Origin of the sequence: [Clostridium] symbiosum (assembly GCA_036419695.1) — a bacterium.
In the GTDB taxonomy this organism is placed as follows: Bacteria; Bacillota; Clostridia; order Lachnospirales; family Lachnospiraceae; genus Otoolea; species Otoolea symbiosa_A.
This window is the reverse complement of the sequence record CP143946.1, coordinates 3,229,461-3,287,131: the sequence shown is the minus strand read 5'-3', so window position 1 is coordinate 3,287,131 and position 57,671 is coordinate 3,229,461. Positions and strand designations below refer to the sequence as shown.

The 57,671-nt window shown below is 50.3% G+C and carries 51 protein-coding genes, 1 riboswitch and 1 other annotated feature (2 of these 53 cut by a window edge); of the genes, 33 read left to right on the top strand and 18 right to left on the bottom strand.

The annotated features are described in order from the left end of the window. Positions 1–763, top strand: partial view of a D-alanyl-lipoteichoic acid biosynthesis protein DltD gene (dltD, locus tag V3C10_14995; protein WVP60611.1) — the 3' portion only. Its footprint begins 419 nt before the window's first position; only the last 763 of its 1,182 coding nucleotides appear in the window; the start codon falls outside the window, past its left edge; the stop codon is at positions 761–763. A gap of 200 nt (positions 764–963) precedes the next feature. Here the strand turns inward: dltD and glnA are convergent, their stop codons facing one another. The 7 genes from glnA to V3C10_14960 form a co-directional block, all read right to left on the bottom strand. Then, complete coding sequence (glnA, locus tag V3C10_14990; protein WVP60610.1) at positions 964–2,394, bottom strand: type I glutamate--ammonia ligase; 1,431 nt, start codon at positions 2,392–2,394, stop codon at positions 964–966. A 594-nt stretch (positions 2,395–2,988) separates the two neighbouring features. Then, positions 2,989–4,266 (bottom strand): IS110 family transposase, encoded by a 1,278-nt coding sequence (locus V3C10_14985; protein ID WVP60609.1) that lies wholly within the window; start codon positions 4,264–4,266, stop codon positions 2,989–2,991. Between the two features lie 1,195 nt (positions 4,267–5,461). Further along, a complete protein-coding gene (locus tag V3C10_14980; protein ID WVP60608.1) occupies positions 5,462–7,210 on the bottom strand; it encodes an NADH-dependent [FeFe] hydrogenase, group A6 in 1,749 nt (582 codons plus the stop codon). A gap of 15 nt (positions 7,211–7,225) precedes the next feature. After that, positions 7,226–9,013: an NADH-quinone oxidoreductase subunit NuoF gene (gene nuoF, locus V3C10_14975; GenBank protein ID WVP60607.1), complete on the bottom strand. Its 1,788-nt coding sequence runs from the start codon at positions 9,011–9,013 to the stop codon at positions 7,226–7,228. Positions 9,014–9,028: 15 nt separating this feature from the next. Next, complete coding sequence (locus tag V3C10_14970) at positions 9,029–9,406, bottom strand: (2Fe-2S) ferredoxin domain-containing protein (GenBank protein WVP60606.1); 378 nt, start codon at positions 9,404–9,406, stop codon at positions 9,029–9,031. A gap of 62 nt (positions 9,407–9,468) precedes the next feature. Beyond that, positions 9,469–10,026, bottom strand: a complete 558-nt coding sequence (locus V3C10_14965) for an ATP-binding protein (protein WVP60605.1) — start codon at positions 10,024–10,026, stop codon at positions 9,469–9,471. A gap of 31 nt (positions 10,027–10,057) precedes the next feature. After that, complete coding sequence (locus tag V3C10_14960; protein ID WVP60604.1) at positions 10,058–10,552, bottom strand: NAD(P)H-dependent oxidoreductase subunit E; 495 nt, start codon at positions 10,550–10,552, stop codon at positions 10,058–10,060. 166 nt (positions 10,553–10,718) lie between these two features. On the opposite strand from V3C10_14960, the gene V3C10_14955 reads away from it, so the two are divergent. From V3C10_14955 to V3C10_14935, 5 genes are read left to right on the top strand one after another with little or no spacing between them, the layout of a single operon-like run. Further along, positions 10,719–11,066, top strand: a complete 348-nt coding sequence (locus V3C10_14955) for a DRTGG domain-containing protein (protein ID WVP64636.1) — start codon at positions 10,719–10,721, stop codon at positions 11,064–11,066. Next, positions 11,066–11,491 (top strand): ATP-binding protein, encoded by a 426-nt coding sequence (locus tag V3C10_14950; GenBank protein ID WVP60603.1) that lies wholly within the window; start codon positions 11,066–11,068, stop codon positions 11,489–11,491. The genes V3C10_14955 and V3C10_14950 overlap by 1 nt, the downstream gene beginning before the upstream one ends. Before the next feature lie 30 nt (positions 11,492–11,521). After that, the gene (locus tag V3C10_14945; GenBank protein WVP60602.1) at positions 11,522–12,934 is read left to right on the top strand and encodes a [Fe-Fe] hydrogenase large subunit C-terminal domain-containing protein; all 1,413 of its coding nucleotides are present in this window, start codon (positions 11,522–11,524) and stop codon (positions 12,932–12,934) included. Continuing rightward, the gene (locus tag V3C10_14940) at positions 12,912–13,262 is read left to right on the top strand and encodes a hypothetical protein (GenBank protein ID WVP60601.1); all 351 of its coding nucleotides are present in this window, start codon (positions 12,912–12,914) and stop codon (positions 13,260–13,262) included. Before V3C10_14945 ends, V3C10_14940 begins: the two co-directional genes overlap by 23 nt. A gap of 1 nt (position 13,263) precedes the next feature. Continuing rightward, on the top strand, positions 13,264–13,989 hold the full coding sequence (locus V3C10_14935) for a PHP domain-containing protein (protein WVP60600.1): 726 nt from the start codon (positions 13,264–13,266) through the stop codon (positions 13,987–13,989). A gap of 179 nt (positions 13,990–14,168) precedes the next feature. On the opposite strand, the gene V3C10_14930 is transcribed toward V3C10_14935, so the two are convergent. After that, positions 14,169–15,536: an MATE family efflux transporter gene (locus V3C10_14930; GenBank protein WVP60599.1), complete on the bottom strand. Its 1,368-nt coding sequence runs from the start codon at positions 15,534–15,536 to the stop codon at positions 14,169–14,171. A gap of 484 nt (positions 15,537–16,020) precedes the next feature. On the opposite strand from V3C10_14930, the gene V3C10_14925 reads away from it, so the two are divergent. The 8 genes from V3C10_14925 (at position 16,021) to V3C10_14890 (ending at position 24,130) form a co-directional block, all read left to right on the top strand. Further along, a complete protein-coding gene (locus V3C10_14925; GenBank protein WVP60598.1) occupies positions 16,021–16,764 on the top strand; it encodes a PIG-L family deacetylase in 744 nt (247 codons plus the stop codon). A 12-nt stretch (positions 16,765–16,776) separates the two neighbouring features. Next, complete coding sequence (locus tag V3C10_14920) at positions 16,777–17,130, top strand: VOC family protein (protein WVP60597.1); 354 nt, start codon at positions 16,777–16,779, stop codon at positions 17,128–17,130. A 49-nt stretch (positions 17,131–17,179) separates the two neighbouring features. Then, a complete protein-coding gene (locus tag V3C10_14915) occupies positions 17,180–17,884 on the top strand; it encodes an RraA family protein (GenBank protein ID WVP60596.1) in 705 nt (234 codons plus the stop codon). Beyond that, complete coding sequence (locus V3C10_14910; protein WVP60595.1) at positions 17,881–18,882, top strand: NAD(P)-dependent oxidoreductase; 1,002 nt, start codon at positions 17,881–17,883, stop codon at positions 18,880–18,882. Before V3C10_14915 ends, V3C10_14910 begins: the two co-directional genes overlap by 4 nt. 12 nt (positions 18,883–18,894) lie before the next feature. Further along, positions 18,895–20,004, top strand: a complete 1,110-nt coding sequence (locus tag V3C10_14905) for a tripartite tricarboxylate transporter substrate binding protein (protein WVP60594.1) — start codon at positions 18,895–18,897, stop codon at positions 20,002–20,004. 60 nt (positions 20,005–20,064) lie between these two features. Then, positions 20,065–20,523 (top strand): tripartite tricarboxylate transporter TctB family protein, encoded by a 459-nt coding sequence (locus V3C10_14900; GenBank protein WVP60593.1) that lies wholly within the window; start codon positions 20,065–20,067, stop codon positions 20,521–20,523. A gap of 13 nt (positions 20,524–20,536) precedes the next feature. After that, complete coding sequence (locus V3C10_14895; GenBank protein WVP60592.1) at positions 20,537–22,051, top strand: tripartite tricarboxylate transporter permease; 1,515 nt, start codon at positions 20,537–20,539, stop codon at positions 22,049–22,051. Between the two features lie 120 nt (positions 22,052–22,171). Then, positions 22,172–24,130 (top strand): sigma 54-interacting transcriptional regulator, encoded by a 1,959-nt coding sequence (locus tag V3C10_14890; protein WVP60591.1) that lies wholly within the window; start codon positions 22,172–22,174, stop codon positions 24,128–24,130. A 183-nt stretch (positions 24,131–24,313) separates the two neighbouring features. Here V3C10_14890 and V3C10_14885 read toward each other — a convergent pair whose 3' ends face one another. Beyond that, positions 24,314–25,252 carry a LysR family transcriptional regulator gene (locus V3C10_14885; protein WVP60590.1) on the bottom strand — a complete coding sequence of 313 codons (939 nt, stop codon included), beginning with the start codon at positions 25,250–25,252 and terminating at the stop codon, positions 24,314–24,316. 164 nt (positions 25,253–25,416) lie between these two features. Here V3C10_14885 and V3C10_14880 point away from each other — a divergent pair, with 164 nt between their 5' ends. Further along, positions 25,417–26,307 carry an MBL fold metallo-hydrolase gene (locus V3C10_14880; protein ID WVP60589.1) on the top strand — a complete coding sequence of 297 codons (891 nt, stop codon included), beginning with the start codon at positions 25,417–25,419 and terminating at the stop codon, positions 26,305–26,307. A 56-nt stretch (positions 26,308–26,363) separates the two neighbouring features. Then, positions 26,364–27,695: an SLC13 family permease gene (locus V3C10_14875; protein ID WVP60588.1), complete on the top strand. Its 1,332-nt coding sequence runs from the start codon at positions 26,364–26,366 to the stop codon at positions 27,693–27,695. 192 nt (positions 27,696–27,887) lie between these two features. Here V3C10_14875 and V3C10_14870 read toward each other — a convergent pair whose 3' ends face one another. Genes V3C10_14870 through V3C10_14860 form a run of 3 tightly spaced genes read right to left on the bottom strand, consistent with a single transcriptional unit; the run spans position 27,888 to position 30,846 of the window. Continuing rightward, positions 27,888–28,619, bottom strand: coding sequence for a hypothetical protein (locus tag V3C10_14870; GenBank protein ID WVP60587.1), 732 nt, complete (start codon positions 28,617–28,619; stop codon positions 27,888–27,890). A 15-nt stretch (positions 28,620–28,634) separates the two neighbouring features. After that, positions 28,635–29,348, bottom strand: a complete 714-nt coding sequence (locus V3C10_14865) for a DUF5058 family protein (protein ID WVP60586.1) — start codon at positions 29,346–29,348, stop codon at positions 28,635–28,637. Positions 29,349–29,406: 58 nt separating this feature from the next. Then, positions 29,407–30,846, bottom strand: coding sequence for an amidohydrolase (locus V3C10_14860; protein ID WVP60585.1), 1,440 nt, complete (start codon positions 30,844–30,846; stop codon positions 29,407–29,409). 265 nt (positions 30,847–31,111) lie between these two features. Between V3C10_14860 and V3C10_14855 the strand changes: the two genes are divergently transcribed. The 7 genes from V3C10_14855 (at position 31,112) to V3C10_14825 (ending at position 41,684) form a co-directional block, all read left to right on the top strand. Then, the gene (locus V3C10_14855; protein ID WVP60584.1) at positions 31,112–32,455 is read left to right on the top strand and encodes an HTH domain-containing protein; all 1,344 of its coding nucleotides are present in this window, start codon (positions 31,112–31,114) and stop codon (positions 32,453–32,455) included. 81 nt (positions 32,456–32,536) lie between these two features. Further along, positions 32,537–32,848: a binding site (T-box leader), on the top strand. A 149-nt stretch (positions 32,849–32,997) separates the two neighbouring features. Then, positions 32,998–35,409, top strand: a complete 2,412-nt coding sequence (gene leuS / locus V3C10_14850) for a leucine--tRNA ligase (GenBank protein WVP60583.1) — start codon at positions 32,998–33,000, stop codon at positions 35,407–35,409. 123 nt (positions 35,410–35,532) lie between these two features. Further along, entirely contained in the window at positions 35,533–37,155 is a 1,623-nt protein-coding gene (locus V3C10_14845) for a sensor domain-containing diguanylate cyclase (GenBank protein ID WVP60582.1), read from the top strand. 126 nt (positions 37,156–37,281) lie between these two features. Further along, positions 37,282–38,610 carry a 4Fe-4S dicluster domain-containing protein gene (locus V3C10_14840; GenBank protein WVP60581.1) on the top strand — a complete coding sequence of 443 codons (1,329 nt, stop codon included), beginning with the start codon at positions 37,282–37,284 and terminating at the stop codon, positions 38,608–38,610. Between the two features lie 108 nt (positions 38,611–38,718). After that, a complete protein-coding gene (locus V3C10_14835) occupies positions 38,719–39,195 on the top strand; it encodes a hypothetical protein (GenBank protein WVP60580.1) in 477 nt (158 codons plus the stop codon). 35 nt (positions 39,196–39,230) lie between these two features. Continuing rightward, complete coding sequence (locus V3C10_14830; GenBank protein WVP60579.1) at positions 39,231–40,109, top strand: L,D-transpeptidase family protein; 879 nt, start codon at positions 39,231–39,233, stop codon at positions 40,107–40,109. A gap of 288 nt (positions 40,110–40,397) precedes the next feature. After that, the gene (locus V3C10_14825) at positions 40,398–41,684 is read left to right on the top strand and encodes a serpin family protein (protein WVP60578.1); all 1,287 of its coding nucleotides are present in this window, start codon (positions 40,398–40,400) and stop codon (positions 41,682–41,684) included. Here the strand turns inward: V3C10_14825 and V3C10_14820 are convergent. The 4 genes from V3C10_14820 to V3C10_14805 are packed head-to-tail and all read right to left on the bottom strand — an operon-like array spanning position 41,656 to position 45,208. After that, the gene (locus tag V3C10_14820; GenBank protein WVP60577.1) at positions 41,656–42,510 is read right to left on the bottom strand and encodes a TatD family hydrolase; all 855 of its coding nucleotides are present in this window, start codon (positions 42,508–42,510) and stop codon (positions 41,656–41,658) included. The two genes, V3C10_14825 and V3C10_14820, sit on opposite strands and share 29 nt — an antisense overlap. A gap of 49 nt (positions 42,511–42,559) precedes the next feature. After that, positions 42,560–43,294: an ABC transporter ATP-binding protein gene (locus tag V3C10_14815; protein ID WVP60576.1), complete on the bottom strand. Its 735-nt coding sequence runs from the start codon at positions 43,292–43,294 to the stop codon at positions 42,560–42,562. A gap of 17 nt (positions 43,295–43,311) precedes the next feature. Further along, a complete protein-coding gene (locus V3C10_14810) occupies positions 43,312–44,403 on the bottom strand; it encodes an ABC transporter substrate-binding protein (GenBank protein ID WVP60575.1) in 1,092 nt (363 codons plus the stop codon). A gap of 46 nt (positions 44,404–44,449) precedes the next feature. After that, on the bottom strand, positions 44,450–45,208 hold the full coding sequence (locus V3C10_14805; protein ID WVP60574.1) for an ABC transporter permease: 759 nt from the start codon (positions 45,206–45,208) through the stop codon (positions 44,450–44,452). A 240-nt stretch (positions 45,209–45,448) separates the two neighbouring features. Then, positions 45,449–45,555, bottom strand: a riboswitch (TPP riboswitch). A gap of 605 nt (positions 45,556–46,160) precedes the next feature. Here V3C10_14805 and V3C10_14800 point away from each other — a divergent pair. Next, a complete protein-coding gene (locus V3C10_14800; protein WVP60573.1) occupies positions 46,161–46,541 on the top strand; it encodes a desulfoferrodoxin family protein in 381 nt (126 codons plus the stop codon). A 194-nt stretch (positions 46,542–46,735) separates the two neighbouring features. Further along, a complete protein-coding gene (locus V3C10_14795; protein ID WVP60572.1) occupies positions 46,736–47,425 on the top strand; it encodes an aspartate/glutamate racemase family protein in 690 nt (229 codons plus the stop codon). 111 nt (positions 47,426–47,536) lie between these two features. On the opposite strand, the gene V3C10_14790 is transcribed toward V3C10_14795, so the two are convergent. Both V3C10_14790 and V3C10_14785 read right to left on the bottom strand, forming a co-directional pair. After that, a complete protein-coding gene (locus tag V3C10_14790; GenBank protein ID WVP60571.1) occupies positions 47,537–47,812 on the bottom strand; it encodes a hypothetical protein in 276 nt (91 codons plus the stop codon). A 150-nt stretch (positions 47,813–47,962) separates the two neighbouring features. Next, on the bottom strand, positions 47,963–48,601 hold the full coding sequence (locus V3C10_14785) for a hypothetical protein (protein ID WVP60570.1): 639 nt from the start codon (positions 48,599–48,601) through the stop codon (positions 47,963–47,965). Positions 48,602–48,720: 119 nt separating this feature from the next. On the opposite strand from V3C10_14785, the gene V3C10_14780 reads away from it, so the two are divergent. The 8 genes from V3C10_14780 to V3C10_14745 all read left to right on the top strand — a co-directional run. Beyond that, positions 48,721–48,888, top strand: coding sequence for a hypothetical protein (locus V3C10_14780; GenBank protein ID WVP60569.1), 168 nt, complete (start codon positions 48,721–48,723; stop codon positions 48,886–48,888). Positions 48,889–49,092: 204 nt separating this feature from the next. Beyond that, positions 49,093–49,923: an FAD binding domain-containing protein gene (locus tag V3C10_14775; protein WVP60568.1), complete on the top strand. Its 831-nt coding sequence runs from the start codon at positions 49,093–49,095 to the stop codon at positions 49,921–49,923. Continuing rightward, on the top strand, positions 49,901–50,380 hold the full coding sequence (locus tag V3C10_14770) for a 2Fe-2S iron-sulfur cluster-binding protein (GenBank protein ID WVP60567.1): 480 nt from the start codon (positions 49,901–49,903) through the stop codon (positions 50,378–50,380). Before V3C10_14775 ends, V3C10_14770 begins: the two co-directional genes overlap by 23 nt. Further along, positions 50,377–52,674, top strand: coding sequence for a molybdopterin cofactor-binding domain-containing protein (locus tag V3C10_14765; protein WVP60566.1), 2,298 nt, complete (start codon positions 50,377–50,379; stop codon positions 52,672–52,674). Before V3C10_14770 ends, V3C10_14765 begins: the two co-directional genes overlap by 4 nt. Further along, positions 52,671–53,396, top strand: a complete 726-nt coding sequence (locus V3C10_14760) for a nucleotidyltransferase family protein (protein WVP60565.1) — start codon at positions 52,671–52,673, stop codon at positions 53,394–53,396. The genes V3C10_14765 and V3C10_14760 overlap by 4 nt, the downstream gene beginning before the upstream one ends. Positions 53,397–53,402: 6 nt before the next feature. Beyond that, complete coding sequence (locus V3C10_14755; GenBank protein ID WVP60564.1) at positions 53,403–55,016, top strand: response regulator; 1,614 nt, start codon at positions 53,403–53,405, stop codon at positions 55,014–55,016. After that, entirely contained in the window at positions 55,017–56,816 is a 1,800-nt protein-coding gene (locus V3C10_14750) for a sensor histidine kinase (protein WVP60563.1), read from the top strand. After that, on the top strand, positions 56,816–57,671 hold the 5' portion of the coding sequence (locus V3C10_14745) for a substrate-binding domain-containing protein (GenBank protein ID WVP60562.1). It continues 116 nt past the right edge of the window; 856 of the gene's 972 nt are visible here — the first part of the coding sequence; it begins with the start codon at positions 56,816–56,818; the stop codon falls past the right edge of the window. The genes V3C10_14750 and V3C10_14745 overlap by 1 nt, the downstream gene beginning before the upstream one ends.

The window sequence follows — 57,671 nt, the reverse complement described above, 5'->3', positions numbered from 1 at the left end:
TCGATTTTCCGAAAGAACCTATGTGGACTTCATGAAAAATGCTCAGATATCGTCAGACACAAAAAGACGGCTGACAAATCGCATGAAGACTCTTTTGGAGAAGGATCCAAAACAGCTAAAACGAATTATAAAGTATGAAAAAGTATATTTGAATCATACCTTAAATCCGATTGAACATATTGAAATGGGATTATACAATCAGTTCATGGACATAAAGCAGCTGCATAGTTTGAAAAGACAGTTGAAAAATGTCACTTCAGAGACATCGGATGATAAAAAAGAGGTCAAAGCAGAGCAAATTGATTTTGGGCAAATGAAGAAAACAGCAGCGAATGTAGGAAAAATGGCATGCACGAATAATGAGTTCGGTATTTATGACGATTACTATAATACCTATGTACGGGATGGCCTGGAAACAAGTAAGAATACCAATAGTACTGCCAGCTATTTGGATTCCCAGGAATATGATGATTTAAGACTGTTTTTGGATGTATGCCGGGAAACAGAGATCACACCATTACTTGTAAGCGTTCCTGTTAACGGAAGATGGTATGACTGGACTGGATTTCCAAAAGATGATCGTGAGGGATATTATCAAAAGATCAGAGAGATTAGTGAAGAATATCAGGTTCCTTTGGCCGATTTCTCCGATAAAGAGTATGAACTATACTTTTTAAAAGATGTCATGCACTTGGGATGGAAAGGATGGGTCTATTTGGATGAGGCAATATATGAGTTTTATAAAAAAGATAAATCAGAATAAATATGTATCAGTAATAAAATATGGCATTGTAATATGGATACTGATGGTCTTGATTTTTATATATCTTTTATATGCAGAATTGTCGTCGGCACCAGAATTCATTTATAGCCAGTTTTAAACGGGAACCAGAACTTATAAGCAGAAAGAGGGAACCGCCCGGCACTACCCCGGACGGTTCCCTTTCTGTTTATAAGTTCACCTTACAAATCATAATACATCTTAAACTCCGCCGGATTCGGAATCTGCTCCATCTCCGCCAGTTCTTTCCTTTTCTGCTCCAGCCAAATCTCAATCAGCCTTTCGGGGAATACGCCTCCGGCTGTCAGGTACTCATGGTCGGCTTCCAGCGCATCCAGTGCCTCACCAAGGGATTTCGGCAGTCCTTTGATTTTCTTTTTCTCCTCCTCGGTCAGATGATACAGGTTAAAGTCATATGGTCCCCAGCCGTTCTCATGAGGATCAATCTTATTCTTAATTCCATCCAGCCCGGCCATCAGAAGAGCGGCGTAGGCGTAATACGGGTTTGCCGTGCCATCCGGGTTTCTGATCTCGAAGCGTTTTGTATCAGGAGACTTTGCGTAAGCCGGGATACGGATTACGGCGCTTCGGTTGGAGGTTGCATATCCAATAGTTACCGGCGCCTCATATCCGGGAACCAGACGTTTAAAGGAGTTGGTGGATGGGTTGGTAAAGGCGCACAGGGAAGCAATATGCTTCAGCAGTCCTCCCATAAAATAATGGGCAGTTTCACTGAGACAGGAGTAGCCGTTTTCATCATAGAAAATGGGCTGGCCGTCTTTCTTCAGCAGCATATGTACGTGCATGCCGTTACCAGCTTCTTTATAAATGGGTTTCGGCATGAAAGTAGCCGTCTTTCCTTCTTTTGCCGCTGTATTCTGAATCACATATTTGATAATCATCGTGTTATCGGCCATGGTAACGAGATCGCCAAGTTCTACTTCGATCTCCATCTGGCCGGGGCCGCCGACTTCGTGATGGTGGTATTTCACCTTCACACCCCAGTCCTCCAGTGCCAGACACATCTTATTTCTTATGTCAAAACCGATATCCTGCGGGGCAGTTGCGTGATAACCGCCTTTGTATCCAACTTCATAGCCGTTATTGGGGATATCATCGCGGCCGCTGTTCCACTCGGCCTGTTTTGTATCTACCGTATAGGAACTTCTCTGCGGAGTAACCTGATAGCTTACATGATCAAACAGATAGAATTCAAATTCTGGGCCAATTAACATCTCGTCTGCTATTCCCTGTTCCTTCATATACTCCACGGATTTCTTACATACATTCTTGGGGTATTGGTCAAACGGAATATTTTTATCTTTGCCGATGACACATACATCACCGCTCATGGTAAGAGTAGGAATCTCGGCAAAAGGATCAACAGCGGCAGTTTCCGGATCCGGAATAAATACCATATCACTTTTTTCAATAGGAGCAAAGCCGTAATTAGAACCGTCAAATCCAATTCCATAGGTGAAGGTATCTTCGGTAAAACGGGCAACGGGAATCGTTACGTGATGCCATCTTCCATTGATGTCAATCATCTTGAAATCAATCATTTTAATCTGGTGCTCTTCGCACATATTACGTACATCAATACTTGTTTTCATAAGACCTCTCCTTTGATATTTGTGTTATTTTGCTATATTTTTAATAATATTATATACTTATTTGTGCAAAAAGTATAATGCTAATTGACTATAACCTTATAGCTGTTAGGAATAAGGGGATAGTCAATTAGTCAGGGGAGGATTTTTATAGTGCATCTATATGAGGATTTAATTGAGATGCGGGGACGCCTCTGTAAGACGGCGGACGGGGGGGTGGGTTGGATGGCTGAGTCTTCAGTCCCGGTTTATAGGTTGTGGTGAGGGGGAATCCAGGATAAAAGATTCCTACGGGGACTCGCTCTCGCTTGTGGAATGCGCAGCGGATGCTAGATTCGAAAAAACCTCATCAAGCACCGGCGGATTCCAATGTCCCCTTCGGAATCTTTTATCCTTCCTTCCCCGGGCAGGTTGTCGACGGGACTGAAGACTCAGCGAAGTGTGTTGCCCCGTCCGCCGGGTTCAGGGGCTGATTGTCTCTTTCGTCAAGCAATTTGGTGAAATGTCAAGAGGTAAATGAAAAAGATTTTCTATAAGAAAGGTAACTTTAATAGACCTACGATTCAAAAGAAACGTAAGTTCGGTATATACTATGGATTACCTACTCTTTTCCACAGAGTAGAGTTGGCTTTTGTCCAGCAGTCCAAAAAGCATACGTATCAGTTTACGGGAAGTCAACGCGAGTGCTCGTTTGTGCCGATGGGTTCTCACCTCAGCAAATTTTTTGTCATAAAAGGCCTTGTATTCCGGACAGTGATTCATGACACTGCCTGCGGCCTCTATCATGTAATAACGCAGATAACGGTTGCCGGCTTTATTCATAGGCGTGTCTTCTGCATCAAATATCCCGGACTGGTTTTCCTTCCAGACAATGCCACAATACTTGGCAAGTGCATCGTTGTTTTTGAAACACTTGATTGTGCCGATTTCAGCAAGGATACCACTGGCATAAACCTTGCCGATTCCGGGAACGGAGTTGAGGATCTGGTACTCGGTAGGGTTCAGCCCCTTCACCGTCCTTAAAATGGCATCATCAATTGCTTTGAGTTCTTTTTCAAATGCATTGATACAGTTAAAAGAACACCCGATGGAGACCGTCAGCGGTTCATAAAGACACTTGTCCAGCCGGTAGGAATTAGTGGCCGCCTTTTGAAGCAGATAAGTGGTCTGCTCCGGATCGGAGATTCGTCCACGGCTCTTGGAGCTGATGAATGCAACCAGCTCATCGACCGAAGCATTTACAATGGCCTCGGTCGAAAGGTATTCCGTAAGGACTGCTTCTGCGGTGGCACCATATTTGTCAGAAAAAGGATGTTCCTCCTTGTTCAGCATGGCAAACTCACTGAATTTGAGGAAGATGTTGTTGAGCATGTAGGTTTTCTCCTTGGCCATACATTCCGTAATGTGAAGCCGGTGCCTGGTAAGGCGCTGGAGGGCAAGATACTGTGCCCCACGCCACGGCTGGGTTTTAATCCGCCCTACCCTGGCGAAATCGGCAATGACAAAGGAATCGATCCCATCGTTCTTATCAAGGGAATTGAAGGATCCTTTGTACTTTGCCACTTCCTTGGGGTTAAGGCAGTAAACCTTCGTGCCGAAAGGGGCCAGCCTTTCGCAGGTGGAAAGGTAATTGGCAATGTGGACGCCATAAAAACCGGTAGACTCCAAACCGATGATAACGGAAAGGAACTCATGGTGCTGTTCCAGAACTTCCACTATCATCTGCCCCATCCTCTCAGCGCCATACTGGGCGTTAGGGATGGGGACCATGCGGATAAGGAAGTCCTGCTCGAAATTCAAAGCAGAGATAACGTTTAAGCGGGAACCAATGTCGATTCCAACAAAAAGCGTTGACAGGTAATCGGTTTTCTTCATGTGTAATCACCACCTTTCATGTAAGAATGGGGAAACATAGCCAAAGCTTATCCCGATTCGGTGTACCGGCTGCAACCTCGCGATATCAGCATTGAACCAGTAGAAATACCCTGCTGGAGGCTGGAACTGGTGATGCAGCATTTGTGTAAGCAGTCATGGCACACCGTCTGGGCTGCAAGCTTGATAAGCAATAGCCAAAGGCTTTGCATGCGGGGGCAGCAGTGACCTTAGCTAAGATTCCACTGAGAACCATTATAGCACCGGGAGGCTTTGATAGAAAGTAACCAGTAAACAGTATAGATGAGAAAAGGATGGACCAGCACTCCTGGAGGAGACCCCTCCTGATATGACAACATAGAAATTCCTTACATCTATACTAGAAAAAAATAAGTTTACAGCCTATGTTAACTGGCTATAAACTTATTATACGAGTAAGGGGGAGGTATTGTCGCGGCCACTATGTAGCCGTGAATCTTTTACCTTATGAAGGTATTTCAAGCTGGATTCAGAGAAAAATCCAAAGCTATATCTAATGATGAATCAAAAAATTCAATGGTTATTCAAGGATAGGTCAGGCGCTAAAGCTCTGATTTATCAATTGAATACCATACAGAAGGCATTCTTCCGTAATACGAGGAAATGTGGTGGCAGCGACAATACCTCCCCCTTTGAAGGAATAAGAACAATTCAGCGGCCGCAGGCCGGGGATCGGGATGGCGACAACCTTCGCGTCTTCAGTCCCGGGCCATAACCTTCCCGTGGGGAATCCGGGAGAAAAAGATTCCGCAGGGAACCTGGAAGTCCATCAGTACTTAGGCGGCGTATTTTGGCGCCTTAGTACTGCTATGCACTTCAAAGAGCGCAAGCGTTTCCCGAAGGAACTTTTTCTGCCCGGATTCCCCACCCGCGACCAAACTGCAAGCCGGGACTGAAGACTCATACCCCCTCTCACCATCCCGAATCCCGACCGTCCCGGCGGCGTTCTCATTCCTCAATTAAATACCCATCCCATAGCTCTCATCCGCATAAGGAGAGGGCAGGCACACAAAAATGTACCTGCCCTATTTATAACCGCCGCTTTTGAGGGAAGCGGGGATATGGCTGATGCTAAACTGAATCAGATGATTCCGTGAATTTATATTCCGTGAATCTATATTCTGCCAATCGATATTCTGTCAATCGATATCTCGTCAATCTATAACTCATTAACCCGTCTCTTCACATAACTCGTATGCAGCAAATGATGCGCCCTTGCGCTGCCCGGTTCCCCGAGATAGGTTGCATACAGTTCCTTAATGGCCGGATTCTCATGTGATTTACGGATTGTATTGGCCTTGTCGGCGGCGTAGAGCACCTTGGCGCGCAGTCCGCGGATATCGACGGTGTTGCGCACGTGGCCTGGCTGCTGGGGCTGTCCGCCGCCGTTTACACAGCCGCCCGGGCATCCCATGATCTCGATAAAGTGGTAAGTGGCCTCGCCTGATTTGACCTTATTCAGGAGTTCTCTGGCATTGCCGAGTCCGGAGGCTACAGCCACCTTCACGTCCATACCGGCCACATTGTAAGTGGCTTCCTTGATGCCTGCCGTACCGCGGACATCGGTAAAGTCGAGGGCTTTTAATTCTTCCCCGGTCAGGGTTTCCACCGCCGTACGGAGAGCAGCCTCCATAACGCCGCCCGTTGCGCCGAAGATCGTGGCGGCGCCGGTGCTGAGCCCCATTGGGGCATCATAGGTGCCATCCTCGAGCGTGGTAAATTTAATTCCGGCTTTGCGGATCATTCTGGCCAGTTCTCTCGTTGTCAGGGCGATGTCCACATCCGGCATTCCATTGGCATCCTGGTCGTCACGGCCGATTTCGAATTTCTTGGCCGTACACGGCATGATGCTGACCGATACGATGTCTTTCGGGGCAATGCCGGCCTTCTCGGCGTAGTAGGACTTCGCGATGGCGCCGAACATCTGCTGCGGTGATTTGCAGGATGACAGGTTTTCCGTCATATCCGGGAAATAGTGTTCGCAGTATTTAATCCAGCCCGGTGAACAGGAGGTGATGAGCGGAAGGACTCCGCCGTTCTGAACACGGTCAAGGAATTCGTGGGCCTCCTCCATAATTGTCAAGTCGGCGCTGAAATCGGTGTCAAATACCTTGTCAAAGCCCAGCATCTTAAGCGCGGAAACCATCTTTCCTTCCACATTGGTTCCGATCGGATAGCCAAATTCTTCGCCAAGGGCGGCGCGCACGGCGGGTGCCGTCTGGACAATGACATGCTTGGTTGGATCTGCAATTGCTGCAAATACTTTATCTGTAAAATCTTTTTCCTGAAGTGCTCCTGTTGGACAAACGGCAATACACTGGCCGCAGGAAACGCAGCTCGTTTCACCCAGTCCCATATTGAATGCGGAACCGATGTTGGTGGCAAAACCGCGCTCATTGGCGCCGATTACGCCGATCCCCTGTACATTCTCGCAGACTGCCGAACAGCGGCGGCAGAGGATGCATTTGCTGTTGTCACGGAGCATGTGGGCGGCGCTGTCGTCGATCTCGGACGGCGTCTTCTCGCCATCGTAAAAAGCTTCATCATCCACGCCCAGCTCACGGCAGAGCGCCTGGAGTTCGCAAGCTCCGCTGCGCACGCAGGACAGGCATTTTCTCTCATGGTTGGAGAGGAGAAGCTGCAGTGTCTTCTTTCTGGAATCCAGCACCTGAGGCGTGTTTGTCCAAACCTCCATGCCCTCATTGATTGGGTATACGCAGGAAGCAACCAGAGTTCTGGCGCCCTTTACTTCCACAACACAGATGCGGCATGCGCCGATCTCATTGATTTCCTTTAAGAAACACAGGGTAGGAATCTCAATGCCTGCCAGGCGGGCTGCCTCCAGAATGGTGGAGCCGGCCGGTGCGGTAACTGTCCTGCCATTGATTTTAATTGTAATATCCGCCATTTGATTCTTCCTCCTCTATTTCTTGTAAATTGCGCCGAAATGGCATTTTTCCATACATGCACCGCACTTGATACATTTTTCCGTATCAATGATGTGCGGATTCTTAACGGTTCCGATAATGGCGCCCGCCGGGCAGTTCTTGGCACAGAGCGTACAGCCGCGGCATTTGTCACGGTCGATGACGTAGGAGAGGAGAGCCTTACATACGCCTGCCGGACAGCGTTTTTCTTTGATATGCGCTTCATACTCGTCGCGGAAATAACGGAGGGTGGAGAGCACCGGGTTCGGCGCTGTCTGGCCCAGGCCGCAGAGCGAGTTGTTCTTAACATAGTAGCAGAGATCTTCCAGCTTATCGATGTCTTCCATCGTAGCCTGTCCCTTTGTAATTTTAGTGAGGATTTCCAGCATCCGTTTCGTGCCGATACGGCATGGCGTACATTTACCGCAGGATTCCTCCACCGTGAATTCCAGGAAGAATTTGGCGATATCGACCATACAGTCGTCCTCATCCAGGACAATCAGGCCGCCGGAACCCATCATGGAACCGATGGAAATCAGGTTGTCGTAGTCGATCGGGATATCGAAATGCTCTGCCGGGATACAGCCGCCGGAAGGTCCGCCCGTCTGTGCGGCTTTGAATTTCTTGCCGCCCGGGATTCCGCCGCCGATCTCCTCGACGATTTCGCGGAGCGTTGTTCCCATCGGAACTTCCACGAGTCCCGTATTATGTATCTTGCCGCCCAGGGCGAATACCTTGGTGCCCTTTGATTTCTCCGTACCCATGGAGTTGAACCAATCGGCTCCGTTTAAGATAATCTGCGGGATATTGGCAAGTGTCTCGACGTTATTTAAGATGGACGGTTTTCCAAAAAGGCCTTTCTGTGCAGGGAACGGAGGTCTCGGCCTCGGCTCGCCGCGTTTGCCCTCGATGGAAGTCATAAGGGCCGTTTCCTCGCCGCATACGAAAGCGCCGGCGCCGAGGCGCAGGTCGATGTCGAAGGAGAATCCGGTTCCGAAAATGTCATTGCCGAGAAGCTCCATTTCACGGGCCTGGGCAATGGCAATCTTAAGTCTCTGTACTGCGATTGGGTATTCGGCCCGCACGTAAATATATCCCTGTGTCGCCCCGATGGCATAGCCTGCAATGGCCATGGCCTCCAATACCGCGTGTGGATCGCCCTCTAATACGGAACGGTCCATAAATGCGCCGGGGTCGCCCTCGTCGGCGTTGCAACAGACGTACTTCTGGTCGGCGTCATTGGCCTTTGCCAATTTCCATTTGAGGCCGGTCGGGAAACCGGCTCCGCCGCGGCCGCGCAGTCCGCTGGCGAGAAGTGTATCGATGACATCATCGGGAGTCATCTCGGTCAGTACCTTTCCAAGGGCCTCATAGCCGCCGGTACCAATATATTCCTCGATAATTTCAGGATTGATAATACCGCAGTTTCTCAGTGCGATCCTGTGCTGTTTCTTATAGAAATCTGTATCGGTCAGGGCTTTGATTCCGGCCGGCGTGACGGTTTCACTGTAGAGGAGCCTGGTGACAATACGGCCCTTCAGTAAATGTTCGGTGACGATTTCCGGGATATCCTCGTTCTTTACCATCGCATAGAAAGTGGCATCTGGATAAACAATCATAATCGGACCAAGTGCACAGAGGCCGTGGCATCCTGTCTGGACAACACAGACTTCCTCTGAGAGGCCGTTTTTATCGATTTCAGCTTTTAGGGTTTCCATAATCTGCTGGCTGCCGGAAGAAGTACATCCGGTTCCTCCGCAGACTAATACGTGTGAACGATACATCTGGCTTCCTCCTGTTTATTTGATATCTGCTGAATTTAATGTATATTTTTCTACCGGATGGCCGCCGATTAAGTGTCGCTCTACAACCTCAGCCGCTTTTTCCGCATTCATCTTAATATAGGTGACTTTTTCTTTGCCGGGCTCCATTACTTCCACGATGGGCTCATACTGGCAGAGGCCGATACATCCGGTCTGGGTCACCGTAACTTTGCCCGTCAGGCCCTTTTCCTGGACCAGGTTGGACAGGGTGGTTAATACAGGTCTTGCGCCGCTTGCGATTCCGCATGTAGCCATACCGACTACAACACGTGTGGAACCGGCTCCGCCTTCGCGTAAGTTTACCTGATTCTGCATCTTTTCACGGATTGCTTTCAATTCTTCAAGGCTCTTCATAGATTTTTCCTCCGTTGCCGGCGGTGAAAAGTCCTCCGCTTTTCATCGCATTTCCAAGGCGCCTAATAGAGGGCGCCGCCGTCAGTTTCAAGTTTGTTTTCCGTCAGATACTCCATTATATAGGAAGAGATTTCCGGTGAATCAAAGGGAAGATCTCCGAGAATCTCACGGAACTGTCTTGTGTCAAGGGTAAATGATTTTTCGTTATAACGGTAGGTGTAGACAAAATCGGTATCCGGATGGTAGACAATCAGCGTATGTATGGTTGAGGTGATGTCGCCGAGGGGCATCCGGTCAATATGGGATAAAACAAAGGTAGCCGTTACATCGGTCCCCCTGCCTGGAACAGAGGAGATGATGAAACTTCCGCCCGTGCTTTCCGCCGCATATTTAAAGAAAGGGACCCCAAGCCCTACTTTACGGGTGGTCCGGCTGGTAAAAAAAGGATCCGTCACCTGACTCACCTGTTCTTCGCTCATGCCGCAGCCGTCGTCACGGATTGATATAGTTAAAAGGTCGGATGGAAAATCGGCCTCCACCGCAATCCGAACCAGTTTTGCGCCGGCTCTTGTGGAATTCTCAGCCACATCCAGAATATTGAGTGATAATTCTGTCATCATAATCTTATTTCACTTTCCGTTTCTTAGACTGTTATTCATATTTGGCAAGGATGGCCGGAATGTCATCCACAGTCAGTCTGCCGTAAACTTCATCATTTATCATCATAACCGGGGCAAGGCCGCAGGCGCCTACACAACGGCAGGAATCCAGTGAAAATTTGCCGTCAGGGGTACATTCTCCGTTTGTGATGCCAAGCAGTTCTTCGATTTTCTTGAAAATTTCGCCGGAACCTTTTACGTAACATGCGGTTCCAAGACAGACAGAAACCCGGTACTGGCCTTTGGGCTGCAGGGAGAATTGCGAATAGAATGTGGTTACCCCGTATATCTTTTCAAGGGGAATGCCGGTTTCATCGGAAATCATCGTCTGCACTTCGATGGGAAGGTAACCGAAGATTTCCTGCGCATGCTGCAGAATAGGCATTAAAGCGCCATCTGTGTCCTTTAAATCGGCAATGACTTTCTTTAAAGCGGCCTCCTGTTCTGGAGTGCAGGTAAAGCATACGCCTTCTTTTTTGTGGGACATGTTTTAACCTCCTTATGATTACTGAACTTTTTTAAATAGTTTAACATGGTCTTACAGAAAAATCCACAATATTTTTGTTGATAATTCCTATTTACGATGATATCCTAGATACAGGACTTTGTAAAAATAAAACAAATATGCAGGAGGATGAGGAGGAATTATTATGATGACCGTAGAAGACGCACGCAGGGTCCTGGGAGCGAGGGTCCTGGTTGGGGAGGAATACCTGGATCGGGAAGTGAGAACTGCCTGCGGCGCAGATATGATGAGTGATGTACTTGCATTTTCCAAGGATCATTCCATTCTTTTGACCGGACTCTGCAATCCACAGGTTATCAGGACGGCCGAGATGCTGGACATCGTCTGTATTATCTTTGTCCGCGGGAAGAAGCCGGATCAGCTCATGCTGGATTTGGCAAAGGAGACCGGCCTTGTTATTATGGAGACGGGACACAGGATGTTTTCTGCCTGCGGCATGCTCTATGAAGCAGGCCTGCGGGGAGGTGCAATCTGATGGATGATGTGATTACACTGCAGTATAAGGTATCTCCCGATGACTTTACGAGGGCGGGAGAGGCCAGCAGTGATGTTAAGAATAAGTTAAAACAACTGGGTATCAGTCCCAGCGCCATAAGAAAAGTAGCGATAGCCATGTACGAGGGAGAGATCAATATGGTCATCCACGCCAAAGGCGGGGATATCACGGTGGAGGTGTCGCCGGAGTCCATAAAGATGGTCCTGGCCGATGTCGGGCCTGGAATTCCCGATATCGAACTGGCTATGAAGGAGGGATATTCCACCGCCCCTGATGAAATCAGGAGCCTTGGCTTTGGAGCCGGTATGGGGCTTTCCAATATGAAAAAATATTCCGATTATATGGATATCCAGACAGAACTGGGAGTTGGAACGACGATAACGATGATTGTCAATGTTGCATAAAACAGTCTGTCCGGGTGAGGAGGGAAGGTTATGGATAAATTTTACCATTCCGTTCGTCTGGACCCGGAGCTTTGCAAGGGATGCATTAACTGCATCAAGCGATGCCCCACCCAGGCAATTCGGGTGAGAAACAGAAAAGCGCAGATAAACAGCAAGTTTTGTATTGACTGCGGCGAGTGTATTCGCGTATGTCCGCATCACGCTAAGCTGGCTCTTTATGATCCGCTGGATTCGTTAAAACAATATGAATATACGGTGGCCCTTCCGGCTCCGTCGCTGTACAGCCAGTTCAATAACCTGGACGACGTGAATATTGTGCTGAACGGCCTGGTTCTGATGGGCTTTGACGATGTATTTGAGGTGAGCGCGGCCGCCGAGATGGTCTCGGAAGCGACGCGGGAATACATAGCGGCCAATTATTCGGGTGCGCCTTTCATCAGCACGGCCTGCCCTTCGGTGGTACGCCTGATAAGAGTGAAGTTTCCTAATTTAATATCAAACCTGCTCCCCTTAAAGCCGCCGATCGAGGTGGCGGCGCAGCTTGCCGTCAAGAAGGCGATGGAGAAGACGGGACTGCCCAGGGAGAAAATCGGCATTTTCTTTATTTCTCCGTGTCCGTCTAAGGTGACATATGTAAAATCACCACTGGGAACGGATAAGAGCGAGGTGAACCGGGTGCTGGCGATCAAGGATATCTATCCGCAGCTAATCTCCTATATGCAGACGGTCGACGCGAAGGCGCCGGATATGATGGAGTCGGGGAAGATAGGCGTAGGCTGGGGAAGAAGGAGCGGGGAAGCCGGCGGCCTTTTCACGGAGAGCTACCTGGCGGCCGACGGAATTGAGAACGTAATCCGTGTACTGGAGGACATGGAGGACCAGAAATTCTCCAACCTTAAGTTTGTGGAATTAAACGCCTGCAACGGAGGTTGTGTCGGCGGCGTCCTGACGGTGGAGAATCCCTATGTTGCGGAAGTTAAATTAAAATGGCTCCATAAATACATGCCGGTTTCCAGGAGCCATCTGGACGAAGACGCCAGGAACTGTGTCAACTGGACCCAGCCGGTGGAATTTGAACCGGTATTCAATCTGGGGAATACGATGATGGAGAGCTTTTCCAGGTTTAACCAGGTGGAGCGGATCTGCAAGAAACTCCCCGGGCTGGACTGCGGCTCCTGCGGCGCGCCGACCTGTAAGGCGCTGGCGGAGGATATTGTGCGCGGCGAGGCGGATGAGAAGGACTGTATTTACCATCTGAGGGAGAATCTCCACAAGCTGTCCGAAGAAGTGACAATCATGGCGGACTGTATGATCGACGGGGAGAACTTTGGCGACGAGGCCGTCTATGTGCTCCGCGAATGTGTCCATAAAATTGCCGACGAGATGTCGCGTCTTGAGAAGAATGCCAGGAGGATAGAAGATGACCTTAAACAATCTGATTGAGAAGCTGATTGAGAGCGGCCGTTTCGAGAAGGTCAGCGATGGGGCGGATCCGGAACGCGAAGTGACCGGTGTTTACTGCTGCGATCTTTTAAGTATTGCGATGGGACGGGCGCCGGAAGGCAGCGTGTGGGTGACCGTGATGGGCAACATTAACACCCTGGCGGTGGCGGCCCTGACGGATGTCTCCTGTATTATACTGGCGGAGGGCGTTTCACTCGATGAGACGGCGGCAAAGAAGGCAAAAGAGCAGGGAATTACGGTGTTCCGGACGGAGGTCCCTGTTTTTGACGGAGCCCTGGAGGTTTACAGAATACTCGGGAGAATCTGACATGATGAATCTGTTTTATGATCTGCACCTGCATTCCTGCCTCTCGCCCTGTGGAAACGATGATATGACGCCCTATAACATAGCGGGTATGGCGGCGGTCAAGGGGCTGGATGTGATTGCCGTGACCGATCACAATTCCTGCAAAAACTGTCCGGCGGTGCTGGCCGCGGCCGGGGAGTACGGCATCCTGGCCATCCCTGGGATGGAGATTAACACATCGGAGGAAGTTCATGCGGTCTGCCTTTTTAAAACTCTTGAGGCGGCGATGGAGTTTGACGCCTATGTCTACGGGCATCTAATACCGGTTGCGAACAGGGAGGATATATTTGGAAAACAGGAGATTTATGACTGTTCCGATTGTGTCTGCGGCCATGTGGAGAATCTCCTTATCAACAGCACCGACATTTCTTTCGAGGGCCTGTGGAAACTGGTGCGCTCCTATGGAGGCGTCATGTTTCCCGCGCATATCGACAAGCCGACCAACAGCCTGATTTCCAACCTGGGCTTCATTCCCGTGGACAGCCGTTTTACTGCGGCGGAGATAGCGGATATGGGGAAGTACCACACGCTTAAAAAGAGTAACCCCTATCTGGAAAAGTGCATCATTTTAAGCGATTCGGATGCTCATTACCTGGAAGACATCCATGAGCCGCGGCTGACGCTTTCCGTGGAAGAGCGGTCGGTGGAGGCGGTGGTGGATGCGCTGCTCGGGATTAAGAAAAGCTGAGAAGAAAAAGGGGTATTTAATATATTAAGACTATGAACTATTGAGCCATTGAAGCATATAAAATCATATAAAAAGCAGCCCGGTACCGACAGACCGGGCTGCTTTTTATATGATTTTGTGTGATAGGGGCTTAATGGGCAATTGCGATGGAAGTATCATCGCTTAAGTAGTCTGCAGAGTCAGGAACTGTGACCGATTGCCCCGGATTTTCTTAAGAACCTGGCCAGCACGAAGACCGACAGGACGGCCAGAATGACTTCCGCAATCACCTGGGCAAAAGGAAGCCCGTAGAGCGGGAAAAAGCGGTTCAGTAAGTAAAGCAGGGGAATTTCCAGAATTACCTTGCGGGAGATGGCAAAAAACAGCGATTCTTTGCCCATTCCCACGGCCTGGAAGGTGCCGACCGCCATGAAATCCACGCAGAGGAAAGGGAGCGCCAGACAGAAGCCCCTTAAAAAGTGGGTTCCATAAGCGACGGTTTCTGCATCTTCAATAAAAAAGCGTGTCAGTGTTCCGGCAGAAAAATAAAAAATTATGGTCACGGTGACTAAAAAGGACAGAGCCAGCTTTTCTGCAAAAAAGAGCGCCTCTTTCATCCTCTTCCTGTTGCCACTGGCGTAGTTATAGCTGATTAAAGGCATCAAACCCTGGGACAGTCCCATTGCCACATACATCGGCACCATGTTCACCTTTTGACAGATTCCCATGGCCGCAAGGGCGGTGGCGCCGTAGGAGGCGGTGAAGTTGTTAAGAATCGTCGTTCCCGTCACATTTAAAAGGTTCTGGATGGAGGCGGGGATGCCGACGGAACAGACCCCCGTTATAATTTCACGGCTCAGCTTCAGCGACTTCGGGGAGATGCTGATACAGGTGGTCTTTCTTCTCGCAAACAGATAGACCAGGAAATAAACCAGGGCAAAACAGTTGGAAAGGCAGGTTGCCAAGGCGGCTCCGACGGCGCCCATATTAAGTCCCCAGGGCAGTATGAAAACCGGGTCCAGCACAATATTTAAAAGACAGCCACTCATCGTTCCGATACTGGCGTGGAGCGCGGAACCCTCCGACCGGATCATATAGGCCATCACGACGTTCAAGATGGCAGGGACGGCGCCGACGGTAACGGTCCAGTTCAGATAGCCGCCGGTAGGGATTCCGGTGACAGAATCGGCGCCCAAAAGAGCGAGAAGAGGGCCGCGAAAGACGGTGGTGAGAAGGGCAAAAAGCGCCCCGCAGAAAAACGCGCCGTAGAACCCGAAGGAGGAACTCTCGCGGACGGTCTTATAGTCCTTTCTGCCGAGAGCCCGGCTGATCATGCTGGAGCTGCCGACCCCAAACAGGTTATTGACCGCATTAAAAGCAAGCAGCATGGGGGCTGCCAGCGCTACCGCGGCGGTCTGGACCGGATTGTTCATCATACCCACAAAATAGGTGTCGGCAAGGCTGTAGAGAACGGTGACGACCGAACTTAAGACAGTCGGGACCGCAAGGGTCAGGACGGCCCTGCCGATGGGGCTGGTTTCAAATAACTCTTCTCTGTTTTTATTCATAAAATTCATCTCCCGGTTTCCTGAAATTGCTCCGATAATGTAAAAGTTTTGGTAACGATGATGGTACGGAACGTTACAGTCTGTGACACAGTATATCATAATTTTTTAGCAAAATCTATACATCTGGATTGGAGGCAAGAGGCGGTTTCCTTTGTAATATATGTGATAAGAGGAAAAGTGAAACATAGAGAAACGGTTGTGGGAAACGGTGTAACAATAAAGTGAAACATTTGAAACAAATGAAAAAATGTCCTACCAAAACACATTCCCTCTTCTAAAATAAAATTGAAATTAAAAGGAATTGTTTTTACTCTCAGAAAGTTGATAAATCAGCTGATTTCAGATAATATAATTTAAAAGCAGAGTGAAATCAGAGAAAAATAGAGCGCATTGCAAAATAGTGGCATGCAACTTGCTATTATATAGAACTGTAAGCAAGTAAAAGGATCCAGAAGACCAACAAAAAGAAAAGGAGAGGACCATCATGACTACTATTTTTGAAAAACCGAGTATCCTGGTTGTTGCCGGCCATATTGGAGATTTTGTATGGAGAAGCGGGGGAGTGATAGCGCGCTATGCACAGGAGGGAAGCGCCATTAAGCTCATCATCGTGTCCGACGGGCTGCGCGGTGAGGCGAATGACTACTGGAAGACGGAAGGGGCTAATGCGGAGGAAGGATTAAAGAGACGGCGCGCGGAGGGAGCCGAGGCGGCCAGGATACTGGGCGTGGAGGAGGCGGAATTCTGGGGACTGCCGGATTATCCGATGACGGGGGCGGACGGCTGTGTTGAAAAACTGGCCCATGAGATAAGGGAGTTCCGGCCGAATCTGATTATCACTCATTCTGCCTTTGATGCATTTAACCCGGATCATAACACGGTCCACCAACTCGTTCAGAAAGCGCATGCCGCAGCAACCGGAGCCGGTTTCCGGGACGGGCTGGAGGTTTCGCCCAGACAGACGCCGATTTTCGGCTTCGAGCCCCATATCACGGAAATCAGTGAATTTAAACCGGTTGTCTATGTCGACATTACAGAGGTGTTTGAGATAAAAAGCCGCGCGATGAAGGTATTTTCCACACAGCCCGGAATGTATGCCGCCTATAAGCGTAAAGCGGAGGTGCGGGCCAATGAAGCGTCGGGCCGCGGAAGCCGGCCGGGCTGCAAATATGCGGAGGCATTTTCCATCTATCATCCGATTGCCGCTTCCGGCGGTTTTGTGTGGTAAGGAGGTAAATCTATGTTAGTTAAAGTGGACCATATTGATCTCAGGGTAACGGAGTTTGATGAAACGATAGCCATGTTTGAAAAACTGGGTCTGGCGGTGAAGCGCAGCATGCCGCAGAGAAACTCGGTGGAAATGGCGCTTCCCGGGGAAAATCAGGTGGTTTTTGAGATACATAAAGTGCAGGACGGCGCATTTACCGGTATCCACCATATCGCTTTTAAGAGTGAAGGGGAGAACGATGATGTGGAGTGCCTGAAAGCGAAGGGGATTGAGTTTAAGAGTGAAAAAAAGAAGATAGCAGATACCGGGCGGACCGTCAGCAGTTTTTCGGACGGCAACGGGCTGACGTGGCAGCTGACCGATTAATATTATTTTAGTACGGTCGGATTTGTATACAGAAAAGGAGAATAAAAGTATGGGTAATCATGTAGGGCGCAGGGTTTTTTTAAATATAAACAGGCCGGATCCGGAGCTGGTGGAGCAGTTCCGGGGATTTCCTTCCAGCAACATTGGTGATGTGATGGAGCGGCTTTACTGTACCAGCTCAGAGATAAAGCCGTTGAATGACGCCCCTCTTCTGGGCGTGGCCTTTACGGTGAAATGTCCTTCGGGAGACAACATGATGTTTCACCGGGCGATGGATCTCGCAAAACCGGGCGATGTGCTGGTGGTGGACGGACGCGGAGGGATGGAGCGCGCCCTGGCCGGTGAGATTATGATGCGCTATTGTATTTCAAGAGGATTTGCCGGAGTGGTGGTCGAGGGATGCATGAGGGACAGCGACGCCGTGCGGGATATGGACTTTCCGGTCTACTGTAAGGGAATCACTCCCCAGGGACCGTATAAAAACGGCCCCGGTGAGATCAATGTCCCCGTCTGTGTCGGCGGACAGGTGATACGGCCCGGCGATATTTTAGTGGGTGACCGGGATGGAATCGTCGTGATACGGCCGGAAGACGCCCCGGAAATCCTTAAAGAGGTTAGAAAAAAGTTTGCATCGGAGGAAAAAACCATCTCTGATTATACGGCCGGCCGCGTCAATTATGAAAAACACGAGGAACTGTACCGGGGGAAGATGGAGCAGGCGGATTTTCTTTACATAGAGGAGGGGGAGCGGTGAGAAAGATAGTCGTCGCGGGAATTTACAACGATAAGGCGGTGGAGCTTTTTAAAGAGCTGTGTCCGGAGGGATACAGCCTCAAATTTGTGGGAGTCCCGGAACAGAAGGTCCTGATTGAGGAGACAAAAGATGCGGACTATCTGTTTCTGCGGGGCAGGGTGGAGTTGAGCGATGAACTGCTTAAGTCTGCACGGAACCTGAAGCTGATGCAGAAGTGGGGGGCCGGATTTGACCAGTATGATATGAAGCAGATCGGCAGTTACAATATTCCCTTTATGAATTGTGCAGGAATCAATGCGGTACAGGTTTCCGAAATGACGGTGGCTCTGCTTCTCGCCTTATATAGAAGAATCCTCCCGCTGAACCGGGATTTAAGTAAAGGCATCTGGTCCAAGGAGGTTTATCTGCCCCAGTGCCATACGATCTGCGGTAAGTGCATCGGCATTGTCGGAATCGGCAATATAGGAAGAGCCGTTGCCCGGCTGATGCGGGGATTTGGGGCAAGGGTCCAGTATTATGATGCGCGCCGTCTTCCGCCTGAGACGGAGGAGAGGGAAGCGCTTCAGTATGTGGAGCTGGAAACACTGTTTCGCACTTCGGATGTAATTACGCTCCATGTCCCGCTGGTACCGGAGACAAAGTATCTGGTCAACCGGGAAACGATGGCAATGATGAAGAAAACTGCCGTGATTATCAATGCGGCCAGGGGCGGTGTGGTCAATGAGGCGGATTTATATGAGGCACTGGCGGAAGGGACGATAGCAGGGGCTGCCCTGGATGTGCTGGAGCAGGAGGACAAACCGGCGTCTGCGGCCCAAAATCCTCTGTTCAGCCTTGATAATACCGTGATTACACCGCATATGGGAGCCAGTACGGACGAGGTTTTGCAGGCTATGGTGGAACGCTGTTATGAGAATGTGACGGGGGTGGAAGAAGGGAGGATCACGGAGCCCGGACAGTTTCAAAACGGGATGTATTTTACAAAATATAATGCATAGGGAGGAAAACAAATGAAAAAAAGATTAGCAGCAGTTTTATGTCTCAGCATGATGATGGGCGTTCTGGCGGGATGCAGCGGCGGGAACAGTGCCGGAGCTCCGGCGAAGGAGACCGCTCAGGCGGAAGCCGGAACCGGGAACGCGGAACAGGCGGAAAGTAAACCGGAAAAAGCCGCGGCGGATTCAGCCGGTGGGGAATACGCAGATTTTCCAACGAAAAATATTACTTACATCTGTTCCGGCAGTGCGGGAGGAGGACTGGATCTCTGCGCCAGAATGATTTCCCCTTACATAGAAAAGTATCTGCCTGGAAACGGAACCGTGACGGTTGAAAATGTGACGGGAGGGCAGAACTGGAATGCCTGGATCCGTTTAATCCAGTCTGCGCCGGACGGCTATAATATCGGCTCCCTGGCCACGCCTCAATTCTGCAATTATTTAAATAAATCTCTTCAAATCCAGTATACGATGGATGATTATACCCCTCTCGTAAACTGTGTTACCGATTATTGCACCATCTGTGTCCGGGCGGATGACAGCCGGTTTGACGATGTGGACAATCTGGAAGAATTAGTTGCCTGTCTGAAGGAAAATTCGGAAACGGAATTTTTAGTCAGCCTGACCTCGGGAGGCGGAGCCGATGAAATTGCGATGTATGAGTTCATGGGCTGGAGCAAAATTACAAATATGACAGGAATCAATTACGCGGACGGTATATCGGCCTCCAAGGCTGGATTCCTGGGAGCCGAGACAGATATTTATTTTGGCAAGGTAGGCGATTCCTTTACCATGTTCGAGGATGGAAACGCAAAGATACTGGCCGTTCTGGCATCGGAGCGATCGGAAATTCTTCCCGATGTGCCAACGGGAAAAGAGCAGGGGTTTGACGTTGTACTGGGTTCCTCGCGCGGCATCGTCGTGCCGAACGGAATGGATGAAGAGCTGAAGGCAATTCTCGAGGATGCCTGTAAAAAGGCGTCGGAAGATCCGGAGTACCTGGCGACCATGAAAGCCGGAGGATATGAGGTGGACTTTATGGGAAGTGAAGAGTATGCCGCATACTTAGCCGGTGTTAAAGAAATGGTTGAAAAATATGCGGATCAGCTTGGATACAATGAGTAGGGGACGTAAAAAGCGGAGGACACTAACGATTCCTGTTTGTTTCCGGAATGGAGGAGTGAAATGAAAAAATATTTGACACTGGATGTGGTAATTGGGATGCTTCTGATACTTTTCAGCGGCTGGTTCTGGTATTTATCGCTGGCGTTTCCGGAAGCCGCCCAGATGTTTCCCCAGTTATTTCTGACCGTGACCTTTCTTTTATCCGTACTGCTGCTGATAAGCGGCGTGGCTGAACAGTCAAAGCGGATAAAAAAAGGAGAACTCCGGGAAGGGGCCGGTTTTTTAAAACAGTTTATCCTGCCGTGCAAGGCATACTGCATTATGGTGCTTTATATCATTGGAATCAGGAGTATCGGCTTTTTTGTGGCAACTACCGTTTTTATGGCCGCATTCATGTATTTTCTGAAGGTCAGGAAACCGTTCATACTGTTGGGAGTGACGGCAGGGATGGATCTGTTCCTCTATGTGATGTTTTGCATGGGGTTAAAACTCAGCCTGCCCGCGGGAATTCTGTTTTGAGGAGGTGATTGTTTTGCTACAGACATTTTTAGATGCGGGCCCTGAGATCTTTGCGTCCCTGTTTACACTGGAGACGATGTTCTGCATTCTCCTGGGCGTTGTGGGAGGGATGTTTATCGGCGCCCTGCCGGGGCTGAGCGCGACAATGGGAATTGCCCTGATGCTTCCGTTTACCTACGGACTGTCGCCGATTTCCGCCATAGCCATGCTGATGACCATTTACACTTCGGCTATCTGCGGCGGCTCGATTACCGCTATATTAATCCATACGCCGGGCACCCCGTCCTCTGCGGCGACCGCCCTGGATGGATTTCCGCTGACGAAACAGGGAAAGGGCCTGCAGGCTCTCGGCGTTTCTATCAGCGCTTCCATGATTGGCGGGACCATCAGCGCCGTGGCGCTTCTCTTCCTGGCCTCCATGCTGGCCTCCGCGGCCCTTAAATTCGGTTCCATGGAATATTTCCTGCTGGCCTGCCTGGGACTCAGCGTTATCGCAAGCCTGGCCTCGGAGTCATTAGTCAAGGGGCTCCTGGCCGGCTGCCTCGGCCTGGTGCTGGGATGTATTGGAATTGACGCTTCCTCCGGCTATGCCCGCTATACCTTCGGAATCGTGCCGCTGTTAGGCGGAATCCCGACGGTTCCCGCGCTGATTGGCCTGTTTTCAATCCCACAGGTGCTAGATCAGCTGGAAAACGCCCGCAGCCAGGGGAAGACCGTCAATGTGGCCGATGTGGCTGAGATGAGCGGGAAGGTGCTGCTGCCGTGGAAGGAATACAAAAAGCTGCTGCCCACGATTCTGCGTTCATCCGTGATTGGCGTGTTTGCCGGAATTCTGCCCGGAGCCGGAGGTGAGATCGGTTCCTGGATGGCATATAATACGGCAAAAAACAGATCAAAGAATAAGGAATTATTCGGAAAGGGCTCTTACGAAGGGGTGGCCGCATCGGAAGCGGGAAATAACGCCGTTACGGGCGGGGCCTGTATCCCGATGATGACTCTTGGAATACCCGGAAGCGCCGCGGCTGCTGTTCTGATGGGAGGACTGATGATCCACGGCCTGCAGCCCGGAGCCGACCTGTTTGTAAAAAAGGCGGGTACGACCTATGCAATTATTTTTGGCTTTATGCTGGCCAATATCATGATGGGAATCATCGGCCTGTTTATTGCCCGCTACATCGTCAGGATTACAAAAGTCCCGGTCAATATTCTCTGCCCGATTATCGTCGTGCTGGCCGTGGTTGGTTCCTACGCAATCTCAAGCGATATGTACAATGTCTATATAATGATTATTTTCGGCCTGATCGGTTACTTCATGAGACTGGCAAAGTTCCCTCCGGCTGCGATGGTGCTGGGCTTTCTGCTGGGCCACATGGCGGAGAAGGGACTGCGCCAGGCGGTCAACCTTTCAAGGGGAGATCTGCTGTCTTACTATCTGCACCGGCCAATCAGCCTGGTTATTACGGCTTTGATTATCATCGGAATATTCCTGCCGATGGTTCTTGACAAAATAAAAGCGTCCCGCTCATAAAAATAAAGCGCCTCTTCAGGAAATCAAAATCCAATCGGTTGCCGGATATTCGGGTGGATGTTATACTTGTCTTAACGGGTGGAACCGGTGAGGAACGGCTGTGTGCAGAAGAGGAGAAAAATGGACAGGAACAATAATTCCCAGATATCAATGATATGGACGAATCCCATTGCCTTTGAACTTTCAAAAAAACTGGTGGAGGAGAGGCAGTTGGACTGCCGCGTTATTCTGGCAGAATTATTGGAGGTGGAAGAGGTGGCGGCTTTGGAAGTAAGGCGGGGAGCTAAAATTATTATTTCCAGGGGCGGTGTCTGGAACCGCATCCAGAAGAAGGTCGCCATTCCCATGGTTGCCGTGCGTTTTGCTTTCTCTGATTTTGCCTCGGCCATCGAGGAGGCGTCCCGGTACGGCGAACAGATTGCCATGATTGTTTTCTCCGAGGTGATGCTTGAATCGGCTAAAAAAGAATACTATTACTGGAAGGTAAAGACGGTCGTCATCCAGGTTGCGGACATAAAGGAAGCGCGGGAGGAAATCGCCAGTTTAAAGAAGAAAGGAATCAGCGCCATCGTCGGAGGCGTGACGATCCGGAAGCTGGCCGCTGAGAAGGGAATTCCCTGTGTGCTGTTCGGCTGCAATGAGGATGTCGTGTTAGAAGCGATTTACGACGCACAGCGGCTTTTGAAACTCCTGCTGGCCCAGGAGGTCCGTTACCGCACGATCAGCATGCTGCTTGACAACTCCTCCGAGGGAATGATGACACTGGACAGGAACGGCGTTATTACAAATATTAATAAGGTGGCGCTGAAAATACTCGGAGGGGAACTTCGGGAGGAAGAGGTCCTTGGCAGGGAGTGCATCGAACTGTTTCCGTTCCCCGCCGTCATTTCGGGAACCATGCAGGGAAAACGGTTTTATAATTACCTCGTGGCGTACAGGAACCACTATCTGGCTGTCAGCAGCCTGCCGATTGTGACGGACGGCGTAATCAAGGGAATCATCGTAAATATCCAGGATTCGGACGATATCCAGGCGGTGGAGAATAAGATCCGCAGGCATTCGGCCACAAAAGGCTATGCCGCAAAATATACATTTCAGAACATTATCGGCGAGAGCGAAGAAATTGTAAAAGCCAAGCATCAGGCCATGATGTATGCGGGAGTGGACAGTACGGTGATGATCTGCGGCGATTCCGGCACGGGGAAAGAACTATTTGCCCAGAGCATCCACAATGCCAGCAGCAGGAGAAACCAGCCCTTTGTGGCAGTCAACTGCGCCGCCTTTCCGGAGAGTCTTTTGGAAAGTGAACTGTTCGGCTATGAAAAAGGAGCGTTTACGGGAGCCAGTCCCAATGGAAAAGCCGGGATTTTTGAGATGGCGCACAAAGGCACAATCTTTTTAGATGAGATTGGCGAGATGGCGGTTTCGCTTCAGTCGCGTCTTTTGAGGGTCATCCAGGAGCGTGAGATTGTCCGCCTGGGAGGCAGTTCCGTCATTCCCGTGGATGTCAGGATTATCACGGCGACAAATCGGAATCTTCTGGAGGAGATGAAAAAGGGCAATTTCCGGAAGGATCTGTACTACCGGCTAAGCGTTTTGACGTTGCAGCTTCCCCTGCTGGAGGAGAGAGCGGAAGATATCGCGCCACTGGCCCTGCAGTTTGCAAAAACCTTTGGGGAAAAGCACGGGCGGGAGATCACGGGGATTGCGCCCGGTGCGCTGGAACTATTGAAGACACACCGCTATTACGGAAATATAAGAGAGCTGTCCAATATCATTGAGCGGGCTGCCATCTTTGCCACAGAGACCGAGATTTCCGTGGGAGATGTTAAAATGGCCCTGTTTGGCAACGCGTTTTCGGAGACGGTATGCCTGGAAACCGCGGATGCACCGGAACGGGCTTCGGGCAGCATAGGGACGTCGGATGAAGAAGGCCGCGAAAACAGGGAAGAGGACCGGATTAAGGCCGCCCTGCATGAGGCGGACGGGAATTGTACGAAAGCGGCGGGGCTGCTTCATATCAGCAGGACGACGCTGTGGAGAAAGATGAAGAAATATCGGATAAAGGAAGAGCGATAGGCTTTTAAATTCCGTTGTTTCGTTTCGTATACAACATATGAAGGGGATGTAAAAAAACTTCCAAACCGAAAAAAGCACTGAGGTCGTGAGACATTCAGCACTTTTTTCGGTTTGGGAGTTTTTTGCAGCCCCTTTTATGAAATATGATTCCTATTATTACTATCCGGAAGCGGGATACTGCAACTAATCGACAGATGAATCTTCAGGCAGGTGGTAATAATCCAGTACAAAGTTCCAGAAATCCATAGCAGCTTCCGTCATCAAAGCTTTCCGATGCCTCATCAGATAGACGGTCCGTGATTTACCCGGTTCAGACAATTTGTAATGTCTCAGGCCAGGGCAAAGGGCCAGGGCATCCGAAAGGCAGGACTCCGGAATCAGGGAGACCGCCAATCCGTGTCGGATCGTACTGATTTTTGTGAGAAAATCATCGGTCTGATAAAAGGTTCTTGGTATGAAACCTGCTTTTTGGCAAAGTGAATAGGTGATATCGCTGAAAAACAGATCGGACTGGGACATAACAACAAAAGGCGTATTATCAAAATAAGCCAAATCAACAAACTCTGCATCTTTCTTTATCGTGCAAGGAAACTCTTTGCAGTTTTCGGATGCGATTAATACCATATTTTCCTGAAAAAGCGGCTGAGATACCCAGAATTGTTCCTTATTCACAATAGGATGGTTATTGGAAGAGGAATACAGGATAAAATCCAAATCTTCACTTTGATTCTGGTTTATCAGCATATTTGACTGGCTGATATCGAAGTCGATAAGAGGGTTAAGGGAAGAATATGCGTTTGCGCATGATGTAATGATGGGAGCGTATGCATAGCAGTAGATACGAATCATTCCCAAAGTTTCATAAGAGATACTTCTGGCCGTATTGATACCGAGGGTGAGGGTATTAAGTGCCTCTTCAGCATATTTTGCGAAAATAAGACCATTATGATTTAATTTGAGACGGTTTTTGGTCCGATCAAATAATTGGAGATTCAGCTCATTTTCAAGAGAAGTTATATTTTTACTGAGCGCCGACTGGGAAATGTTCAAAAAATCGGCGGCAGCAGAGACATGTTCGGTTTTTACCAGTTCCAGAAAATATTTTAATTGATATAGTTCCACGGCGCCTCCTGATAAAGTCACGTGAGTATTCCTGTAAGTCATACTGCTGTGAATGAGATCGAATTGTTTATATGGGTTAACATTTATATAATTATCGTAACGTTTTAATTGTAAAAGATTATGACGCAAAAATCAATTGTATTGGTGTGGAAGGAGAAGTAATTATGTTTAATCGTTTTGGCAACATGATGCCGCCGGAAGAGGCGAAGAGAAGGCCGTATCTTATTGACATGGCTCCCTTTAATATACTGGGGAACCTGTATTTTGTGGGAAATAAGTGGTGTTCCTCGCATTTGATTGATACGGGTGACGGGCTTCTGCTGCTGGATACCCCATGTGCGTCCGGCCTGCCCGGGCTGATTCATAACATCTGCCGTTTGAATTTCAGGATGGAGGATTTGAAGTATATTGTTGTTTCACATGCACACAGCGATCATTTCGGAGCGGTTGAGGCTCTCCGGCATATGACCGGCGCCCGGGCATTTATCAGCCGTGTGGATGCGGAGGATATGCGGGAAAATCCCGAACGTATGGCATCTATGAATGAGGATTTAGGCCCGTTTAATGAATGCTTTACTCCCGATGTGGAGTTGGAGGATGGTGATGTGATTGAGCTTGGCAATACAAAAATCCGATGTGTTCTCACTCCCGGGCACTCAAAAGGGGTTATGTCCCATTTCTGGAACCTGAGGCATGACGGGAAAGATTATAACGTTGGAATTTACGGAGGGGCCGGTTATTCGACCGTATCGGAAGAATGGTTAAAAAAAGCGGGATTGCCGCTTTCCCTGCGTGATGATTTCCTTTCTTCCATTGAAAAGGTCTGGAATGAACCGGTGGATATTATGCTGGGAAACCATCCGTTTCACAATGATACATACAGGAAGGCCGAAAAGAAGAAGAACGGAGAAGAAATGGTCTTTGTCGATCCCTCGGAATGGAGACGTTTCCTTTCGGAATTAAAGTCAGGATATCTCAATTTCCTGAATATGACGCCGGAAGAAATAAAAGAACAGAATGCGGTAAGCCAATGGAGCCGGTACTATCGCGATTAAAGAGGCCGGGGGAACAGAGAAATAATAAAATCAATACTACTGAGGAGGTAATGAAAATGAGTCCTACTATAATGGCGGTGATTCTGCTTGCACTTGTTGTTGGCGGCATCCTGTCGAGAAAAATTCCCATGAACTTTGTTATGTTTGCAGTCCCTGTTTTCTGTTTACTTGGGCTTGGGTATAATGTGTTTGAAATCAGCGGATTTATCCTGTCAAAGATTTCGGAGATCATGACTTCGGCCGGGTGGATGCTGTTATTTGGCCTGATTTATTTTACAATGCTGACGGAGTCGGGAATGTTTGATACCATTATCAATGGTGTCGTCACTCTGGTCGGAGAGCGCATGAATGTTGTCGTGGTTATGATTATGACTACAATTATCGGTGCTCTTGCTTATTTAACGGCCAGCATGTCCACTGCGTATCTGATCTGCTTTCCGATTATGATACCTATGTTTAAAAAGTTTAATATCAAAAGGGAATATGCGTTTATCATCTGCCAGACAGCGATGGCCGCCGTGTGTTTTCTTCCCTGGGGCATCGGGGTGGTAAATTCATCGATCATGGCGGGCTGCGATCCGACCGAGCTGGCCGCGGCATCGATTCCATGGGGACTTTGCTTTATCCCGGCTATTATTTTGCAATGGTTATACTTTGCATGGAGACATAAAAAGGAGAACGGTACGCTGGGACTGCCGGAAGAATCCGCCATGCTGAAAGTGAAAACAGAAGATGTAAAGGAGGAAAAACAAAATGCCCGGCCAAAACTCTTTTGGTTTAATCTTATCGTATTCATTGCAGCGCTTGTGTCACTGGCCGTCTTCAAACTGCCAAGCTATTTGATATTTCTGACAGCCTCGATCGTAACCGCTATGGTAAATTATCCGAATAACTTCGGTGAGATCTGGAACAAGGCCGGGCTGACGTTCTTTAATGTACTGATCATGCTGCTTGCAATCTGTTTCTATCTTGCGGCTTTCAACGCCGCTCCGGCTGATGGAAGCCGCCTATCCATGGTAAATGCGCTTGCTCAGGCCATGACTGGAATTCTTCCGGAATTTTTGATGCGATATATGTATATTATTTTCCTGTTCCTCTGCGTACCGATCATCTATTTTGTACCTTATCAGATTTATAATACGATGTATCCGCTTTTTATCTCTGTGGGGGCATCCTTTGGGATTGGAGGAATCGCAATTATTGCCCCGTTTGTCTGTAATCTGGCCCTTGCCACCGGCGTAACGCCAATGAATTCATCTACTTATGTGGGATGTGCGCTTTGTGAGGTTGAGCCGGAAAAGTTCTGTAAGTACGGGGCTGTAATCATGTTCATTACAAATGCGTTGGTGATGGTGGTTGCCGTTCTTACGGGGGTTTTGAGGATTTAATTGAGATGCGAGGACGCCTCTGAAAGACGGCGGACGGGGTGGTGGGAGGGGGGTGGATGAGTCTTCAGTCCCAGTTTGCAGGTTGTGGTGAGGGGGGAATCCAGGAGAAAAGATTCCTACGGGGACCCGCTTCCTTTTCTCCTTCCTTCCCCGGACAGGTTGTCGACGGGACTGAAGACTCACAAACCTGAATTAGCAGGCTGAGCCGCTGACACCGTTGGCGCTCACATCGACCATTGTAATAAGTCCTTTTTTATGGAGTACATAGGCCCATCCTATTGCCACCGGAATGGATATCAGAATAGCAATACCCTGATAGGACTGCATGTCCGGGATGAAGAGCAGCGCCAGGACGGAGAGGAATGTTGGGGCGATGGCTACCAGGGATTTGTTTTTAATATATTTATCGGAGGATTCTCTGCCAAACACACCGATGACCAGGGCGCCGATGAGGGCGGGAACGATATACTGGATGGCGGTTCTGAACACGGGCTGGGTGAGAACCGGAGCCAGGGGTTTTAAAAGTACAACTCCGAGGGCGATAATCATCGTTGTCTCGATTGAGGAAAGCGATACGGCCATTGTTGACACGGCATCGGCTTCCTGGGTGTTTGCTTCCACGCCCGCGATCTGCTGCGCAGAGATGACAACCGGAAGTTTCAGGCTCATTACATTTCCCGTGATAAAGGTAATGTAGGAAGAAGAACCCAGAATCGGGGCGTAACCGATGATTTCCGCAAAATCAATCGGGAGCATCAGGGCCAGCAGCCCGGCGCCGGACTGTATAATTGTCCCGGGGTTGGGGAAACACTTGTAAACTATGCAGATGACCGTTGGAATTCCAAGCATGAACCCGACGGCAATCAAAGAACCAATCCGGCCGATTCGGTGTACGCTGTCTATATATTTCTTATCTTCATTCATATTTATATCCTCCGATTAAAAAAGTTGAGTCCACAAAACTGCGGATGCCATTCCGAGAAGCAGTGTAAACGCCATGACGAAGTCTCCCAGCCATGACCAGCCCATTTTTTTACCGATCAAGGTCAGAAGGTAGGAGATACCGACGCTGGATATAAGAACCATTGTGGCAACCTTTCCCTGGAAAATCTGGAAAGGAATCAGAACCGCCATCAGGGCCAGCATCAGGGAACCGTTGATAATCTGCCCGAAGGAGCTTTTGGACTGCCCGAGCCTGCTCACGCCGGTGATAATCTGCTTGCCAAACAGGGCATTGATAATGACGCCTGCGATAATTCCCATACTCATGACAAACATGATGGCGCAGAATGTGGATGCCTCCGACTGGGCCGCCGATGTAATATCGGTAAAGCCCATGGCGGATGTTGCCAGTTCCGCCGCGATCAGTTCATAGGAAACATCTCCTACAACGCTTAAACGGAACCAGGACCATGGTATTCCGATTACGGCGGTGAGTGAAACAAGCCCGACGATGACGGCCAGTGAGGGAACGATGGTGACTAAGAGTGTATTTTTGTGGATCTTTATAATGCTCTCCCGGGAAATGCCAAGCTGTATGGCCCTTCGGTAAGATTTAATATAGAAGACAACACACAGGCCGATCATGAAAAGCAGACCGGCGATTACCAGCGTGTAAAGCAGGCCGCCGCCCGATACATCAGAATATGTCATAATTTTTTTCCTCCTTTGTTTTCAAAGAAATATGTTCTCTATTTTCTGGATTGGCCGTTTAGTTTGGCTGTGACTGTGCCTCAGGCATTACTTCGGGCGGAATTGGACAGACGTAACCTCCGGGAACCGCAGCTTTCAGTTCGGCTTTTGCTTTTTCAAGCAGCTCAGGCTCTTCTAAAAGACGGCAGGCCGTGTATGCCATGACTTTTCCTGCATACAGAAGTCCTTCATGCGCAATGGGACTGTTGGCCTGGGAGGTTAACTGCCAGGAATGCTCCGGAGTGCCGAGAATGGCGGTCGTTGCAACCATCTGCGCGGTCGGGACGATATAGGATACATCCCCTACATCGGTGGAGCCGGGCAGGCAGCAGGAGAGGGGATAATATCCGAATGCTTTGCCTAAGAGCACTCGATCTGTGTAGGAGGCGGCTGTTTCGGGGTCACAGTACATGGTAAGATGTTCGAAAATGGTGCCTTTATCCTCCGCACTGATGGAATCGGCCATCGCGGCTGCAAATTCCTCGGCCTGCCGGCTGAATTGGATGCCGCCCAGTTCCAGGTTACACTCACCCATGACCGAGGAGAGAATCTGGTTGGGAATATAGTCCGAAAGAGCGCTCTTAACCTCGATGGTCAGTGTTGTTTCAGTCATCATAGCGGCACCCTGTGCGATTTTTACGACGCGGGGATAAATCTCCATAATCTGGCTGTTCTTTGGTGCGCGTATGTAATAGTAGAGCGTCGCGCTGTCCTGGACCACATTCGGGGCGGAGCCGCCCGTATCCAGAAATGCATAGTGGATTCTGGCCTGATCAATGATATGTTCCCGCAAAAAGTTGACGCCCACATTCATCAGTTCTGCGGCATCCAGTGCGCTGCGCCCAAGATGCGGGGAAGAAGCGGCATGGGCGGAGACTCCTTTAAATTTGAACAGAACGCAATAGTCGGCCAGGGAAGAGGCGGCAAAGATTCCGGTACAGGAATCGGGATGCCAGGTGAGAGCGGCATCCAGCGGGTCAAAAATGCCTTCTCTTGCCATAAATGCTTTACCGCAGCCAGATTCCTCAGCAGGACAGCCGAGATAAACAACGGTGCCCGGAAGCCCTGTTTTTTTCAGGTAATCTTTAAAAGCAACCGCCGCGGCGAGAGAACCTGCTCCCAGGGCATTGTGGCCGCATCCGTGCCCGGCGGCGCCCTCTGACACAGGTTGCTTAACCGCAGTCATGGCCTGTTGGCTTAGGGACGGCAGGGCGTCGTATTCGCCGAGGAAACCGATGACCGGACTGCCATGGCCAAAGGTGCCCCGAAACGCCGTGCCAATACCGGCGATACCGCGTTCCACCTGAAAACCCTCCCGGATCAGGGCATTGATTATAATTTCGGATGACTTAAATTCCTCAAAACCCAGCTCCGGGTTTTTCCACACCTGTTCACTCACTCCGATGAACAGGTCTTTTTTTTCTTCTACGAACTCACAGATACTTTCTTTTACTCCCATTAACGAATTCTCCTTAGTTTAAATATTCCCTAAATACAGCGGCATGCACACCAGCGGTAAAGTATTTAAAGAACGATATAAAGAACGTTCTTTTTATATGATTATATATACACAGGGTACTGTTGACAATGTCTATATTAAATAAAAAATAGAAAAAATATTGTACAAATTGCATAATTCCCGCGGTTGCATTGCTTGACATTCACTATCATAGCCTGTATGATAAACGTGAAAATAAAAATAGAATTCGGGGGTTTAGTGATTCATGTGCTATAAAATTGCAATGTTGCTGAAACCGGCTCTAATCGATTATTGTAAAGAACAGATGAAGGAGCCTCCCAAGGGAGTCGAACTGACCTATATCCCATACACTGAGGCAAATGAGTTTGAGAAGGTCAGCTATGACATCCATGAGAATTTTGATGGGGTAATCACCAGCGGCTCGTGGCCGGATTCCATTCTGGAACGCCTGGAGTGGACGAAAACGATGTGCAAATCTTATTTTGATTTTGATATAGAAAATACATACCGCCTTATTTTAAGCGAGCTTCTTCTCCATCCAGGCCTGAGTATCGAACAGATTGGTATTGACGTCCTGGGCAGCAGGTGGACGCTTGGGGAAGTGATTCTTGAGGATCGGATGCATTCCCTGGTGGACGATATGGAGAGAGATAAGAAGAGCGTAGATTCATATGAGGATATGGAGCAGGAAGAGCAGAGGATGACCGATGAATACCTGATGCTCTTTAAAGAGGGCAGAATCCGGTCAGTTCTGACTTCGTCTTTGTATGTGGCCGATGCCCTGAATGCAAAGGGCTGTTCCTGCAGCTATATTTTCCCCAGCCTCAATATGATGAATAATGTCATAGGAAATGTCTGCCACGCGATTGATTTAAAGCGCGCCCGCGGCGGAAGTCCGGCCGTGATACGGATCGATCTGCATCTGGATGCGGAGGAAAATACCTATGAGAAGGCCCAGCACGTGATTTCCCTGAAGAAGTCCCTGTCGGATTTTGTGCAGAGGGAATGCGGCAGGCTAACGCTTAAAAGCGGGAACGAATATTTTGAGATTTATACGGTGCAGGAGGAGCTGGCCAGGCTGACAAACAGGTATACCGACTGTCCGCTTACGGAATTCCTCAATAAGGTGGAGCGTGAGGCGGTTTCAATTGGATACGGAGTAGGGACGGATTTTTATCAGGCCCGTTCCAACGCGGTGAATGCGAGCAGTTATGCCCATAGCTGCCGGGACAAGACGGCAACCAGCTTTCTTCTTGATGAAGATAACCGGCTTACGGAATTGTCTTCCGCTCATGAGGATACAAAGTCGGAAAAGGTGGGAATCCCCCAGGAGTATATCAATGAGGTGGCATATCAGGTGAAACTTTCCTCTGCCACACTGATGAAAATTATCAATACGCTCAGAGCCGAGGGTACCAATGAGATATCCTCCACGGAGCTGATCAGCCGCCTGGGAGTGTCGCTTCGGACCGCAAACCACTATCTTGCCAATCTGAAGAACAACGGCAAGGCGGAGATTATCGGTAAAAAGAGACCAAATGGAAAGGGGCCGAATATCTGCATTTATAAAATTGATCTTCCCTTTTAATTTTTATTCAGCCAAAACCAGCCAAAACCCCGCCTAAACGGGTTGACATCCCCCGGCGATTATGTTAAATTATTGTTTAGCATAAATGCAAAGATAAGGAATAGTAGGCTGAATGACATACCAGAGAGCTGCCGGAAGGTGCGAGGCAGATATGAATATTTCAGTTGAACTCGCCTTGGAGCAGCCTGTTGAAGGGAAGATGCACGGACATTTGTCCGGTGCAGGGAAGTTCCTGTGTAGGCAGAGCCGGGATCCAGCCGTTATATGGAGCAGAAAGAGCATACCGTTTACCGCGAAGGCCGAACCGGCCGATACGATGAAACCTGCGGAGCAATAACCGGTGTGAAATAGAGTGGTACCGCGTAGCGTGTAATATTGCCCTGCGTCTCTATGATAGTAGAGATGCAGGCTTTTTTGGGTGGCAATGAAAAGTTCGCGAAGCGTGCTTTTCGTTGTTTATATCATATGAAAGTTGTTCCTATGATATAAAAAGCCCTCCGGGCAGGATGCGCTGCATATAAATTGAAACAGGAGGAAATGAAATGTCACAGTACAATCATACCGCCATTGAGAAAAAATGGCGTGAAAACTGGGAAAAGAACCCGATCAACGTAAATGACGGAAAGAAGGAGAAATACTACTGCCTTGACATGTTCCCATATCCGTCGGGAAGCGGCCTTCATGTAGGCCACTGGAGAGGCTATGTCATCTCTGATGTGTGGAGCCGTTACCAGTTATTAAAGGGAAAATATGTCATCCATCCGATGGGCTGGGATGCTTTCGGCCTTCCGGCAGAGAACTATGCCATCAAGATGGGCGTCCATCCGGCTATCTCCACTGCGGAGAATGTAAAGAATATCAAACGCCAGATCGGTGAGATTGCGGCAATTTATGACTGGGATATGGAAGTAAATACCACGGATCCCGGATTTTATAAATGGACCCAGTGGATTTTTGTTCAGATGTTCAAAAAAGGCCTTGCCTATGAGAAGGAATTCCCGATCAACTGGTGCCCGTCCTGTAAGACAGGACTTGCTAACGAGGAAGTGGTAAACGGCTGCTGCGAACGCTGCGGAACCGCTGTGACCAAGAAGAACCTGCGCCAGTGGATGCTCAAAATCACGGCATACGCAGAGCGCCTCTTAAATGATCTCGACAAGCTGGACTGGCCTGAGAAGGTTAAGAAGATGCAGACCGACTGGATCGGCAAATCTTACGGCGCAGAAGTAGACTTTAAGGTGGACGGAAGAGACGAGAAGATCACGGTTTATACAACAAGGCCCGACACTCTTTACGGAGCGACATTTATGGTCCTTGCTCCGGAGCACAGCCTGGCGAAGAGCCTGGCTACGGACGAGACAAGGGAAGCAGTGGAGAAATACATCTTTGACGCCTCAATGAAATCCAATGTAGACCGTCTCCAGGATAAAGAAAAGACCGGCGTATTTACCGGCTCCTATGCAATCAACCCGTTAAACGGTGCAAAGACCCCGATCTGGCTGTCCGACTATGTTCTGGCAGATTACGGTACCGGAGCCATCATGTGCGTTCCGGCCCACGATGACCGTGACTTTGAGTTTGCGAAAAAATTCAATATCCCGATTATCCAGGTTATCGCTAAGGACGGCAAAGAAATCGAGCACATGACAGAGGCCTATACCGAGGCAAGCGGAGTCATGATCAATTCCGGCGAGTGGAACGGCATGGAGTCGGCCGTGCTCAAACAGGAAGCTCCTGCCATGATCGAGGAGAGGGGACTGGGCAAAAAGACGGTCAACTACAAACTGCGTGACTGGGTATTCTCCCGCCAGCGTTACTGGGGAGAGCCAATCCCGATCATCCACTGTCCAAACTGCGGCAACGTGCCGGTACCGGAGGATCAGCTCCCGTTAGAGCTTCCGAAGGTGGAGAGCTACCAGCCGACAGGAACAGGAGAATCACCTCTTGCAGGTATCGACGAGTGGGTCAACACCACATGCCCCTGCTGTGGCGCGCCTGCCAAGAGAGAGACCAACACCATGCCTCAGTGGGCAGGTTCCTCCTGGTATTTCCTCCGCTATGTGGACAGCAAAAACAACGAAGAACTGGTTTCCAGGGAAAAAGCAGACAAATATCTGCCGGTTGATATGTATATCGGCGGCGTAGAGCATGCAGTCCTTCACCTCCTCTACTCCCGTTTCTATACGAAGTTCCTCTGCGACATCGGGGCCATCGACTTTGACGAGCCGTTTAAGAAGCTGTTTAACCAGGGTATGATCACCGGCAAGAACGGTATCAAGATGAGCAAGTCCAAGGGCAACGTGGTTTCACCCGACGATCTGGTGCGCGACTACGGCTGTGACTCTCTGCGCCTCTATGAATTATTCGTGGGACCGCCGGAGCTGGATGCCGAGTGGGACGACAGGGGAATCGAGGGCGTATCGCGTTTCCTGAACCGTTTCTACAACCTTGTTATGGAAAATAAGGATAAGGATATTACGGCGACGAAGGAAATGATCAAGCTCCGCCATAAGCTGGTGTTTGACATTGAGCAGAGATTTGAGCAGTTCAGCCTGAACACCGTTATCTCGGGATTCATGGAGTACAATAACAAGCTCATCGACCTGGCCAAAAAAGAGGGCGGTATCGACAAAGAAACCCTCAGGACATTTGTAATTCTTCTGGCTCCGTTTGCACCTCACCTCGGTGAAGAACTGTGGCAGGTGCTGGGCGGTACGGACAGCGTATTCCACGAGACATGGCCGGAATGCGATCCGGAGCTGATGAAGGACGATGAGAAAGAGATCGCCGTCCAGATCAACGGCAAGACGAGAGCCGTCGTAACACTTCCCGCCGATGTGTCAAAAGAAGATGCAATTGCGGCAGGCAAAGAGGCCCTGAAGGACAAACTGACCGGAAATGTAGTGAAAGAAATCTATGTACCGGGCAGAATTGTCAACATTGTAATGAAATAAATGCAATAAAACAGCGCAGGCAATGCAAAAAAAACATTGCCTGCGAATTTTGTATAATTGCAGACTTTTTCCGAAAAGTATGGTAAAATATACACAAAATAAGTAAAAACAGAGGCAGAAAAAATGTGTATTCCGGGGGAAGAGCTTATGGAGGCGTCAAAACGAAGGGGAAAAAAGAAAAAGATTATTTTTGCAGCTATTATTCTTATCGTGAACATAGCGGTTATACTGGCAGTCGGCAGGGTGGAACGAAATACGATTAACAAAAGCCTGACGGCTCATGCGATGAGTGCAAAGGTCGGTTTTGAAGATGTCATGAATGATTATGAGCGTTCTTTCCAGCTGTTTGTGCAGATGATGTCACGTGAAATTGAAAATAATCCGGATCCCGATATTATATGGGATTATCTTAAAAATATCGACAAGAAGCTGCTCGCAATCGAGGGGGAGACGTATGACGGCCTGTACATGTATTATCAGGGCAGGTACCTTTACAGCTGGGATACCCCCTATTCCGTCTATGAGGAAAGCGGTTATGTGGCGACGGAACGTCCCTGGTATAAGGATGCGGCGGCCGGAATGGGAGAAATCGTTTTTACTCCTCCTTATATGAGCTATGCAAACCACTACATATTGACGACCATTTCCCAGCTCCAGCCGGACGGTGAAACGGTATTTGCCTATGATATCAAGATGGCCGATATCCAGAGCCTGGTTACTTCCATGGAGCAGTATAAAAATGCCCAGATGATGGTGTGTGACGGCAGCGGGACCGTAATCGGAAGCACCAGGGAAGAGTACCTTGGGGGAGACTTATATTCAACCCTGGATGAGGCGGCCTCAGCGGTGGAAACGGCAAAGAGTGATTTGGCCGGGATTGCCGATCAGAATTCGGAGGAAGCAGTCAAGCTGAGGGAGACTGCCGATTCCGCAGAGGCTTTTTATGGATTCCGCAGCCAGTTTGAAGACGGCCTTCAGGCGGTCAGCCAGGCCGGCGGAAAAACGGTTCCTTTTAAGATGGACGGAAAGAAATATTACGGCTGCCTGCTGAAGGGAAACGGCTTTGATTTCCTGGTCTTTGTTCCGGCCGCCTCCATACTTACCGCGACGATGGACATCTGGCTGATTCCGATTCTCGTCACGGAACTGCTGCTTATCTACGTCCTGAGCCGTGTCAGCGTAGACCAGAAAAACCGGGAGCTGAAGGCTGCTTATGTGGAACTCGGACAGACGCAGAGGCGTCTTGAGATCGCGCTCAGCGCCGCCCAGAAGGCAGCGGCGGTCGACGATCTGACCGGAATGATGAATCTCAAATCCTTCCGCAAGGAGATAAACGAGGTTCTGGAGACAACCGAACAGAGCGGAATCCTGATTATGATAGACGGAGACCATTTTAAACAGGTCAATGATAATTACGGGCACAGTGTGGGAGATGAAGTGATTAAACTGACGGCGCAGATGATCATCGGCCGTATCAGGACAATCGACCTTGCGTCCAGACTCCATGGCGATGAATTCGCCATCTTTGTCGCCCGCACTTCGGATTATTCCGTAGCGGAAAAGATTATGAAGGATATTAACGAGACCCTGGCTGCGGAGGCCAAACGAAGGAATATGCCTTCCATCACACTGTCGGCCGGCGCTGCGGTCGTCAACCCCGGCGACAAATACTCGGTTGTCGCAAAGGCTGCGGATGCGGCTCTGTATGTGGCAAAGGAGTCACACAACGGCGGATTTTCCTGTTAATTAAAAACCTGTGTCCCTGCCTGTGCCGGGGCGCAGGTTTTTGATTGCAAGAAAATCGTAAATGGAAAACGGATATTTTTTGTGTTATGATATAAAATATGACTTATCAGGAAAGGACTGACAGAAATGGGACACATTACATCAAAGGATGCCCACAAGAGCCTGGAGGAACGCATCAACTGGTTTACCCAGGGCGCGCCGGCATCGGATACACTGTACAAGATTTTACAGGTGCTTTTTACGGAGAAGGAAGCCAAGGTTATGGCCATGCTTCCCGTAAGGCCTTTTACGCTGAAGAGAGCGGCTCATATCTGGAATACTTCGGAGGCAAAGGCGGAGAAGGTGCTCGATCATCTCTGTGAGAAAGCGCTTCTGGTGGATTCCTGGCATAACGGAGTCAGAAAATTTGTCATCCCGCCGCCAATGGCCGGATTTTTCGAGTTTGCCCTGATGCGCACCAGGGGCGACATCGATCAGAAATATCTGAGTGAGCTTTACTATCAGTATATGAACGTGGAGGAGGACTTTGTAAAGGATCTCTTTTATGCCACGCAGACAAAGCTGGGCCGCGTATTTGTCCAGGAGCCGGTGCTCGGCAATGAGAATATGAGCCATATTCTGGACTATGAGAGAGCCAGCCATATCGTGGAGGAAGCGGATTACATCGGTCTGGGGCTCTGCTACTGCCGCCATAAAGCGGCTCATGCAGGCCATCCCTGCGAGATAGACGCTCCGCTTGACGTCTGTCTGACCTTCGGCAATGTGGCCCGTTCCCTGGCGGAACATGGGGGACATGCCAGACTGATTTCTAAAGAAGAGGCAATGGACGCGCTGGAGCGTTCTTATGATGCCAATCTGGTGCAGATCGGCGAAAATGTGAGGGAATATCCGGCATTTATCTGCAACTGCTGCGGATGCTGCTGTGAAGCGCTTCAGGCTGCCAGACGGTTTGCCCCGATGCAGCCGGTGGCGACGACGAATTACATTCCGGCAATTGATCAGAAGACCTGCATTGGCTGCGGCAAATGTGCAAAAGTCTGTCCTGTGCTGGCGATTAAGATGGAGGATGAGTTATCTCCGAAGACGGGCGAGAAGACCGGCAGGAAGAAGGCGGTGGTGGACCGTGATATCTGTCTCGGCTGCGGCGTCTGCGTGAGAAACTGCCCGGTGGGGGCCATCCATCTGGAGAAACGGCCCGTACAGATTATTACGCCGGTCAACAGCACGCACCGTTTCGTACTGCAGGCGATTGAGAAGGGAACCCTGCAGAACCTGATATTTGACAATGAGGCATTCGCCAACCACAGGGCTCTGGCCGCCGTGTTCGGGACTATCCTGAAGCTGCCGCCGGTCAAGCAGGCCCTGGCAAGCAAGCAGTTTAAATCCATCTATCTGGACAGGCTGCTGTCCGCACAGATAGAAAAACAGAAGGCGGAACAGAAGCAGAAGCAATAAAGTCAGTCTGGCCCAAAGTGACGGCAGCAGAGAAATTAACAGTAACACAAAAGCAGCAACGGCCACAGAAGAGAAGAACATAAGGTTAACAAAAAGAGGGAGGTCCGGATGCCGAGATTATTAATCAAACAGAGAGTATTTTCATGGAGCGATACTTATGACGTATACGGCGAGGATGAGAGCCCCAGGTATTTTGTGAAAGCCGAATTCCTGTCGCTGACCCACCAGATCCACGTCTACGACAGCCGTACCGGGGAAGAACTCGGCGCGGTCAGGGAGGCCTTTTTAACGCTGATGCCGAGATTTGAAATCGAGATCGGCGGACGGATTATGGGTCAGGTCGAAAAGCGGTTTACGCTGTTCAGGCCCAAATACGAGGTCGATTTTAACGGATGGCGGGTGGAAGGCGATTTCCTTGGATGGGATTACGGCATTTATAACGAGTGTTCGGCCATCATGCACATCGAAAAGGAATTTCTGCATTGGGGCGATACCTATGTGCTGCAATACGACGATCCGGAGGATGAACTGCTGGGTCTTATGCTTGTTATTGCAATCGATGCGGCAAACTGCAGTAATGGATAAAAACGGCAGCTGCCGTGGGAACCGGTAATACAGGAATGGATATAGAATGGCTGATCATGGACAGAAAGGAATTTGCCCTGATGAAAAAGAAGTACAGAGGAACCGATCAATTATATAAGAAAATCTGCGTGGCGGGACTTGCCGGGCTGATTCTTGCTGCGGCAGGTCCCCGGACCGCATCTGCCGCAGCAAACAGCGGCCAGGCGTACGGACCGGCCTGGGAGAGCGAACAGAAGAAAGCAGGACTTTCTCCGGAACAGTCCGGGAACGCGGAAACAGGAGAGGCTGCCGTCCCCTATAACGGAGACGTGAACACGCTGAAAGCGGCAAAGGAGGCCTCCCAGCTTATTGTAGCGGTGGGGAATCCTGCCGATCCTGCGCTGGGAACCCTGACCTGGTATAAAAAGAACCGGGACGGAGTGTTCACACCCGAATTTTCCGTACCGGCGGTGAGCGGTATGAACGGGATTTCCGGGGACAAAAAGGAGGGGGACAAGAAGACGCCGGCCGGCGTTTACTCCTTTACCATGGCTTTCGGAATGAAGGATAACCCCGGAAGTATTCTTCCCTATCACAAGGTGGTAAACGGCGATCATTTCGTGGATGACGGAAACAGCCGGTATTACAACCGCCTTGTCAATGAATTTGAAGTCCAGAAGGACTGGACTTCCTCTGAGAACCTGATACGCCAGGCGCCGCATTACAATTATGCCCTGGTCCTGAACTACAACGACGGCTATGTGCCGGGAAAGGGTTCCGCCATTTTCCTGCACTGCCCGAAGGTTGCCAATAATACAGGGACCTCCGGCTGTATCAGCATACCGGAAGAGTATATGAAGGAGCTGGTACAAAACGTAGACCAGAATACAAAGATTATCGTAGTCCAGGAGGAAAAAGATCTGGCGGCGTATTAAGGCGTTTAAAAAGAAAAGAGCCAAATGTATGGGCGGACCGCCTGGGCATACTTTCCTTTTCAAATTTATAAGAGAATGTTATAAAAGAATGGCACCATTTCTTTCTTGCCGTCGGGCGGAGGGAAATGAGTGCCTTATTTTATTGAGTGGCAACGAAAAGCAACAAATATTAAGAATGAGTAAGAGAAAAGCAAAAAAGACGCTGGAAAAATCAGGTATAATGGGAGCATGGAATAAGCCGTGCGGGTCCGGGGACGGAACGGGCGGCTGAAAAAGAGGAGGAACCTTATGAAAAAAGCAGGGTGGAAACAGAAAAAAACAGCCGCTCTCTGCGGCCTGGCGCTTCTTTTGATGGCCGGGGGTATCCTGGGAGGCTGCGGCAGAGGCGTACGGACGAACCAGGAGGATTCGGCGGTAAACCCGTCCTATCCGGAAGGGATAGACAGCGACAAGGACTGGGAAAAATGGAGGGAGTATATGGACAATAACGCAGTGGAGCCGTCTTTCATTGAGGAGCAGGCGGATTTTGTATTTACAACGGCCAGGGAGCTTCTGGCGGCCAGGGAAGAAAATCTGGTCTATTCCCCGGCCAGTCTGTACTACGCCCTGGCGCTGGCTGCTTCCGGGACGGCGGAGGAGCTTTACCGTTTTCTCGGCACAAAAGACAGGGAAAACGCTGAAGAAAATGCGGGTAAACTCTACCGGACTTTATACTGTGACAATTCCATCGGCCAGCTTCGCATCGCGACATCCCTGTGGGCGGGGCGCGATCTGAAGCTGAAGGAAGCGTTTTGGAAAACGGCGGCAGAGCAGTTCTACGCCTCCATCCACAATGTGGATTTTTCGGATGAGAAAACAGGCGTGGAGATGGGAAAATGGGTACAGGAGAATACAAAGGGTACAATTGCGCCGGAGATCAAAACCGATTCACAGCAGTTGATGCACCTGATGAATACGATTTACTTTTATGATGAATGGATTGACCGGTTTTCCGAATCGAAGACAAAGACGGGGGATTTCCACCTTGCGGACGGAGCCGCGGTGGAGACGGATTTTATGAACGCCACCTTTGGTTCCCACGGATACAGTGAGGGGGAAGGATATGTAAGATCCTCCCTGGGGCTGAAAGAGAATGGTTCCATGGTCTTTGTTCTTCCCGATGAGGGGGGTTCCATCGATTCTTTTCTTGAATCGCCGGAGCGCTTGAGAGAAGCGCTTGAGAGCGGGGAGAGCCATATGGGGGAGGTGGTATTTAAGGTCCCCAAATTCACTTCGGACAGCCGGAGTGATATAAAAGAGATGATGATGAAACTGGGAATCAACGGAATTTTTGAGAATGGGGACTTTTCGGGAATGACGGATCAGAAGGACATTTTCATCTCGTCGATTACCCAGAACGGGCATATCGGGATCGACGAGAAGGGGGTGGAGGCATCTGCCTTTACGGATATCGCCTACGCGGGGGCCGCGCTTCCGGACGGCAGGGCGGAGATGATTCTGGACCGTCCTTTCCTGTACGGCATTAAGAAGAACGGCGTGTGGCTCTTTATCGGGATTTGTGACAATCCCGTTTAAAACATGTATGAAAGTTTCGGACAATCTGAGATCCGGCTTCTTCCACTGGGAGGCGCCGGATTTCTGCCGTCTGTGCCAGGGTGTAGGAGAGGGAGGAACGGACGCAGGCGGATGCGTCCTTTGCGGCGCGGGAACGGAGCTCTCCCGGAGCCTCATCAAAGGACCAGGTTACGGCTCCCAGACCGTCTGTTTCGATTAGAATCCGGTCGGCGGGAAGGCCCGCTGCGAGTTTTCTGACATCGGGATTCCACCAGACGTCCGGCCCGATGGAAAAATAGCAGTCAAGTTCCAGATACTGTTTCGGAAATTCGGGGGAGGAGTACCAGTGTACCAGATAGGTATTGGGAAATTCCGAGATCAGGGAGGCGATTCTCTTTTCCTGCCCCTTTGTGTGAAGAATCACGGGCTTTTTCATCATGCTCGCCATGGCGAGCTGTCCGGTGAACACCTTTTCCTGAATATCCAGAGGGACGTCACACCAGACGCTGTCCATCCCAATCTCCCCGATCACGGAGCACTGTGAAAAAAACGGTTCCATATCGCTTATCCGGAAGCGGTCTGCATACCATGGATGGAGGCCGAAGGTAGGAATGAGAAAACTCTCGTTTTCCGGTTCGGCACACAGTGCGGCCAGCCTGTCCGCCTCCATTGGATTTGAAGCGCAGAGGAGAGAGGGAATCTTACTTTCCCTGCGCTCCCTGAGTTCTTCGCGGGAGCCGATATGGGCATGGGCATCACATAAAAATCTTAAATCGGTCTGCTCTGTTCTGGTCTGCTCCATTCTGGTCTGCTCCATTCTGGTCTGTTCCATTCTGCTTTGCTCCATTTTGGCACCTCCTGCCGATGATCCAATCTCTCTTTTTACACGAATTATCTCAGGTTCGTCCCGACATGATTTCCGAGTGGATTTTCTGCCTCAGATCTCCCTGCCGGTAGAGCCATTCCCTGTTTCGTTCCCTGTCCGGGATTGTGATTTCACAGGTAATATGGGCCGGCGTCCGGTTGAGAATCAGAATCCGGTCGGAGAGATAAAGCGCTTCATCCATATCGTGTGTGACCAGGAGAACCGTACGGTTTAACCTGGCCCTCATCCCAATCAGCCAGTCCTGCATATCACCTCTCGTGATGACATCGAGGGCTCCGAACGGCTCGTCCAGAAGCAGGATGTCCGCCTTGCACAGCGCGGTGCGCAGGAAGGCGGCACGCTGCCTCATGCCGCCGGAAAGGGCGGACGGATATTTATTTTCATATCCGTCCAGGCCGAAAGCAGGAAAGTTTTCCGCAGCTTCCCGCTTCATCTCATTGAAAGAACCATGAATCTGTCCGTAAAGGCAGACGTTTTCCAGAATTGTTTTCCAGGGGAACAGGAGATCATTCTGGGGCATGTAGGCAAAATGCTCCGAGAGTCCGTTCACTGCCTGACCGTCTACCTGAATCCGACCGGTTTCCGCCTTGATGACCCCGGTCAGGAGCTTGAGAATCGTCGACTTTCCGCAGCCGGATGGCCCGAGAAGACTTACAAATTCCCCCTCTTCGATGGAAAAATCCAGGGCCTCGAACAGTTTTTTGTTTTCATAGGAAAAAGATAAGCCGGATACGTCCAGTTTCATAGTACATATGTCCTTTCTTATTTTGCAGGGAGGAATTCGTTGGTATAGCAGTCGGAAGCCGGAATGGCTTTGTCAATTACACCGTATTCGACCATGAAGTCCGTGTATCTGTCCCAGACCTCATCCTTCATTTTGCCCCATTGACTGGCATCCTCCGAATATTTATCGGCAAGATAGGTCTGGGATACTTCCAGCATTTCTAGAGGATAGTCGGGAGCATATTTCTGGAGGATGGCAGCGCTTTCCTTTGGATTCTGGATTGCGTATTCGTAACCTTTTTCCGTGGCGGCCAGGAACTTTTTCACCGTGTCCGGTTTGTTCTTCAACGTGTCGTTGGAAGCAATAATGACAGGCGTATAGTAGTCCAGTCGCTCGTCCAGTTCGCGGACCGGCATATACTCGATTGGGAAATCATTTAGCTGGCATTTCACATTGTCCCAGGCCTCAAAGAACCACATGATATCGGCCTTATCCTTCAGCGCTTCAAAACCGGAACCGTCGGAGATCACCATGTTGAGTTTGGAGAAATCGGCTCCGTCCTTTGTCATAACGGCGTTTAATACGGCCTCCTCACCCGGGCCTCCCCAGCCTGCATAAGTTTTGCCTTCAAAATCTTTTGGGGATTTGATGCCTTTTCCCTCATAAGTTGCAAAACCGGAGGTGTTATGCTGGATAATGGTTGCAATGGCTTTGATTGGGAGGGGATCGGAAGCGGTGAGGGCAATGGTGACGTCCTCCTGATAGCTGACACCGAAATCGCCCTTACCAACGGCAATCAGGGTGGCGGTAGCGCCCTCGGTTGGCTCAATAATATTGACGTTTAGTCCTTCTTCCTCATAATATCCCTGGTCCAGGGCGACATACATGCCGGTATGGTTTGTGTTGGCCACGTAGTCGAGAATGACGGTGACATCCTTAAGTTCCCCGGAGCCAGCGGAAGCTTCACCGGAAGTCTCCTCCGTCTTTTCCGCGCCGGAGGAAGGATTCACGGTTTCTGGCGCAGCCGGATTGGAAGACGTCTCTGCAGTGTGGAAGGACTGGGAACAGCCAGCCAGCGTACCTGCTGCCAGGGCAGCGGTTAACAGGATTGCAAGTGATTTCTTTTTCATAATTTTTCTCCTTTGGTGTGATTGTTGAAAATCTGCAAACGTTATGTTAATGGTTATTCCGTTTCAGATAGGGAAGGGCGGCGAACTGGTAAAGGCGGATCAGCCCATTCATGCACAGGCTCAAAAAGATGATTACCAGGACGCAGGCAAATACCTTGTCGAGCATATAGCTGTTTTTCACTCTCAAAAGATAATAGCCGAGTCCCTTCTGGGAGCCGATCCATTCGCCGACCACGGCGCCGCTGATGCTGTAGGTGGCCGCTACCTTCAGGCCGGACAGCAGAGAAGGGATGGAGGCAGGTATCTTCACAAGGCGGTAAGTCTCCCATTTTCCCGCGCCGTAAGAGCGGGTGAGGTGGACGTATTCCTCATCCACCTGGGCGAGCCCGTCGGAGAAACTGACCGCAATGGGAAAGAAACACATCAGTACGACGGTTAATATTTTCGGGGCCACGCCAAAGCCCATATAGATGATAAGAATCGGGGCCAGGACAATCATGGGAACCGTCTGGGTAACGACGAGAATCGGATAAAGTCCCTGCCTGACAACCGGAAAACAGTCCATCAGGATGCCCAGCACAAGCGCCAGCGCCAGCGAGATGGCGATGCCGGAGAGGGCCTCAATAACGGTGACGGCTGCATGGCCTCCCAGCGTGTTAAGTTCGGCAGCCAGTGTTTTTATCACCTGCACCGGGGAGGGGAGGACATACAGGGGGATATGAAAAATCTGCACGGCCCCTTCCCACAGAAGGAGCAGAACGAGAATGAAGAGCGCCGGGATGAGGTTATTATAATATTTTTTCATTGGAATCTCCTGTTTATGGAAAAAGTCAATAGATTTAGTAACAACGAAAAGCACGCTTCGCGAACTTTTCATTGCCACTCAACAAGAAAGTGTCCGGCCCGCCGGACTCTCTCGCCGAGCGCGGCCGCTTAGCGGCATATTACATCTTCGCGCGGGTGCGCATCCTGCCCGGAGGGCTTTTTCGATCATAGGAGCGCTTTCCCATGATCTGAAAAATCCCGCCGGATAATGGCGGGATGGTATGTACCGTATTTCACGTCCCTACGTTGGCATTATCCAAATCAGGTAAAGGGTCGAAATTTTAAATTTCCTCTCAGCCTGTCCTACAAGCTCCCCTGTTTCTTTTTTGATTTATAACGGTAAAAAGTCCGTGAAAGCGGTCTTCTTATCGATTACTGATTGTAGCACGAAAAGGATGGGAAATCAATTGTTTTTTGGGAAATATAAAAATGCGGGGGTGGAATGGGGGAGGGGATGAGTCTTCAGTCCCGGGCATTGGGGTGTCGCGGGTGGGGAATCCAGGAGAAAAAATTCCTACGGAGACTCGCTCCCGCTTGTGGAGCGCACAGCGGATGCTAAGACGTCAAAGAACGCCGTCTAAGCACCGGTGGGCTCCAATGTCCCCTTCGGAAAGTTTTCTCCTTCCTTCCCCGGGCAGGTTGTCGACGGGACTGAAGACGCCGAGGTTTTCGCCGTATTCCAAAACCCGGCCTGCGGCGGATTATTTGTTTTATTTCTCAAGGGGAGGGGACGATCGCTGCCACTATGTTATTTTAATGTTACTGCGGATTGCAAAACATGAGATATGAAACGGTGAATTGCTATAAGTCATTAATATTTGCTTGTATATTGTATCTAAAACAAATATAATGAATATACATAAAAAGAAATATATGGAAACGGTTCGGAAAGTTGGGGCGGTTACATATGTGGAAATCAGGAGGAAAGAAAGATGGAATTAAAATTTTATGTCTGTGAACATTGCGGTAACATTATTACTTACGTGAAAAACAGCGGAGTGCCGGTTATGTGCTGCGGTCAGAAGATGACGGAGCTTGTTCCGGGAAGTACGGACGGAGCGTTTGAGAAGCATGTTCCTGCAGTGGAGGTTGAGGGCGCTAAGGTTACCGTAAAGGTAGGCGAAGTGGAGCATCCGATGATGGAGCAGCACTACATCCAGTGGATCGCTCTTGAGACGAAAGAGGGCGTTCAGATTAAATATCTGAATCCGGAGATGAAACCGGCTGCTGAGTTTGTTTTAAGTGAGAATGATGAGGCGGTTGCCGCTTATGAGTACTGCAATCTGCACGGACTCTGGAAAAAAGAGATCTAGTTGAAAACTGGGACGCCGGATGGCGGACAGGATTTTCTGACGCGGCCGAAACCGTTTTGCGGGTGAGGCGGGCGGAAAACCGTTCCGCATCCGGCGTCTGTTTTTTCTATCACAGGAAAGTGAGCCTGTGGTATGAAAAAACCTCCGGGCAGGACTTTTTCTTGTCCGATTGACACAGGCGGGAGGCATTTTAGATGAAAACAATTGGAATGATTGGCGGAATGAGCTGGGAGAGCACCGTCACCTATTATAAGATTATCAACGAGGTGGTTAAGGAAGAGCTGGGAGGCCTGCACTCTGCAAAGATACTGCTGTACAGCGTGGATTTTGAGGAGATCGAGAAGTACCAGTCCGACGGGGAGTGGGACAGGGCAGGGGAGGTTCTGGCAGACGCTGCTGGGAAACTTGAAAATGCGGGGGCCGATTATATTGTCATCTGTACTAACACCATGCACAAGGTCGTGCCGCAGATTGAGGCGCACATCGGGATTCCAGTCATCCATATTGCCGAGGCAACGGCGGACATACTGCTGCAAAGCGGGATGAACCGGGTCGCCCTGCTTGGCACAAAATATACGATGACGCAGGATTTCTATAAAGAAAAGCTGGTTGGCGCCGGAATTGAAGTTCTGATTCCCGGGGAAGAGGAGATTGAAGAAATCAATGACGTGATTTTTAAAGAACTGTGCCGGGGAATCATTTCTGAGGCGTCCAAACAGAAATACCTGGCGGTTATCGATAAGCTGGCGGCTGCGGGCGCGCAGGGAGTGATTCTCGGCTGCACCGAGATTGGAATGCTGATCCGGGAGGCGGATACGGCCCTGCCCGTGTTTGATACGACGCAGATCCATGCGACAAAGGCGGCGCTTCTGTCGATCCGGTAATGGGATGGAGGACGGAGCCGATGACGGGACGGATGACAGAACCGGTTCAGACAAAAGCAAATACGAAATAGAGGCCGCTGCCGGTTCCTGCCTGCAGCGGCCTTCAAAGTTTTATTTCCGGTTTCCCATCTTCCTCGACAGCGTGCGCAGGGTTTCTACCTGTTTTCTCTGTGCGGGATTCATTCCTGAAGTGAGAATCGATACAATCAGATCCGTCTCCTGATCATTAAAATTCATTCCGTTGTTTCCGGCGGCCATGCTCATTAATAAGGGCATCAGTTTATCTTTCGGTGTTTTTCCGGCTTTGTCAGCCAGCTCAGTCAAATATTTCAGTTTTTGTTCATCCATTCCTTTCAGGCGCGGATCCTGTCTCCAATTCTCATTCATGGTCTAATTTCCTTTCTGCTTGTTATGATCTGTTTCTGGTCGGATAGTTTCATGCTTTTGGTTCGGGCGTTGTCTCAGGCCGGTTCCGCCGCTGCACGGCTGCAGGGAGGGCCGCTGCCGTTCTATGTAACGGAGCAGATTCAGGGTGTGCTACGAGAACTGCTGAAAGGTCTGCATCAGCATTTGGGCCGTCTCCAGTCTGGACTGTTGCTCGGGTGGAAGTATATTCTTCAGCTGGTCCATGGGGAAACGGAAGAAATCGTTTCTCCTGGCGTTTTGTCCGTTCTGTCCACCGGAGCCATTCTGTCCGCCGGACCCGTTCTGGTTCCCCTGGCTGCCCTGGCTATTCTGGGCGGACGAATATCCTGTATGGCTGTCGGCCCTGTGTTCCTGTCCCTGCACATGTTCCGGTTCCCGCCTGGGGATTTCCTGATCGGGTTCATCCATACTGTCCATATAGGATTGGTAAAGCTGGGAGCCCTGCAGAAAGTTGACAATCAGATCGATAAAGTCCTGCTCGGCCTCCGTGCCGAACGGTTTCATTGCATTTAACATATCCACCGGGGAAGCCGGCGCGTCATCTTCCAGGGAACAGATGCTGAGATCGCCTTCCGCACTGTTTCCAAACAACTGTACGGTTCGCTGCAGTTCACCAATTTTTACAAGCAGGGAGAAGATACGCTGTTCCTGTATATTGATGTAGGGAAGGGCGGCCTTTATCATCTGAAGATGAGGGGCGGCCGTCAGATAATCCAGCTCTGTCATTTTTAAAGTCTGTTCATTGCTCATGGGACAATACCTCTTAATTCCTTGCCTAAATATATGCGCAAAAAGAAAGGATCATGCCGACGCTTTGGAAATTGCCGCATATACTAAAGTACGATGAAAATTACAGGGGGAAAGTGTTAATGAGCACCCGTTTAATAATAGAAGGAAACAGTGTATACGAAATTGATGAAGACTGCCTCGCCTGCAGTGAGAAACTCGCGCGAGAAAAAAAGGAGGCGGGCAAGAGGACAGGCGACAAGATTGAACACAGGGGTGCACAGGGGCGCCGTGATAATAATGGAAGATAGGAAAGAAAGCGGCGGCAGCCATGAATTTTACGGAGCGTTGGTTTCACGGGTTACTGTTCACAGGCAGTATGCCGCAAGCCGCTTTTTCCTTGTCCTAAATTAAGCTCTATGGTAAAATATCTGTAAACCGTGTTTGAGGCCGGAACAGCCTCTTTGCCGACAAACGGCAGCCACACGGCACGGATTAATACGGAGGATAAATCGGTGATTCATTATAAAAATTATGTTAGACCAAAGGATTTGGAAGAGGCATTCACGATGAATGCCAAAAAGTCGGCGGTAATAGCAGGGGGATTCTGCTTTCTGCGTCTGCAGAACAGGAATATCGGAACACTCTTGGATCTCCGGGAGCTTTTATCGGATCGGATCGAGGAGACGGAGGAGGAATTCCGGATTGGAGCCATGGTCTCCCTGCGTCAGCTGGAGCTGCATGAAGGGCTGAATGATTTTATGTCCGGGGCGGCTAGGGACTGTGTCTGCCACATTGTAGGAACGCAGTTTCGAAACTGCGCCACGGTGGGGGGAAGCATATTCGGTAGATTTGGGTTTTCCGATATCCTGACCTGTTTTCTTGTCATGGATTCCTGGGTGGAACTTTACCGGGGAGGGAGGATTCCCCTTTCCGAGTTTGCGGCCATGAAGGCGGACGGCGATATTATGACTGCTCTCATCGTGAAGAAGACGGGCAGAAAAGCGGCCTATGAGATGATGAGAAATGAGGCGGTGGATTTCCCGGTGCTCTCCGTCGCCGTTTCGGAGGATGAAAACGGAATGACGCGTCTGGCGGTCGGCGCAAGGCCGGCCAGGGCGTCAGTCATTGAAGCAGAAGGCCTGCTTTCCGTCCTGGATGGGGAGAAGAGGCGCGCAGAGGCGGAGAAACTGGCCGGACGCTTTACTTACGGCACCAATATGAGGGGCAGCGCGGAGTACAGGGAATACCTGGCGGGCGTTCTCATCGGCCGGGCGGCCGGACGCATCGGCGCATTGAGAGAAGGACAGGAGGGCAGACGGAATGAATCTGACATGCAGGATTAATAATAAGACGGTGAGCGCGGATATTGCTCCCGATATGATGCTTCTTGAATTTCTGCGCTCCCAGGGGTGCTACAGTGTGAAATGCGGCTGTGAGACGACAAACTGCGGCCTGTGCACCGTCTGGATGAATGGAAAACCGGTGCTTTCCTGCGCCGTTCCCGCGATGCGGGCGGAAGGGGCTGAGATTACGACATTGGAGGGCGTTAAGGAGGAAGCGGAAGAATTCGGCCGTTTTCTGGCCGGTGAAGGAGCGGAGCAGTGCGGCTTCTGCAGTCCCGGCTTTATTATGAATGTCCTTGCGATGAAGCGGGAACTGAGGGAACCGGACGACCGCGAAATCCGGGAATACCTGGCAGGCAATCTCTGCCGCTGCACCGGCTATTCCGGTCAGATGCGCGCGATCAGAAAATATTTTAATTACATAAAAGAAAAAGAGCAGGAGGGTCAGGAGTCATGAATAAGGGAAAGAATGTGAACCGGCCTGTGATGAAAAAAGACGCTTTGGCCCTGGTGACAGGAGCTCCGGTCTATACCGATGATCTGGCCCCGAAGGACTGTCTTGTGGTGAAGGTCTTGAGAAGCCCTTACGCCCATGCGCTTGTGAAGACCATTGATACGAAAAGGGCAAAAGCCGTTCCGGGAATCGCCTGTGTACTGACCTGGGAAGATTCGCCAAAAAGCCGGTTTACCCAGGCGGGACAAACTTATCCGGAGCCAAGCCCGTACGACAGAAAGATTATCGACCAGCGTATGCGCTTTGTCGGCGATGTGGCCGCCATCGTGGCGGGAGAAACGGAAAGCGCCGTGGATCAGGCTCTCCGGCTGATTAAGACGGAGTATGAGGTGCTGGAACCGGTTCTCGATTTCAGGACGGCAAAGGACAACCACGTGCTGGTCCATCCGGAGGAGGACTGGAAGGCGCTCTGCCCGGTGGGAGCCGATAATCAGAGAAACCTGTGTTCCAGCGGATCCGAGTCGGACGGGGATGTGGATGCGGTGTTGAAGGACTGTGATTTGGTGATTGAGAGAACCTATCACACGAAGGCGGACAACCAGACGATGATGGAGACGTTCCGGGCCTTTACCTATAAGGATGCTTTCGGGCGGCTTAACGTGGTGGCGTCCACCCAGATTCCGTTCCATATCAGGCGGATTCTGGCTAATGCCCTGGATATCCCGAAATCGTCCATCCGCGTGATCAAACCGAGAATCGGAGGCGGGTTCGGGGCCAAGCAGACGGGAGTGGCGGAGATTTATCCGGCCCTTGTCACGATGAAGACGGGACGCCCGGCCAAGATGGTATTTACAAGATACGAATCCATGATTGCCTCCTCCCCGCGCCATGAGATGGAGATTACCGTCCGGATGGGACTGATGAGCGACGGCAAGGTCAGGGCTATCGATATGTATACGCTCTCCAACACGGGAGCATACGGGGAACATGGGCCGACGACGGTCGGACTCAGCGGCCATAAGGCAATTCCCATCTACACGCCGGAGGCATTCCGGTTTACCTATGATGTGGTCTATACAAACTACCAGTCATCCGGAGCCTACAGGGGGTACGGGGCGACCCAGGGCCTCTTTGCGGTGGAGACGGCGTTAAATGAGGCCGCGGCGATACTGGGACTTGATCCGCTCCAAATCAGGAACCGGAATTTCCTGCAGGAAGGCCAGATTATGCCTGCCTATTACAATGAACGGCTTCAGAGCTGTCACGTAAAACAGTGCATGGACAAAGCGGCGGCCATGATGGACTGGGCCGGAAAGTATCCGTCCAGAGATATGAAAAACGGTAAGGTCCGGGGCGTCGGAGTCGGCATTTCCATGCAGGGTTCGGGCATCTCAGCCATGGACGTCGGAACGGTGACAATCCGCCTGAGCGATGAGGGCCATTATAATATGATGATCGGGGCAACCGATATGGGAACCGGCTGCGACACGATCCTCGCACAGATGGCGGCCGACTGTATGGACTGCGATGTGGATGACATCGTCGTGTCCGGAGTAGACACGGATGTTTCGCCCTACGACTCGGGTTCCTACGCATCCAGCACCACCTACGTCACCGGAATGGCCGTTGTCAAAGCCTGCGGAGAGCTGCGGGCAAAGATTATCGCCCAGGGTGCGGAGCTTCTGGGAGTTCATGCGTCAGAAGCGGACTTCGACGGTTCTTTCGTTTTTGCAACGGAAGCAGGGACGGGGGAAGAACAGAAGGTTTCCCTGAAAGATATTTCCACAAAGAGAATGTGCGGTTCCGGCCTGGCTCTTGAGGCCACGGTTTCCCATTCCTCCCCGGTATCGCCGCCTCCGTTTATGTGCGGAATGGCTGAGGTGGAAGTGGATTTGGAGACGGGGAAAATTGACCTTCTCCAGTATAAGGCGGCCGTGGACTGTGGTACGGTGATAAACCCGAACCTGGCCAGAATCCAGGCCGAGGGAGGCATCGTCCAGGGCATCGGCATGACGCTTTTTGAGGATATAAATTATACAGATAAGGGAAGACTGAAAGAGAACTCCTTTATGCAGTACAAAATTCCCGCCAGGGTGGAGGTGCCGGATTTGGAGGTGGAATTCGATTCCAGCTATGAACCGACAGGGCCGTTCGGGGCAAAATCAGTCGGCGAGGTTGTCATGAACACCCCGCTTCCCGCCATTGTGCAGGCGATTTATCATGCAACCGGACTCTGGTTCCGGGAGCTTCCCGTCACACCCGAGAAGGTAGTGAGGGGGCTTAAAAAACTGCCATGATGAATGTGATTCTGCTGGCGGCCGGTTTTTCAAAACGGTTTGGCAGCAATAAACTCCTTCACTGTATCGACGGAACGCCGATGTACCGTTACGCGGTGGAGGCGGCAAAAGAATTCCAGGAACGGTTCATGGAACCGCTTCAAAAGCCGGGAAAGGGAGAAGCGGTCCGCCTCATCGCCGTGACGGCTTATGAGGAGATTGGCCGGGAACTCTGCAGCCATGACGGCTTTATACCGTATGGTGACCCGGCCGGATGTATTAAACCGGCTGAATGTATTGAACCGGCTGGATATAATGCATCGGCCGGACACATAAAACCGGACAGGCGGGTGGTGTTCAACAGGAACCGGGAAATGGGGATTTCTCATTCCATCGCGCTGGGGATTTGGGCGGCCGGAGCCGTGTCGGAGGAAGACGGCCTGATGTTTATGGTCTGCGATCAGCCGTGGCTGGCGGCCGGTGAGATCTTCCGGCTGGCGGAGGAATTCAGGAGGACGAATAAGACGATCGCCTGCCTGTCGGACGGAGGAAGGGCCGGGAATCCCGTCGTGTTTTCGGGGAGATACCGGGAGGAGCTTTTAAGCCTTCGCGGCGATACGGGCGGAAAAGCCGTAATCAAGAGGCATCCAGGGGAGGTATACCTCTGTCCCGCCTCAAATCCGGCGGCGCTTGAGGATATCGATTATATTGACAATGACATAGACAGGGAAGAAGATGAGTGATGCGATATGAATCTTTATAAGATTATGCTGGTAGACGATGAGGAAGAGGTAAGGAAAAGCATTATTAACAAGATAGACTGGGCGGACACCGGATTTGAAGTGATCGGAGATGCGGAAAACGGCAAGGACGCCCTGGAAAAGATCGAGCAGAATGAGCCGGATCTCGTCCTGACGGATATAAAAATGCCCTACATGGACGGCCTTACGATGGCGGAGACAATCCGCCAGCAGTATCCATCGGTGAAGATTGTGATTTTTTCCGGCTTCGATGAATTCGAATATGCGAAAAAAGCGATTAAGCTGAATGTAATTGAGTACATTTTAAAACCGGTGAACGTGGAAGAGCTGACTGCGATCCTCAAAAAAATCAAGAAAAATCTGGATGAGGAGATTGAGCAGAAGAGGAACGTGAACCTCCTCAGGGAGAGCTATATCAAAAATCTCCCGACCATCCGGGAGCATTTCTTAAACGACCTGATCCATGGGGGAATGTCGGGGGAAACCATATCGGAGAAACTGAAAGAATATGATATCGACATAGACAACGCCCATAAATGGATTGTTGCCGCCATCCATCTGGAACCGGACGAGAAAGTGGATAAGGCCGTATCCCTCCATAAGGAACGGGAGCTGATTCCGATTTCCGTCCAGAATATGATAGAAGAAAAACTGGAGGGCCAATACCGTTATACGATGTTCCACTCCTCCTTTGAGAGCATCCTGATTGCCGCGATCGACGAAAACAATTCCCAGACGGGCCTGGTGGCCATGCTGGGCGATATCTGCAAGGAGACGAAAAAGATCCTGGAGGTTTCCGTCACAATCGGAGTCGGTGAGAGCTGTAATTCCCTGGCCGATATCGGCCAGTCCTTCCACTCGGCGTTAAATGCGCTGGGTTACCGGGCCGTGGCCGGCTCGGGCGGCCTTATCTACATCCGGGATGTGGAGCCGTTCAACCACGGAAAGCTGCAGTTCGACAGCCGGATGGAGTCAGAGCTGATAGCCGCCGTCAAATTCGGGCCGGAGGAGAAGATACGCTCCGTCGTCGGGGACGTGGTGGGGAAAATGGAGGAGACAAAGGTCCATTACCGCCAGTACCAGGCCTATATCCTGGCCGTCATCAACGCCCTGACCCAGCTTTCACAGCAGTATGACCTTCGGATCAGCGATATGTTCGGCGTGGAGACAGATTATTTTGAAATTCTTCTGAAAGTGGAGAAAACGGATAATATCAGACAGTATCTGACCGAAGTCGCCTTTAAAATGAACCGGGTGATGGAGGAGGAGAGAAGCAATACGACCAAGAATGTTATCCAGGAGGCCAAACAGTATATCCAGGAGAATTTCAGGGATCCGGATTTGTCGGTGGAAAAGATCTGCCGCCATCTCCATATGAGTCCGGCCTATTTTTCCACTGTATTCAAGAAGGAGACGGGACAGGCCTATATCGCGTACCTGACGGACGTGCGTTTAAACCGCGCGGTGGAACTGCTCATGACAACGGAAGATAAAACCTATATTATCGCAGATAAGGTGGGATACCCGGAACAGAACTATTTCAGCTATGTTTTTAAAAAGAAGTTCGGTGTGTCGCCTACGAAATTCAGGGGAGCCAGATAAATGGATAAGAAGGACAATAATCAGAGACGGCCGTTTTTTCTGAATAACAGCATACGTACCACGATTTTCATCTATTTCACGGTGACTGCGCTGGCAGCAGGCCTCCTGATTACATTTTCCCTGTACCAGAGACTTTCCGGCCAGGTCACGGCCATGGTCCAGGATGAGAACCAGAGGCTGATCGGCCAGGTGGCCCGCTCCGTGGAATCCTACCTGCGGACGATTATGAAACTGTCGGATTCGCTCTATTATGGAGCGGTAAAGAATGCGGACCTCTCCTCCGAGTCGGTCGGTTCGGAACTTACGCTGCTCTACGACAATAACAAGGACAATATCGATAATATTGCTCTTTTCTCGGAGGATGGAACGCTGGTGGAAGCGGTTCCTGCGGCAAGGCTCAAAGCGAATCTGGACGTCACAGGGGAACCGTGGTTTAAGGATGCGCTGGAGAAGACGGAGAACCAGCACTTTTCCCAGCCTCATGTACAGTATATCTTTGACAACAATGAGAACCAGTACCGCTGGGTGATATCGCTTTCCCGCGCCGTGGAGTTGACCAAGGGCACTTCCACGGCCCAGGGCGTGCTTCTGGTGGACATCAGCTATTCCAGCCTGGAACAGCTCTTTGACGGCGTGACGGCCGGTAAGGGCGGTTATGTCTATCTGATCAGCAGCGACGGCGAGCTTTTATATCATCCCAAGATGCAGCTCATTGATTCAGGCAGGATGCAGGAGAACAATGCGGTGGCAGCCGGTTATAAGGACGGCAACCATATGGAGGAGTTTGAGGGCGGCAGCCGGTTTGTGACAATCAAGTCCATCGGTTATACGGGCTGGAAAGTAGTCGGGGTGACGCCGGAAAACGTCGTTTCCCTGAACACGATTAAAACCCGGCTTTTTATCGTATTCATCATTGCACTCATTCTGTTCATCCTGGCTCTCATCAATTCCTATATTTCTTCCAGGATTACAAATCCCATCAAGGAGCTGGAAAAATCCGTGGGTATACTGGAGGAGGGCAACCTGGATGTGACTGTTTACACCGGCGGTTCCTATGAGATCCAGCATCTGGGCAAATCCATCGGGGACATGGCGGCGCAGATACGCCTTTTGATGAAGGACATCGTGACGGAGCACGAGGCAAAGCGGAAACAGGAATTTGACACGCTGCAGTCCCAGATCAACCCCCATTTCCTTTATAATACACTGGACATCATTGTCTGGATGATTGAGAACGAGCAGAAGGCAGAGGCGGTAAAGGCGGTGACCGCGCTGGCCCGATTTTTCCGTATCAGCCTCAGCAAGGGAAAGAGTATCATCACGGTGAGGGATGAGCTGGAACATGTCAGAAACTACCTGATGATACAGCACATGAGATTTAAAAACAAGTTTACCTATGAAATCGAGGCGTCCGACGACGTGCTGGAGCTGGCAAGCCTCAAGCTGATGCTGCAGCCCTTAGTGGAAAATGCCATTTATCACGGCATGGAATTCATGGACGGCGACGGGGAAATTCTTTTGAAGGTCTGGAAGGAGGGCGCGGATCTGTATTTCTGCGTGGTAGACAACGGCCTTGGAATGACCGGCGAACAGGTGGCAAACCTCTTTAAGGGGGCGTCCCACGTGGAATCCAGGCGCGGTTCCGGCATCGGGGTTAAGAATGTCAATGAGAGGATCAAGCTTTACTTTGGGGAAGAATATGGTCTTTCCATTGAGTCGGAGCCGGACGAGGGCACCACGGTAAGGATACATCTTCCGGTCGTGCCGTACAGTGAAGCGGTGGAGAGGGGGATGGTATAATGGCAAAACAAGAAAAAGTCCTCTGGGGTGTTTTTGCAGGAATCCTTGTGTTCCTGTACCTTCTATCCTCCACCGATTTGATTATTAAGGAAAAAAAGTCGGAGATTTACCCGATTTCCATCGTTATCGCCGATACGACGGACGACTACTACGTCAACTTCCGAAAAGGCGTTGAACAGGCCGCCGACGATTACAATGTGGATGTCAGTTTTATTACGCTTTTTGATAAAGAAGATGCGGACAGCCAGATGGATCTGGTGAAACGTGAGATCGACGACGGGGCTCTGGCAGTCATACTGGAACCAGTGGATTCGATGGAGTGTATGACCCACATGGATACGGCGGTTCTCGGGAGTCCGGTGATTGTAGCCGGGGAACTGCTGCCGTCGGAAAGTGTGAAAGGAGCGGTAGCCACGGATCACTTTGAAGAGGGCAAAAAAATGGGTGAAGCTATCGTTTCGGAAAATACACCGGAGCTTCCCGTGTACGTTTTCGCCGACAGCCTGACTCACGGCTATACGGGGGAACGGCTGGAAGGACTCAGGACGGTATTGGAAGAAAACGGCTATGCGATGGCTGCCTATGAGAGGAAAACGGCGGACACATTCCGGAAAATCATTGAAGAAACTGTCTATCCGGGAAGCGGGACGGCCGTGATTGCCTGCCTGGATCCCTCAAGTACCAGTGAGGCGGCGGAAATTATAGGCGGAAGCCCGGTATATGGAAAGTATATTGTGAGTCTCTACGGGACCGGGACAACCCCATCCCTCTTAAACCAGATGGACAAGGGAGTCATCAGGGGAATGGTGGTCAGCAATGAGTTCGACGAAGGTTATCTCTGCGTGGAGAAGGCAG

Coding starts and splice junctions, on each gene's coding strand:
- V3C10_14945 (WVP60602.1), top strand. CDS start 11,522: ATGGATAAATTTTACCATTCCGTTCGTCTGGACCCGGAGCTTTGCAAG.
- V3C10_14870 (WVP60587.1), bottom strand. CDS start 28,619: ATGAATGAAGATAAGAAATATATAGACAGCGTACACCGAATCGGCCGG.
- V3C10_14780 (WVP60569.1), top strand. CDS start 48,721: ATGAGCACCCGTTTAATAATAGAAGGAAACAGTGTATACGAAATTGAT.
- V3C10_14805 (WVP60574.1), bottom strand. CDS start 45,208: ATGAAAAAATATTATAATAACCTCATCCCGGCGCTCTTCATTCTCGTT.
- V3C10_14825 (WVP60578.1), top strand. CDS start 40,398: ATGAAAAAAGCAGGGTGGAAACAGAAAAAAACAGCCGCTCTCTGCGGC.
- V3C10_14810 (WVP60575.1), bottom strand. CDS start 44,403: ATGAAAAAGAAATCACTTGCAATCCTGTTAACCGCTGCCCTGGCAGCA.
- V3C10_14950 (WVP60603.1), top strand. CDS start 11,066: ATGGATGATGTGATTACACTGCAGTATAAGGTATCTCCCGATGACTTT.
- V3C10_14790 (WVP60571.1), bottom strand. CDS start 47,812: ATGAATGAGAATTGGAGACAGGATCCGCGCCTGAAAGGAATGGATGAA.
- V3C10_14845 (WVP60582.1), top strand. CDS start 35,533: ATGTGTATTCCGGGGGAAGAGCTTATGGAGGCGTCAAAACGAAGGGGA.
- V3C10_14965 (WVP60605.1), bottom strand. CDS start 10,026: ATGATGACAGAATTATCACTCAATATTCTGGATGTGGCTGAGAATTCC.
- V3C10_14970 (WVP60606.1), bottom strand. CDS start 9,406: ATGAAGAGCCTTGAAGAATTGAAAGCAATCCGTGAAAAGATGCAGAAT.
- V3C10_14980 (WVP60608.1), bottom strand. CDS start 7,210: ATGGCGGATATTACAATTAAAATCAATGGCAGGACAGTTACCGCACCG.
- V3C10_14760 (WVP60565.1), top strand. CDS start 52,671: ATGATGAATGTGATTCTGCTGGCGGCCGGTTTTTCAAAACGGTTTGGC.
- V3C10_14830 (WVP60579.1), top strand. CDS start 39,231: ATGGATATAGAATGGCTGATCATGGACAGAAAGGAATTTGCCCTGATG.
- V3C10_14880 (WVP60589.1), top strand. CDS start 25,417: ATGTTTAATCGTTTTGGCAACATGATGCCGCCGGAAGAGGCGAAGAGA.
- V3C10_14755 (WVP60564.1), top strand. CDS start 53,403: ATGAATCTTTATAAGATTATGCTGGTAGACGATGAGGAAGAGGTAAGG.
- V3C10_14815 (WVP60576.1), bottom strand. CDS start 43,294: ATGAAACTGGACGTATCCGGCTTATCTTTTTCCTATGAAAACAAAAAA.
- V3C10_14940 (WVP60601.1), top strand. CDS start 12,912: ATGACCTTAAACAATCTGATTGAGAAGCTGATTGAGAGCGGCCGTTTC.
- V3C10_14865 (WVP60586.1), bottom strand. CDS start 29,348: ATGACATATTCTGATGTATCGGGCGGCGGCCTGCTTTACACGCTGGTA.
- V3C10_14905 (WVP60594.1), top strand. CDS start 18,895: ATGAAAAAAAGATTAGCAGCAGTTTTATGTCTCAGCATGATGATGGGC.
- V3C10_14900 (WVP60593.1), top strand. CDS start 20,065: ATGAAAAAATATTTGACACTGGATGTGGTAATTGGGATGCTTCTGATA.
- V3C10_14875 (WVP60588.1), top strand. CDS start 26,364: ATGAGTCCTACTATAATGGCGGTGATTCTGCTTGCACTTGTTGTTGGC.
- V3C10_14955 (WVP64636.1), top strand. CDS start 10,719: ATGACCGTAGAAGACGCACGCAGGGTCCTGGGAGCGAGGGTCCTGGTT.
- V3C10_14765 (WVP60566.1), top strand. CDS start 50,377: ATGAATAAGGGAAAGAATGTGAACCGGCCTGTGATGAAAAAAGACGCT.
- V3C10_14785 (WVP60570.1), bottom strand. CDS start 48,601: ATGAGCAATGAACAGACTTTAAAAATGACAGAGCTGGATTATCTGACG.
- V3C10_14835 (WVP60580.1), top strand. CDS start 38,719: ATGCCGAGATTATTAATCAAACAGAGAGTATTTTCATGGAGCGATACT.
- V3C10_14770 (WVP60567.1), top strand. CDS start 49,901: ATGAATCTGACATGCAGGATTAATAATAAGACGGTGAGCGCGGATATT.
- glnA (WVP60610.1), bottom strand. CDS start 2,394: ATGAAAACAAGTATTGATGTACGTAATATGTGCGAAGAGCACCAGATT.
- V3C10_14800 (WVP60573.1), top strand. CDS start 46,161: ATGGAATTAAAATTTTATGTCTGTGAACATTGCGGTAACATTATTACT.
- V3C10_14890 (WVP60591.1), top strand. CDS start 22,172: ATGGACAGGAACAATAATTCCCAGATATCAATGATATGGACGAATCCC.
- V3C10_14860 (WVP60585.1), bottom strand. CDS start 30,846: ATGGGAGTAAAAGAAAGTATCTGTGAGTTCGTAGAAGAAAAAAAAGAC.
- V3C10_14915 (WVP60596.1), top strand. CDS start 17,180: ATGGGTAATCATGTAGGGCGCAGGGTTTTTTTAAATATAAACAGGCCG.
- V3C10_14985 (WVP60609.1), bottom strand. CDS start 4,266: ATGAAGAAAACCGATTACCTGTCAACGCTTTTTGTTGGAATCGACATT.
- V3C10_14925 (WVP60598.1), top strand. CDS start 16,021: ATGACTACTATTTTTGAAAAACCGAGTATCCTGGTTGTTGCCGGCCAT.
- V3C10_14935 (WVP60600.1), top strand. CDS start 13,264: ATGATGAATCTGTTTTATGATCTGCACCTGCATTCCTGCCTCTCGCCC.
- V3C10_14795 (WVP60572.1), top strand. CDS start 46,736: ATGAAAACAATTGGAATGATTGGCGGAATGAGCTGGGAGAGCACCGTC.
- V3C10_14750 (WVP60563.1), top strand. CDS start 55,017: ATGGATAAGAAGGACAATAATCAGAGACGGCCGTTTTTTCTGAATAAC.
- V3C10_14920 (WVP60597.1), top strand. CDS start 16,777: ATGTTAGTTAAAGTGGACCATATTGATCTCAGGGTAACGGAGTTTGAT.
- V3C10_14820 (WVP60577.1), bottom strand. CDS start 42,510: ATGGAGCAAAGCAGAATGGAACAGACCAGAATGGAGCAGACCAGAATG.
- V3C10_14930 (WVP60599.1), bottom strand. CDS start 15,536: ATGAATAAAAACAGAGAAGAGTTATTTGAAACCAGCCCCATCGGCAGG.
- V3C10_14960 (WVP60604.1), bottom strand. CDS start 10,552: ATGTCCCACAAAAAAGAAGGCGTATGCTTTACCTGCACTCCAGAACAG.
- leuS (WVP60583.1), top strand. CDS start 32,998: ATGTCACAGTACAATCATACCGCCATTGAGAAAAAATGGCGTGAAAAC.
- V3C10_14855 (WVP60584.1), top strand. CDS start 31,112: ATGTGCTATAAAATTGCAATGTTGCTGAAACCGGCTCTAATCGATTAT.
- V3C10_14840 (WVP60581.1), top strand. CDS start 37,282: ATGGGACACATTACATCAAAGGATGCCCACAAGAGCCTGGAGGAACGC.
- nuoF (WVP60607.1), bottom strand. CDS start 9,013: ATGTATCGTTCACACGTATTAGTCTGCGGAGGAACCGGATGTACTTCT.